At 32.5% G+C, this 57,671-nt stretch carries 48 protein-coding genes (1 of these 48 running past the window's edge); 19 read left to right on the forward strand and 29 right to left on the reverse strand.

Annotated elements, in window-relative coordinates:
• Window positions 1-41: 41 nt before the first annotated feature.
• Together HMPREF9629_RS12310 and HMPREF9629_RS09070 are read right to left on the reverse strand one after the other, a co-directional pair.
• Window positions 42-329, reverse strand: a complete 288-nt coding sequence (locus HMPREF9629_RS12310) for a PDC sensor domain-containing protein (protein WP_009526111.1) — start codon at window positions 327-329, stop codon at window positions 42-44.
• Between the two features lie 5 nt (window positions 330-334).
• Window positions 335-1,054 (reverse strand): PDC sensor domain-containing protein, encoded by a 720-nt coding sequence (locus HMPREF9629_RS09070; protein ID WP_009526112.1) that lies wholly within the window; start codon window positions 1,052-1,054, stop codon window positions 335-337.
• A 777-nt stretch (window positions 1,055-1,831) separates the two neighbouring features.
• Between HMPREF9629_RS09070 and HMPREF9629_RS09075 the strand changes: the two genes are divergently transcribed.
• The gene (locus HMPREF9629_RS09075) at window positions 1,832-2,506 is read left to right on the forward strand and encodes a response regulator transcription factor (protein WP_009526113.1); all 675 of its coding nucleotides are present in this window, start codon (window positions 1,832-1,834) and stop codon (window positions 2,504-2,506) included.
• Window positions 2,503-3,780, forward strand: a complete 1,278-nt coding sequence (locus HMPREF9629_RS09080) for a sensor histidine kinase (protein WP_009526114.1) — start codon at window positions 2,503-2,505, stop codon at window positions 3,778-3,780. Before HMPREF9629_RS09075 ends, HMPREF9629_RS09080 begins: the two co-directional genes overlap by 4 nt.
• 103 nt (window positions 3,781-3,883) lie before the next feature.
• Here HMPREF9629_RS09080 and HMPREF9629_RS09085 read toward each other — a convergent pair whose 3' ends face one another.
• From HMPREF9629_RS09085 to HMPREF9629_RS09155, 18 genes are all read right to left on the reverse strand, one after another.
• Window positions 3,884-4,513 carry a cyclase family protein gene (locus HMPREF9629_RS09085; RefSeq protein WP_009526115.1) on the reverse strand — a complete coding sequence of 210 codons (630 nt, stop codon included), beginning with the start codon at window positions 4,511-4,513 and terminating at the stop codon, window positions 3,884-3,886.
• Between the two features lie 82 nt (window positions 4,514-4,595).
• Window positions 4,596-6,041: a glucose-6-phosphate dehydrogenase gene (gene zwf / locus HMPREF9629_RS09090; RefSeq protein WP_009526116.1), complete on the reverse strand. Its 1,446-nt coding sequence runs from the start codon at window positions 6,039-6,041 to the stop codon at window positions 4,596-4,598.
• Window positions 6,042-6,064: 23 nt separating this feature from the next.
• On the reverse strand, window positions 6,065-7,477 hold the full coding sequence (gndA, locus tag HMPREF9629_RS09095; protein WP_009526117.1) for an NADP-dependent phosphogluconate dehydrogenase: 1,413 nt from the start codon (window positions 7,475-7,477) through the stop codon (window positions 6,065-6,067).
• A gap of 415 nt (window positions 7,478-7,892) precedes the next feature.
• Complete coding sequence (locus HMPREF9629_RS09100) at window positions 7,893-9,083, reverse strand: site-specific integrase (protein ID WP_009526118.1); 1,191 nt, start codon at window positions 9,081-9,083, stop codon at window positions 7,893-7,895.
• Between the two features lie 75 nt (window positions 9,084-9,158).
• Window positions 9,159-9,362: an excisionase gene (locus HMPREF9629_RS09105; RefSeq protein WP_009526119.1), complete on the reverse strand. Its 204-nt coding sequence runs from the start codon at window positions 9,360-9,362 to the stop codon at window positions 9,159-9,161.
• Between the two features lie 428 nt (window positions 9,363-9,790).
• On the reverse strand, window positions 9,791-10,042 hold the full coding sequence (locus HMPREF9629_RS09110; protein ID WP_009526120.1) for a helix-turn-helix domain-containing protein: 252 nt from the start codon (window positions 10,040-10,042) through the stop codon (window positions 9,791-9,793).
• On the reverse strand, window positions 10,023-10,223 hold the full coding sequence (locus HMPREF9629_RS12780) for a sigma-70 region 4 domain-containing protein (protein ID WP_330367860.1): 201 nt from the start codon (window positions 10,221-10,223) through the stop codon (window positions 10,023-10,025). Before HMPREF9629_RS12780 ends, HMPREF9629_RS09110 begins: the two co-directional genes overlap by 20 nt.
• 94 nt (window positions 10,224-10,317) lie before the next feature.
• Window positions 10,318-10,467 (reverse strand): hypothetical protein, encoded by a 150-nt coding sequence (locus tag HMPREF9629_RS12785; protein WP_330367861.1) that lies wholly within the window; start codon window positions 10,465-10,467, stop codon window positions 10,318-10,320.
• A 456-nt stretch (window positions 10,468-10,923) separates the two neighbouring features.
• Complete coding sequence (locus HMPREF9629_RS11605) at window positions 10,924-11,124, reverse strand: cysteine-rich KTR domain-containing protein (protein WP_456299404.1); 201 nt, start codon at window positions 11,122-11,124, stop codon at window positions 10,924-10,926.
• A gap of 77 nt (window positions 11,125-11,201) precedes the next feature.
• Window positions 11,202-13,019: a serine hydrolase domain-containing protein gene (locus HMPREF9629_RS09115; protein WP_009526121.1), complete on the reverse strand. Its 1,818-nt coding sequence runs from the start codon at window positions 13,017-13,019 to the stop codon at window positions 11,202-11,204.
• Window positions 13,016-14,395 carry an MATE family efflux transporter gene (locus HMPREF9629_RS09120; protein WP_009526122.1) on the reverse strand — a complete coding sequence of 460 codons (1,380 nt, stop codon included), beginning with the start codon at window positions 14,393-14,395 and terminating at the stop codon, window positions 13,016-13,018. Before HMPREF9629_RS09120 ends, HMPREF9629_RS09115 begins: the two co-directional genes overlap by 4 nt.
• Before the next feature lie 121 nt (window positions 14,396-14,516).
• Window positions 14,517-15,095 (reverse strand): L-2-amino-thiazoline-4-carboxylic acid hydrolase, encoded by a 579-nt coding sequence (locus HMPREF9629_RS09125; RefSeq protein WP_009526123.1) that lies wholly within the window; start codon window positions 15,093-15,095, stop codon window positions 14,517-14,519.
• Window positions 15,092-16,846 carry an ABC transporter ATP-binding protein gene (locus tag HMPREF9629_RS09130; RefSeq protein ID WP_009526124.1) on the reverse strand — a complete coding sequence of 585 codons (1,755 nt, stop codon included), beginning with the start codon at window positions 16,844-16,846 and terminating at the stop codon, window positions 15,092-15,094. The genes HMPREF9629_RS09125 and HMPREF9629_RS09130 overlap by 4 nt, the downstream gene beginning before the upstream one ends.
• Window positions 16,843-18,588 (reverse strand): ABC transporter ATP-binding protein, encoded by a 1,746-nt coding sequence (locus tag HMPREF9629_RS09135; protein WP_009526125.1) that lies wholly within the window; start codon window positions 18,586-18,588, stop codon window positions 16,843-16,845. The genes HMPREF9629_RS09130 and HMPREF9629_RS09135 overlap by 4 nt, the downstream gene beginning before the upstream one ends.
• A complete protein-coding gene (locus HMPREF9629_RS09140) occupies window positions 18,578-20,047 on the reverse strand; it encodes an ABC transporter ATP-binding protein (RefSeq protein ID WP_009526126.1) in 1,470 nt (489 codons plus the stop codon). The genes HMPREF9629_RS09135 and HMPREF9629_RS09140 overlap by 11 nt, the downstream gene beginning before the upstream one ends.
• Window positions 20,044-20,748 carry an energy-coupling factor transporter transmembrane component T gene (locus HMPREF9629_RS09145; RefSeq protein ID WP_009526127.1) on the reverse strand — a complete coding sequence of 235 codons (705 nt, stop codon included), beginning with the start codon at window positions 20,746-20,748 and terminating at the stop codon, window positions 20,044-20,046. Before HMPREF9629_RS09145 ends, HMPREF9629_RS09140 begins: the two co-directional genes overlap by 4 nt.
• Window positions 20,749-21,345: an MptD family putative ECF transporter S component gene (locus HMPREF9629_RS09150; RefSeq protein ID WP_009526128.1), complete on the reverse strand. Its 597-nt coding sequence runs from the start codon at window positions 21,343-21,345 to the stop codon at window positions 20,749-20,751. It lies immediately after the preceding gene.
• Window positions 21,346-21,411: 66 nt separating this feature from the next.
• The gene (locus HMPREF9629_RS09155; RefSeq protein WP_009526129.1) at window positions 21,412-22,026 is read right to left on the reverse strand and encodes a TetR/AcrR family transcriptional regulator; all 615 of its coding nucleotides are present in this window, start codon (window positions 22,024-22,026) and stop codon (window positions 21,412-21,414) included.
• Between the two features lie 347 nt (window positions 22,027-22,373).
• Here HMPREF9629_RS09155 and HMPREF9629_RS09160 point away from each other — a divergent pair, with 347 nt between their 5' ends.
• A complete protein-coding gene (locus HMPREF9629_RS09160) occupies window positions 22,374-22,703 on the forward strand; it encodes a plasmid mobilization protein (protein WP_009526130.1) in 330 nt (109 codons plus the stop codon).
• A 47-nt stretch (window positions 22,704-22,750) separates the two neighbouring features.
• Entirely contained in the window at window positions 22,751-23,458 is a 708-nt protein-coding gene (locus HMPREF9629_RS09165) for a relaxase/mobilization nuclease domain-containing protein (protein ID WP_456299405.1), read from the forward strand.
• Here the strand turns inward: HMPREF9629_RS09165 and HMPREF9629_RS09170 are convergent.
• Entirely contained in the window at window positions 23,353-24,345 is a 993-nt protein-coding gene (locus HMPREF9629_RS09170; RefSeq protein WP_009526132.1) for a DUF6017 domain-containing protein, read from the reverse strand. The two genes, HMPREF9629_RS09165 and HMPREF9629_RS09170, sit on opposite strands and share 106 nt — an antisense overlap.
• A gap of 164 nt (window positions 24,346-24,509) precedes the next feature.
• Here HMPREF9629_RS09170 and HMPREF9629_RS11610 point away from each other — a divergent pair, with 164 nt between their 5' ends.
• Complete coding sequence (locus HMPREF9629_RS11610; RefSeq protein WP_207635496.1) at window positions 24,510-24,668, forward strand: ABC transporter; 159 nt, start codon at window positions 24,510-24,512, stop codon at window positions 24,666-24,668.
• A 230-nt stretch (window positions 24,669-24,898) separates the two neighbouring features.
• Here the strand turns inward: HMPREF9629_RS11610 and prfB are convergent.
• From prfB to HMPREF9629_RS09185, 3 genes are all read right to left on the reverse strand, one after another.
• A protein-coding gene (prfB, locus tag HMPREF9629_RS09175; protein WP_408634931.1) for a peptide chain release factor 2 occupies window positions 24,899-25,997 on the reverse strand; the annotation gives its coding sequence in 2 pieces (ribosomal slippage) (window positions 24,899-25,927 and window positions 25,929-25,997; 1,098 coding nt in all).
• A 2-nt stretch (window positions 25,998-25,999) separates the two neighbouring features.
• On the reverse strand, window positions 26,000-28,693 hold the full coding sequence (gene secA, locus HMPREF9629_RS09180; protein WP_009526134.1) for a preprotein translocase subunit SecA: 2,694 nt from the start codon (window positions 28,691-28,693) through the stop codon (window positions 26,000-26,002).
• A 118-nt stretch (window positions 28,694-28,811) separates the two neighbouring features.
• Complete coding sequence (locus HMPREF9629_RS09185) at window positions 28,812-30,650, reverse strand: EAL domain-containing protein (protein ID WP_242822044.1); 1,839 nt, start codon at window positions 30,648-30,650, stop codon at window positions 28,812-28,814.
• Window positions 30,651-30,798: 148 nt separating this feature from the next.
• Here HMPREF9629_RS09185 and HMPREF9629_RS12315 point away from each other — a divergent pair, with 148 nt between their 5' ends.
• Window positions 30,799-30,996, forward strand: coding sequence for a hypothetical protein (locus HMPREF9629_RS12315; RefSeq protein WP_242822045.1), 198 nt, complete (start codon window positions 30,799-30,801; stop codon window positions 30,994-30,996).
• A gap of 781 nt (window positions 30,997-31,777) precedes the next feature.
• Entirely contained in the window at window positions 31,778-33,511 is a 1,734-nt protein-coding gene (gene ade, locus HMPREF9629_RS09190; RefSeq protein WP_009526136.1) for an adenine deaminase, read from the forward strand.
• A gap of 355 nt (window positions 33,512-33,866) precedes the next feature.
• On the opposite strand, the gene HMPREF9629_RS09195 is transcribed toward ade, so the two are convergent.
• The 4 genes from HMPREF9629_RS09195 to HMPREF9629_RS09210 form a co-directional block, all read right to left on the reverse strand.
• The gene (locus HMPREF9629_RS09195) at window positions 33,867-34,910 is read right to left on the reverse strand and encodes a ribonucleotide-diphosphate reductase subunit beta (RefSeq protein WP_009526137.1); all 1,044 of its coding nucleotides are present in this window, start codon (window positions 34,908-34,910) and stop codon (window positions 33,867-33,869) included.
• A 67-nt stretch (window positions 34,911-34,977) separates the two neighbouring features.
• Window positions 34,978-36,252 (reverse strand): hypothetical protein, encoded by a 1,275-nt coding sequence (locus HMPREF9629_RS09200; protein WP_009526138.1) that lies wholly within the window; start codon window positions 36,250-36,252, stop codon window positions 34,978-34,980.
• Window positions 36,253-36,271: 19 nt separating this feature from the next.
• Window positions 36,272-37,933 (reverse strand): glycerophosphodiester phosphodiesterase family protein, encoded by a 1,662-nt coding sequence (locus HMPREF9629_RS09205; RefSeq protein ID WP_009526139.1) that lies wholly within the window; start codon window positions 37,931-37,933, stop codon window positions 36,272-36,274.
• A 25-nt stretch (window positions 37,934-37,958) separates the two neighbouring features.
• Complete coding sequence (locus HMPREF9629_RS09210) at window positions 37,959-41,402, reverse strand: DNA polymerase III subunit alpha (RefSeq protein ID WP_009526140.1); 3,444 nt, start codon at window positions 41,400-41,402, stop codon at window positions 37,959-37,961.
• Window positions 41,403-41,767: 365 nt separating this feature from the next.
• Here HMPREF9629_RS09210 and HMPREF9629_RS09215 point away from each other — a divergent pair, with 365 nt between their 5' ends.
• From HMPREF9629_RS09215 to HMPREF9629_RS09235, 5 genes are all read left to right on the forward strand, one after another.
• Window positions 41,768-42,889, forward strand: a complete 1,122-nt coding sequence (locus tag HMPREF9629_RS09215; protein ID WP_009526141.1) for an O-acetyl-ADP-ribose deacetylase — start codon at window positions 41,768-41,770, stop codon at window positions 42,887-42,889.
• 262 nt (window positions 42,890-43,151) lie between these two features.
• Entirely contained in the window at window positions 43,152-43,802 is a 651-nt protein-coding gene (locus HMPREF9629_RS09220) for a vWA domain-containing protein (protein WP_009526142.1), read from the forward strand.
• Between the two features lie 151 nt (window positions 43,803-43,953).
• Window positions 43,954-44,655: a metallophosphoesterase gene (locus tag HMPREF9629_RS09225; RefSeq protein WP_009526143.1), complete on the forward strand. Its 702-nt coding sequence runs from the start codon at window positions 43,954-43,956 to the stop codon at window positions 44,653-44,655.
• A gap of 451 nt (window positions 44,656-45,106) precedes the next feature.
• Complete coding sequence (gene murC / locus HMPREF9629_RS09230) at window positions 45,107-46,456, forward strand: UDP-N-acetylmuramate--L-alanine ligase (protein ID WP_009526144.1); 1,350 nt, start codon at window positions 45,107-45,109, stop codon at window positions 46,454-46,456.
• Between the two features lie 556 nt (window positions 46,457-47,012).
• Window positions 47,013-48,524 (forward strand): PAS domain-containing protein, encoded by a 1,512-nt coding sequence (locus HMPREF9629_RS09235; RefSeq protein ID WP_009526145.1) that lies wholly within the window; start codon window positions 47,013-47,015, stop codon window positions 48,522-48,524.
• A gap of 229 nt (window positions 48,525-48,753) precedes the next feature.
• Here the strand turns inward: HMPREF9629_RS09235 and HMPREF9629_RS09240 are convergent, their stop codons facing one another.
• Window positions 48,754-49,476, reverse strand: a complete 723-nt coding sequence (locus tag HMPREF9629_RS09240; protein WP_009526146.1) for a FadR/GntR family transcriptional regulator — start codon at window positions 49,474-49,476, stop codon at window positions 48,754-48,756.
• 652 nt (window positions 49,477-50,128) lie between these two features.
• On the opposite strand from HMPREF9629_RS09240, the gene HMPREF9629_RS09245 reads away from it, so the two are divergent.
• The 7 genes from HMPREF9629_RS09245 to HMPREF9629_RS09275 form a co-directional block, all read left to right on the forward strand.
• Entirely contained in the window at window positions 50,129-50,917 is a 789-nt protein-coding gene (locus tag HMPREF9629_RS09245; protein WP_009526147.1) for an electron transfer flavoprotein subunit beta/FixA family protein, read from the forward strand.
• Window positions 50,918-50,932: 15 nt separating this feature from the next.
• Window positions 50,933-51,940: an electron transfer flavoprotein subunit alpha/FixB family protein gene (locus tag HMPREF9629_RS09250; protein ID WP_009526148.1), complete on the forward strand. Its 1,008-nt coding sequence runs from the start codon at window positions 50,933-50,935 to the stop codon at window positions 51,938-51,940.
• Between the two features lie 66 nt (window positions 51,941-52,006).
• A complete protein-coding gene (locus HMPREF9629_RS09255) occupies window positions 52,007-53,224 on the forward strand; it encodes a CaiB/BaiF CoA transferase family protein (RefSeq protein ID WP_009526149.1) in 1,218 nt (405 codons plus the stop codon).
• A 127-nt stretch (window positions 53,225-53,351) separates the two neighbouring features.
• A complete protein-coding gene (hadB, locus tag HMPREF9629_RS09260) occupies window positions 53,352-54,578 on the forward strand; it encodes a (R)-2-hydroxyisocaproyl-CoA dehydratase subunit alpha (RefSeq protein ID WP_009526150.1) in 1,227 nt (408 codons plus the stop codon).
• A gap of 1 nt (window position 54,579) precedes the next feature.
• Window positions 54,580-55,707, forward strand: a complete 1,128-nt coding sequence (locus HMPREF9629_RS09265) for a 2-hydroxyacyl-CoA dehydratase subunit D (RefSeq protein ID WP_009526151.1) — start codon at window positions 54,580-54,582, stop codon at window positions 55,705-55,707.
• 82 nt (window positions 55,708-55,789) lie between these two features.
• On the forward strand, window positions 55,790-56,923 hold the full coding sequence (gene acdB / locus HMPREF9629_RS09270; RefSeq protein WP_009526152.1) for a putative isocaproyl-CoA dehydrogenase AcdB: 1,134 nt from the start codon (window positions 55,790-55,792) through the stop codon (window positions 56,921-56,923).
• Between the two features lie 174 nt (window positions 56,924-57,097).
• Window positions 57,098-57,671, forward strand: the 5' portion of a protein-coding gene (locus HMPREF9629_RS09275; protein ID WP_009526153.1) for an acyl-CoA dehydratase activase. It continues 212 nt past the right edge of the window; only the first 574 of its 786 coding nucleotides appear in the window; the start codon lies at window positions 57,098-57,100; its stop codon lies beyond the right edge, outside the window.

A 57,671-nucleotide genomic window follows, 5' to 3' on the forward strand; every position in this document is an offset into this window, starting at 1 on the left:
ATTGTGTTTTTTACTTGTATTAGGGCTCTTGTATATTATTCCTATTTCGTCTTTGTTTTTGAGTATATTACTGATGGTGATTTGTCTGTTAGGGTTAAATCATATTGTGCCATCCCTTGTACGCACTGGCTTAGTTTTATTATCGGTATTGTTATTGAGTTTGCTACTAAGTATATTACTGCTATTACTATTATCAGTGATATTATGCTTAGTATTATCATAAATTTGCCGAGTGTTGATGATCCTTCTAATACTTCTGCTTTTGGTACTGATAGGGCTAATACCCAGTTTGTGTTTTTTATCGGGTATGTGAAATAAAATCTTTGCACTCCTCCTACTTTTGCCCGGAAAAGTCTGATTCGGTGTCTAAAAATTTATCCATAAATGGTTGTAATGCTCCATTTTCTACTGTGGACAGATTATCATTGAATGTATATTTTTGGTGACTGATGAAATTTCCGTCGCCGTCTATCAGAAATGCTGCTCCTGTTTTTCCTACTTTTATGCTGCTTACTTCTTCTATGATTTCTTTTGTTGATATGTCTGTTGCCAATACACCGACAAATTTTCCGTTTTCTTTTATCTGTTTGCTTCCGCCAAATACTAAAGAACCGTCTTCAGCATTTATATACGGTTTTGATATAACTGATGTGTCTTTACCTATTGCATTTTTATACCAATCTCTTGTTGTATGATCGAATGATGCATCCGGCACCCAACCTGTTCCGTAAAATGCTTTTTTGTTTTCAAATCCCACAAAAAATCCTAATGAATCAGGAATTTTTTGTGTATAATATGTCAAATCATCCAACAGTTCTTCATCTGACGGCATTTTCTTTTCAATTTTTAATGCTATCATATCTATATATGATATATTTTTTGACATTATGCTTTCTATGTCGGAACCATATTTTTGAGCTGTCATACTCATTAATTGCTCCGATTCGCTTGTCAATAAACTGTCTGAATATTTGTATGATACGACTGAAAGTATCAACAATACCAATAATACAGGCAATCCTATGGATGCCAACATTCTACTTCTTAGTTTCATATTAATCTCCTATTCATAAAATTATTAAATATGTTGAGTAAAAATGTACGGTCAATAGATTTATAATTATATAAATATTTTACTATACTCAATATATTTAATAACAGCAAAAAAATATTTTGTAAGCAAAATAACCTAATTTTTAAAGTTAAATATACTACAAAACTTATGTGCATTAAAAGTTATACGGTTTAACATAATAAAAAACCTATTATTTTAATAAATTATTAAGTTAAAGCCATAAAAGGCTAAAAATAAAAGCTTACTTATTAACCCTACACTTATTATGATATTCAATTATTACGACGGCTGTGTTCAATCCTTTAACACACTGTATAAATAAAACCGACTTTAATTTATACAATTCAAAATAAAATGTCTTCCCCTCCTTATAATTTTATAATATACAAAATTTTAAAAATACAGATAACAAAAAATTATACTTTAAATATTTTTTTGACATTTTCTATTATGTCAAGTAAACTTAAACATTGAATATATTATCTTATCGGCTTGGTTTAATTATGCTGAATTAAAAATTTACATCATAATCTATATGACAATATTATAATACTAATTATCTATAAAAATCAATAAAAATTTTAAAAAAAGTATATTTTAAAAAAAGTATATTATTATTTAAGTGTATAAAAAACATAAATATATGATAAAATATAAATATTATATTAATTCATATACATTTAATGAACATATTATACTATTGCAATTAAACGGTGATAATAAAAATATCCTGAACGTAAAATTAAGGAGATCATTATGAGAATATTATTGGTGGAAGATGAAAAAGAATTATCAAATGCACTTACAGCAATATTAAAACACAGTAATTACTCAGTAGATGCGGTATATGACGGAGAAGATGCTCTATATTATTTAGAGACACAAAATTATGATGCTGTTATATTAGACGTTATGATTCCAAAAATAGATGGTATACAGGTATTAAAAACTATAAGACGAGCACAAAACCATATACCTGTTTTGATGTTGACTGCAAAATCTGAAATAGACGATAGAGTTGTCGGCTTAGATGCAGGTGCAGACGATTACTTGACTAAGCCTTTTGCAACTAAAGAACTTCTTGCACGATTAAGATCCGTAACAAGAAGACAAGGAGAGCTTACAGATTCTATAATAACTGTTGGAAATGTCAGCCTCAACAGAACAACTTTTGAACTGTCCTCCAAATACGGAAGTTTTCGTCTTGCAAACAAAGAATTTCAAGTCTTGGAAATGCTTATGACAAATAACGGACAACTCATATCAACAGAAAAATTTATGGATAGAATATGGGGATATGAAAGTGAGGCAGAAATAAATGTTGTTTGGGTACACATATCATATTTGAGAAAAAAACTTACTGCATTAAAGGCAAATATTGCCATAAAAGCAAACAGAAATATGGGGTACTCTTTGGAGATGATAAAATGATAAAAAAATTGCAACATAAATTTATACTTATATCCGTTTTGACGATATTTGCAGTTATGACAATAATTCTTTGCATAGGAAATTTTATATTGTATAAAAACATTAATGACCGGCAAAATAATTTACTTAATATACTTATAGATAACGGTGGATATTTCCCTAAAAGAATTGATGATGCTAAAATCAAAAACAATGATGAACAACCACCGTTTTTGGAGCAAAATAAAGATTTTGAAAAGCCGAGAAAATCATATTTTGAAATTTCTCCCGAAGCTCCTTATGAAAACAGATTTTTCAGTGCTGTTTTTAGTGATAACGGAAATTTAATATCAATAAATACCGACTTTATATCTGCAATATCAACAACTCAAGCAACAGATATGTCACAAAGTGTATATAAATCAAATAAACTTACAGGATATTTAGGTAATTATAAATACAAAAAAGCTGATTATTCAGACGGAACGATAATTGTATTTTTAGACAGCACAAGAGATCTTGATACTCTTAAAATATTTTTAATCGCAAGCGTATTCATAATAACAATTGCAATGCTTGCAGTATTCATAACAGTATATTTTTTCTCAAAAATAGCTATAAAGCCTATGGAAGAAAGTTATAGAAAACAAAAGAGGTTTATAACAGACGCTTCACATGAGATAAAAACACCTCTTGCAATAATAGATGCAAATACTGATTTAATAGAAATAGAATATGGAGAATCAGAATGGACTAAAAGTAATAAAAATCAAGTGCAAAGATTGACTAATCTTACAAATTCATTAGTATCCCTTTCAAGAATGGATGAAGAAAGTAATAATACAATTATGACAGATTTCTCTCTATCAGAAGTTATAGCTGAAGAATCCGAGTCTTATGTAGCTTTGGCAAATACGAGAGAAAAAACTCTGAATATAAATATAGAAAAAAACATTTCATATTATGGAAATGAACAATATATAAGGCAAATGATAGGGATATTTCTTGACAATGCAATAAAATACTCTAATGAAAAAGGAACGATCACCTTAAACTTAAAAAAACAAGGAAAGAAAAAAGCTATTTCTATAAAAAATACATTAGATTATATTGAGGTCGGAAACCATGATATACTATTTGAAAGATTTTACAGAGCAGATAATTCAAGAAATTCTGAAAGCGGTGGATATGGAATAGGACTCTCGCTTGCAAAATCTATTATAAACATTCACAAAGGAACTGTAACTGCCCTATCAAGAGATAAAAACAGTATAGAATTTAAAATTATATTATAAAATTAACAAATATATCCACATAACCGTTTATTTTTATACGCCTATAAGGTTTGTTTTATTATCAACATACCTTAATAGGCATATTATAATTTCAAAGTTTAAATTAAAGCGAAAAATCTTCTATAAGCACAGCTCTTACCGGAGATGCATCACTATCCTTTATTTTAAGTGGTAATGCACTTAAAAAATATTCTCCTTCATCTATATCCTTTAACATCATATCTTCTATAACTCCAATATTTGCTCCCAATATTATTTTATGTGTGGGATGGTGCTTTTTATCTCTTTCTATGCTCATAGCATCTATACCTAAACTTTGTATCTGCTTTTCGGCTAAATACTCTGCTGCATCTTCTTCTATATATACAAATTTAGGATTATACACAGTATCATATGAATTTTTAGTTTTAAATATTACTCTGTCATCTTTTTGTATATCTAAACTTTCTATATCTTTTTTTGTGATAAATTCATCTACATTTGTAAGGTCAAAAACTTTACATTTCCCTATAAATTTTGACACATTGTATTTATCTATAGTGTTGCCGTTTTTTACCATGTGAAGAGGTGCATCTATATGTGTTCCGCAATGCAAGTCTGTATCCAATCTCGACTCATAGTAATCTCCCGTTTCATAGCTTGATACTATAGTCCTCTTTATTCTTTTTTCTTCTCTATTTTTATATACTACCATATCTTCTGATATAAGTTTTGATACGTCATATATTTTCATAAAAACTTCCCCTTACAGATAATAAATAGTTTTTTATAAATCATTTATTTAAAAAACTATTATTTATAATTTTAAATCAGCCTTATATCCATTTTCTACCGTCTTTTCCAATTATTTTTTCTGCTTGTGCAGGCCCTTTACTTCCTTGCTCATAAATATATAACTTATTAGAATATTTTCTATAATTGTCCATTACTTCATTCATATATTTCCAGCTGAGTTCTATTTGCTCCCATCTTGAAAACAATGTTCTGTTTGAATTCATACAAGCCTCCAACAATCTCTCATATGACCAAGGAGAGTTTATTGAATTTTGTGCGTCACAACTTTGACAGTAATTAAGATTTGCCACATCTATATCATCGCTTGTTCCCGGTTTTTTTATATTAAACCTCAAATTTATTCCTTCTTCAGGCTGTATTTTTATCTCTAATATATTGTTTTCGGCAATCTGTTGTAAATCTCCATTACCATAGTTTTGGGCAAGCATTTTTGATGTGTGCGTTGTGGGTTTAAATTGGATTATTATACTCATTTCTCTTGAATGCAATTTTTTCCCTGTCCTCACATAAAAAGGCACATCTTTCCATCTTTCATTATCAATAAATATTTTCATAGCCACATAAGTTTCTGTTTTTGAATTAGGATTTACATTTTTTTCTTTTGTATAGCCGTCATATTGACCAAGCACCATATAATCGTCTATATCCTTTGAATTTATCTTCCTTAATTTTTTGAATATATCTATCTGTGCGTCTTTTATGTCGCTTGAAGAAAATGTATCGGGTTCATTCATTGCAACTATGGAAAGTATTTGGAATATATGATTTTGGAGCATATCTGCTATAGCTCCGCTTTTGTCATAATATCCTCCTCTTGTTTCAACTCCTATTGACTCAAATACATTTATTTGAACATTATCTATAAATTCATTATTCCATACACCGTTAAACATTGTATTAAAAAATCTTATAGTCATTATGTTTAACAGCATTTCTTTACCTAAATAATGGTCTATATAATAGATATTTTTATAATCTAAATATTTTTTGAATACCAAGTTCAACCTTTGAGCAGATTCCAAATCTTTTCCAAACGGTTTTTCCACTATAATTTTAGATTCTTTCAGTATATCACTATGCTTTGCAAGACCATCCGTAATAGGTTCAAAAAACTCAGGTGAAACTGCATAGTAATAAATGAGATTATTGGATAAATTCATCTCATTAAAATAATTATACAAGTTTTTATATTCTTCCAGCTCCATAAAATGAAGTTTGTAATAAAAAATACTTAAACAAAATTTTTCAAATTTTTCTTCATTATAAGCACCTCTTGAAAAATTTTTTACCCAATCTTTTATTATACTTCTATAATCTTCATTAGTATAATCTCGTCTTCCTATTCCTATTATATAAAAATTTTTTTCTAATTTATCAAATATATATAAGTCGTAGAGTGCCGGAAATAATTTTCTATATGCTAAATCTCCGGTACCTCCAAATATTATAAGTGCATTGTTTTTCATTTAATTCTCCTTAGAGCTTCCATTTATTTATTCAATGATTTTATCCAATCAAAATGGAAAACCCCTTCTTTATCTATTCTTTCAAATGTGTGTGCTCCAAAATAATCCCTTTGTGCTTGTATCAGATTTGCACCTAAAACTGATGTTGAATATGTGTCTATATATGATAAGGCACTTGACATCGCATATATGCTTACTCCGCTCAAGGCACACATTGAAACCAGCTTTCTAAGTGATGATATATTTTTGTTTATTTGGTTTAAGAAAAAATCTGTAAAAATCAAATTTTCAATATTTTTATTTTTCTCAAAAGCATTTGAGATATCATTTAGAAACTTAGCTCTTATTATACAGCCACCTCTAAAAATTTCGGCTATTTTTGAGAAATCCAAATCCCAACCATAAGTTTTTTGTGCTTTGCTGAGTAATTTAAAGCCTTGTGCATAAGCTACAATTTTACTTGTATACAAGCTGTACTTAACTAATTCTATCAAGTCTTTTTTATCTATATTCACATTTATATCTTCTTTTTTAAATATCTTGCTTGCTTTTTCTCTTTCATCCTTCAAAGTTGACATAAATCTACCGTTTAATGCACTTGTTATCGTAGAAATATCCACGCCTAAATCTATGGCTTCCAAATTTGTCCATTTACCTGTACCTTTTTGATTTGCAACATCCAATATTTTATCTATAAGATATGATTTATTATCATCTTTGACGGAGAATATATCTGATGTTATTTCTATAAGATAGCTTTCAAGTTCTGATTTATTCCAATCATCAAAAACTTCATGAAGTTCATCATTTGACAGCTTACCGATTTGTTTTAATATTAAATATGCTTCACTTATAAGTTGCATATCCGCATACTCTATGCCGTTGTGCACCATTTTTACATAGTGTCCCGCACCATCTGTAGATATATATGCACAGCAAGGCTCATCATCAACTTTTGCAGATATGTCTTCAAATATATTTTTTACAGCCGGATATATATTTTCATCCGTTCCAACCATTATAGCAGGTCCAAATCTTGCTCCTTCTTCTCCACCTGAAACTCCTGCACCTACATAATTTATTCCCTTTTGTGCAAGATAATTTTTTCTTCTTATAGTGTCTTTAAAATATGAATTCCCACCATCTATCAATATATCATCTTTTTCCACAAACTCTAAAAGTTGTTCTATAAGTTTATCTACAGCTTCTCCCGCTTTTATCATAAACATTATTTTTCTCGGCTTTTCCAAAGAATCTATCAATTCTCTTAACGAATATACAGGCACAAAATTATTATGAGGTGTATTGTTCATGACCTCATCAATTACACTTACTGTTCTGTTAAAAATAGACACTTTATATCCTTTATCAGCCATATTAAGTGCAAGATTAGTCCCCATTACAGAAAGACCGATAAGACCTATGTTACTTTTCATATTTAAAACTCCTTAGTTTTTATATTTTATAGTAAATTAATTTAAAACAGTTATATTCAAATTAATTACAAATTTTTAAGATTAACAATATATACTAAACTTCTCTTTATTTGTCTTTTTATACCCTTATTATTAATATTAATCTTACAAATTACAATTTTTTCAAAAAATTAATAATATAAAAAACAAAAACTTTATATTATGAATAATTAAATATCATTAATATATATTGTTTATCATAAACTCTAATATGATTTTCAACTAACTTTTCAAAAGTTCTTATATGCCGGTATAGCCTACCTTTTCAGGCATTGCCGGCATTTTGTGTATCGGGAGATACTCACATATTTTCTTAAATCTGCTTATATTTTTGCTTTGAAAGGTAGTAAAGAAGTAGTAAAACCTCTTTTTTCCTTTAAGCCGCCAGTCTGAAAAATTCCGCCTGTGCGCTGTCAAAGGTGGCGTGTGCGTAATAGTTCAGGGTCATGGTTATGTTGGCGTGTCCCATAAGATACTGTAAGGCTTTCGTATTCATTCCCGCATTTGCCATGTTGGTGCAGAATGTATGCCGCAAGGTATGAGGTGTTGTTACCGCCGATAGAGCTTCCTCATGGCTTTTGTTGTACTTTTCTATCAGCCTGTGAAACATAGCATCATAGTTGATACAAGCCTGTGGTGTTCCGTTCTTTGTGATAAAGAGAAAGCCTGTACAACCGTCAACGGTAAAATCACTTTTTCTTCGGTTTTGCAGCACTCTCTGTAAGGCTTCAAGCACACGGTTGCTCATTGGAATTTTACGAATACTGTTGTCCGTTTTCGGTGTTTCAATGCGGTAGGACTTTTTCCCGGAGTATTGAAGCTGATGATCTACATTGATAGTTCGATTCTCAAAATCAATATCTCTGTCCGTCAGTCCGCAGAACTCGGAGATACGAAGCCCTGTTCCAAGCAGAATGATAAGCTCGTCATAATACTTGTAATAAACCTTATCGCTTTTCACGAAAGCAAGTAAACTTTTTTCCTGTGTGGGCGAAAGAGGTATCTTCGGTTCGGTGTCATCTTCAATGACTGTATTGATATGAAAGTCAAAAGGATTTTTCCTGATACAGTCATCTTGAATGGCAGAATAAAAAGCTGCCTTTAGAGAACGCTTGTAATTGCTGATGGTTTTGAAAGAATAGCCTTTTTCTTTCATTCGTAAAGCCCATTCCTTTGCATCAGACATTTTCACATTTTCGATGCTGCAGGTGCCGATTGTATCTTCCTCAAGTATTCTCATGAGCTGCTTTCGACCTTGCTTTGTGCTGTGCCTTACATTTGCATGATTTCGTATTTGCTTTTCGTAAAGCTGGCATACGGTCATTTTCTTTCCCACAAGGTCAATCCCGTCATCAAGGTCTTTTTGTATCTCCTTTACTTTTTCACGCAGGGACTTATCCTCACACTTTCCTTTCGGGGTCTTATCCGTAGAAACTAATTTCCATGCGTACACAAACTGTGGCTTTCCAAAGGTATCTGTATATTTGTAAGCATATCTCCCGTATTTTCTCTGGCTCTCACCTGACCGCAAAACTCGGTTCTTGCTGTCCCGTCTTTTTTCTGACATTTTATGCTCCTTTCCAAGACGGAAAGAGCCTTGATATGCTATATCTATTATACCATCGTCAAGGCTCGATCTCCATTAGATTGTGTCAACCGTATCTATCATTTTTTCAAACTGCTTGCGCTTAATCTGAATACGGTTGCCGTTTAATATCATCCAATTTGCAGTAGGATTTTCTTCCGCCAGCTTTCGCAGCTTATTTTCTCCGATGCGAAAATACTTTGCCGCTTCTTCTATGGTAAGGGTATATTTCTCCCAGATAGGGACATCCGTTTGATTCATCTCATCGCCCCCTTTCTCAAAATAGGTATAGTAAAAGTTCTGATATTTATATTTAAGAAAGGCATTACCGGATGGCTGTAAGCATTAGCCTCACGGGAATTTCACCCCTGCATGGTTCTCATCCAGCCCTACCCATTGCCTGCGACGCTTTTAACGCTCGGACTGTGGCTGTAAGGGAGTATCATTATATATTTTGTGCCGTCATGGCTTGTAAGGTGCTACACTTGCTTTGCGGTAGAATATTTCTCGCTCGGCTTCCGTGTAGGGAAGTGTCATGGCGTATTCTCCGCACAGCTAAGGCACAAAAGGAAAGTGTCCGGTTTGCCCTATGATACGCCGCCGTTATCTTGCGGGTATATTTGTCAAAGAACAGGCGGCAGCTTCTTTCTGCCTTATCTGCGGAAAGGGAAACGCAGATCGTTACATTCTTAAATCTTGAAAATCAGGACAGCCTGCATGAGCTTTGAACGAAGGCGATCTCGTATATCCTCATCTATACCGTAATAGGTATTTCCGCGTTCATCACAGAGCTTTCTCATAGAAAGGTGTGCGATATATCCTGCGTAATGCTGGCAGACAATATTCATTGCCTGCGGCTCTCCTTTAGTTGCGGCTATGATTACCGGATAAGGCAACAAGCCGCGTTCATCATCGGTTGTTTTACCAGTCATGGTAGTCATAAGCGTGTTCCTCCAAATAGCGTTTCAACAGCTCAAATGAGCTGGTTCTTCGATACTGCACTGTGCTTCTTGGAATCTGATAGAGTGCTGCAATTTCCGCATCGCTCATATCAAAGAAGTAGTAGAGCAGGACAGCTCTTCTTTTTTCTTCCGGCAAGCTGTGGATCGCATCGGCAATCATCTTTGCATCCCATTCTTTCCCACCTGCGAAAAAGGTCTGTTCTTCTTTATCTTCTGCAAAGAAATCTTCACAGGTATAAAGCTGGTTTTCCTCTTTAGGTGGTCAGGTCGGAAAAGTTAATTTCGTGTGCCTGCCGCTTCCTAAGCTCCTTATGGACATTGATACTTTCGTTCTTCAATGTCCGCTTGCAGAAGCCGTTAAATGCGCAGCGTATCTGCCATACAGTTCTTTCAGGTTCATTCATGGTATTCACCTCCTTTCGCAGCCGCGAAAGCGGGTAGAATTTCCTCTTTCGTAAACCCTCAACAACGCAGAGCCCAAAACTGCCAAAGAAAAGCGAATATTTTTAGAAAAAAGTTTTTGCAGGCACAAAAAATCCCGACTGCGCAGGGCAGCCGGGATCGGACATGAAAAGATAAGGTTATGGATATGATGTAACAGGTCATCCGTAAAAGCACGGAAACCCGGAAATAGAATATATCCCTTTTAACAAGATTTTAAGATAATGAAAAATGAACACGGCGATACCTCCTTTAGTGCCGCCGTGTTTCATAACCTATGATTGATTTTAAGCTTACGCTTCTTTATTCAAGCAGGATAAAAACGACGGTCATATATAACTTGTGTATTGAGACTTTTGCATAAGTAGGTTTCTCCTTAAAATAAAATGAGCTGGTAATTACAGTTTTATAACTGTGAATCACCGGCTCTGTGTCTTTGCATCTGGCTCTTTGATGACGGATACATTAAATTGTTTGACGTTGATTAAAGTTTCCTGTTTACATTTCGGACAGAACAGTGGGAAGTTCTTTAGCTCCGTATTTTCTCTAACTTGCAGCCGCGTTTTATTTCCACAAACAGGGCAGAGTAACCATTTTACTTTACTCATATTTTTATTCATAATAATAACAAACTTTCTTCAAAAATTAACTTTGTTTACCTTTGATAATCTCACAATCATCTATTAAAGATGTGTTTTCAAGCAATCGTAAGAAATCCAAGATAATATGCCGAAAAAAGTTGAGCAATAAATACCAATAACAATCTACAACTTTTGAGGCTTTTTTCTTTGGTACATATATATCCTCCACATAAAATCCCTATAATACTAAAACACCATCCGGCAATAACAATAATCATAAGTTCATAAGCAAGAATTTCATATATTGAAAACCAATGAACCATTCCGGTAATTCCAGAAATCCCAAGCATAGTTCCACAAATATATAGATACATATGATGTCGTGTACATCTCTTCCGCCTTTGTAGAGTTGAAATGATGCATATAATCAGTAATGTTAAAAATAATAATGTAGTTGATATATAAGTTCCCAAGCTGAACAAAAATGCTATTTTCCCTTGTGTGTTAGTGGCAGGGATATAATCATGAGCTAATCTAAAGCTCATAGAATGTACTTTGCCGTCAGTTATATTAAAAGCAAGTATTTTTTCTTCAGGACTCGCATCCTTGCAAAAGAAAATGTTAGAATCTATTTGTTCGTAATATTGCTTTTTATCTTCAAATGGCATAGTAAGAGAAAGACGATTTCCATCTGTCACCCTAATGGAAATCATTTGCATTTTCCCTTGTATTTTTCCAACATTTTTCAATGCAGAGCGGGCAGGAAGATAATCTCCACTTACATCTTGAGATCTAAATTTTCTTTTATCGTTTTTTTCATCAGCTTCTGTATATGCAATTTTTTCCATAATCTCAGAGCAAAACTTCGTCTCCATTACATTTGTCAATATTAAAATTGCTCTCTCATTTTTTGGTTCTACCCATATTTGTGTTTTGAATCCGTATGTTCCTCCTTCATGTCCAAGTAGTTCCGGATTATTCGCATATTGCCAGAAGCCGTGAGATAAACCTGAATTTGCACCATAGAAGCGATAGGTTTCTGTAAACATTTCCTTTTTAGTATGAGGATTATTAAACAATAGATTATCTTTGTCATTATTTTTAGCCAGCTCTTGTGCATAATTCAACAAATCCCCAGCTGAGCCATTCATTCCACCAGCAGGATACATTCTTAAATACATATTCGGTTCTTTACGGAATCCCTTTTCAGAAAAAGAATAACCGACTGCCTTTCTTGCCAAAATCGTAGGATTATCATTCTGAAATGGACCTATCGAGGTATTGTTCATATCTAAAGGTTTCAAAATGTGTTCATTTACATATTCTTTGTAATTTTGACCGCTCGCTCTCTCTACAATAAATGCAGCTAATGCAGCACCCCAATTAGAATATGCGCTTACCTTGCCCGGTGAAAATACCTGTTCGGGCTGGTATGACGACAAGACTTCGGCTGATGTAAATTCCTTATCTCTTTCAAAATAGCGAAGGTTGATGAACTGCTCCTCGAAACCCGCCGTATGATTCATGAGATGAAGCATTGTAATAGGAGTATCATAATGCAAATTTTTCAAAAAACCTTTTGGTAAATAGTTGCGGATGTCCGCATTCAAATCAATTTTGCCTTCTTCACTTAATTGCATTGCGCTTACCCATATAAAAGTTTTCGATATTGATCCCCATTCAAAAACTGTGCTTTTAGGATCCATAGGTATATTTTTTTCTAAATCAGCATAACCATAGCCTTTTGAAAATACGATTTCTCCGTGTTCAGATACAATGACACATGCTCCCGGAACGCTTTTACATATATATGCATTCGCAACTTTATCAATAGCAGTTTCGTAATTGTCAGTTAATTCCGCAGCATAAATAAAGGAGCGCGGAAACAAAACGAAAAAAGCAATGAAACAACTCAAAATGAAGATTTTTTTCATGATATTTCGCCAACTTTCACCTTGCTTATTTCCTGTGCAAGCTTAATGAGATGCTTGTATTCACTAATTAGCAATATAATTGCAATCAAAATTATAACAACATCATTCAAAGGTAATGCCAGCCATACTCCGAGAACATTTCCGTTTAGTAAACGAGGTAATATCAGTACCAAAGGAACCACAAGTGCAAGCTGCCTTAGTATAACCAATACTCCCGCCTGTTTTGCTTTACCGATAGCTTGAAAATAAGTGACTGTCATTATGAGCATGCCATAAGTAGGAAATATGCAATACATAAGCCTAAAATTAGATACTCCTGAACTTACAATAGCTGAATCGGTAATAAATGCAGATAATATCTGCACTGAAAAAATTTCGATTATGGCAAAGAAAAATCCGGCAAGACAAGTAGAACCTATGATAAATATATTCGTAAGTTTTTTAACCCTTATATATTCTTTTGCTCCGAAATTTGTTCCGACAGCAGGCTGCATCCCTTGACTCATTCCCCATATCGGAACAAATGCAAGCTGCATAACTCTTTGAGCGGCTCCCATAAGAGCTATTTGCTTTTCTCCGCCAAAATACACTGCCGTATTATATACAACTGTCATTTGAACCAACATCATAATTTGCATGAGCATAGCACTCATTCCCACGGAAAAAATTTCTGGTAATAAATCTTTTGCAGGTTTTATCCCATGAAAACGAACCATCGGACTTTTTTTCAAGAAGTATAGTAGGGTTACTGAAGCCTGAATAATTTGAGAAATCACAGTTGCGATTGCAACAGCTTGCGGTCCTCGAGATGGCATAAGCAGAATGAATATCGGATCTAATATAATATTCAAAATAGCACCGGTCGCCATGATTCCCATTGCAACTCCCATGCGGCCCTCTGCCCTGATTACCATATTTGCACCCTGCATAAAATTTACGAATATGGAGCCGAGATATACTGTTCTTAAATAAGAAACACCCATCTCCAGCACTTCACCGCCGGCACCAGATAAGCGTAAAAATTCAGGAGCAAATATGATACCGATAATCATAACTGCTGATGATAAAATGATTACCAAGAAAGTCAGATTCCCCATAATCTTATCAACGGTTTCTTTTTCTTTTTTTCCGATTGCTCGAGAAAGTACAGAGCCGGAACCTATTCCAAGAAGAACTGCAATTGCATTATTGAACAATACAAATGGAGATGCCGCCGAAACTGCACTCATAGCATCGGTTCCCACCATTTGCCCGACATAAATTGAATCGACAAAGGCATATAATCCTACAATCAGTTGACCCAAAATCGCCGGCAAACTAAGGCTAACCATCAATTTCCAAGGATTTTCCGTAAGTAATTTATCACGAACATCCATTATAAAACCCTCCTTATCTTTTATCTTTTTATCTTTTAGTTCTTATCTTTTATCTATTAGTTATTCTGTATTCACAGCAAGCCCGCACAAATTCCTGATTATGACTGATTACAAAAATGCTTTATCCTTTTTTGTTTATAAAACAGAAATCACATTTTTTACCGTTCATTCCCAGTGTTTGACTTCGCTCAAATACAAATCCCTTTATATTTCCGAATACAATATAATCACACAAACAGAATATTTCACAAAGCTCCGGACATTCAAAAAACTTGCAGGTATCCGCCCAAAGACATTTGAGTACATCAACTCGGTAGTATTTTCCATCATCCGATAGAATCCTGCTTTCCCAGATTTCATCGCCTGACATCCCTTTTCTCATAAACAAACAAAACAGCCTGAAAAACCTGGGTATATGAAAAAATGTTTTCAAAAGCTTATGTGCCTTTTCAGCAACATAAAATGAATGCTCCTTTACCAATTCTTTTGCCTCGTTTTTTGAAAGCCCTTTATCTATGAAACATTGATACAAGGCTATGTTTGAAATGATGCTTCTTTTTTGCCTTTTTTTCTGTTTTTCTGTCCACGACCCTTGATTGATTTCTTTGATGAGTTGCTTCATTTTCGTTTTATGTTCTGCATCTATGTCTTTTAATATCTGCGCATCTAACTTTCCGAAGTAAAATTTTTTGTATGTCATTCCCGACCTCCTAATTTCCATCCGATTGCATTTCCCCGGATTTCCACAAATCGTCGGTAAAGTCCTTCTTGCTGTATCAGTTCCTGATGTTTTCCTCTTTGCACAATCTGTCCATTTTCAAGAACAAGAATTTGATCTGCTTCCCGTACCGTATTCAACCTGTGAGCAATCATCAGGAGCGTTTTATCTTTTGTCAGTTCAGAAATAGCATGCTGTAATTCCCGTTCGTTTTCAGGATCAACACTTGCCGTGGCTTCATCTAAAATAACAATAGGTGCATCCTTTAAGATCGCTCGTGCGATAGAAATTCGCTGTTTCTCACCACCGGAAAGGGTTGCACCTCCTTCTCCAATATTTGTTTGGTATCCGTCCGGAAGTGCGGATATGAAATCATGACAGCATGCTTTCTTTGCCGCTGTAATCATTTCTTCTTTTGTTGCCTGCGGTTTTCCAAAAAGAATGTTATTTTCAATGGTATCTTCAAAAAGATAAACTCTTTGAAAGACGATGGAAAAATTTTTGAGAAGGCTGTCGCAGGTATAGTCCTTGACATTAACGCCGCCTAAAAGAATTTCACCATTCTTTACATCCCAAAACCGTGCAATTAAACTGCAAAGGGTTGTCTTTCCTGAGCCTGATGGTCCTACAATGGCACAACTCGTTCCTTGAGGAACAGAAAAGCTTACATCATGCAGGATTTCCTTTTCATCATAGGCAAAGGATATATTTGAAACGGCAATATCGTATGCTTTCGGAATAAGGTCCGTCCCGTTTTCATCAAGAAGCGGCATATTGGATATCGTTTCCAATCTGTCTAAGGAAGCATCTACAACTCTTGCAACGGCAGCCGTACTTCCTGCAAGCTCCACAGTCGTATAAATCATAAAACTTGCGACAATAAGGAGCAGACACTTTTCGGGAGTTATTTCTCCGTTCATTAGTAGGTAAGGGGCAGCAACGAGGATTGCGAATCTGGCAAATTTGAATATCATTTGAAAGACGGCAGCCAAGCCAGAGAAAACTTTTTCCAAAGCAATGTTTGCCTCTGCACTTTCATTGATTGCAGTGTCTACGGATTTATCCGAACGGTCGGCAAGTCCGAATGCCTTGACCACAGACATCCCCTGTATATATTCTAAAATACCTGTCACAAGCCCTGCCTGTGCAGCCTGCCTGCGCGGAGAATACTTTATGCCGGCTTTCTGTGTTTTTGCATATATCAAAAGGGAAACAACAAGTCCGAGAAACATCAGAACACCGATTTTCCATTCATAAAATAAAAGCCATATCCCTATTACTGCGGCATGGATAAATCCTCCGGCTACCGCTTCCATAACGGTAACTGCATTGGTTTCCAGATCTCCAAGCGTTGTAGTAACTGCCGCTGTAATATCTCCAAGTCGATGCTCATTAAAATATCCCATAGGAACGCGTTTTAATTTTTCTCCAAGATTCATACGCCATTGGGAACACATAGAGAAACTTCCGAGGGTTCTTTTTACAGCGGAAAGATTAGTAAAGAGAATGCGCCCTGAAATACTTAAAAGCATAATCCCAAAGGCTGCCCATACCGTTTTAACCGGCATGTAACCGCTTGAGAGTGATAACAGTATTCCATTCAGAACTGTAAGCACAGCTATAATGGGAAGCATCTCAAATACGGAATTGCACATATGAAAGATAAACGATAAAATCAATCCTTTTTTTTCCGTTCCGGAAAAATCCAAAAGTCGTTTGAACATCTGAATCATGCTGACACCTCCTTAATATCAAGTGTGCTGATATGTGCATCCCAAAGCTCTCTGTAAAGAGCACAAGTTTTGATAAGCTCCGCATGCCTTCCTTCAGTTTCTATATTTCCTTCATTCATGACGAGAATCTTATCGGCTGATGTGATAGTAGATAATCGATGTGCGATGACAATCAGCGTTTTTCCCGCTACAAGTTCGCTGATAGAGCGCTGAATGATCGACTCGTTTTCAGGGTCTGTAAATGCTGTAGCTTCATCTAAAATAACTATGGGGCTGTCCTTTAATATGGCTCTTGCAATGGCGATGCGCTGCTTTTCTCCGCCGGAAAGATTGCTCCCACTGTCTCCGACAACGGTATCGTAGCCATTTGGAAGTGATACGATAAAATCATGGCATGCCGCTTTTTTTGCCGCATTTTCGATTTCACTGTTTGTAGCATCCGGCTTACCAATTCGTATATTTTCTCGTATAGAAAGATGAAACAAATAATTATCCTGTGAAACATACGCAATATGTTCCATAACCTGCGAAAGAGGTATGTTCTGCACATCAACACCGCCTATTTTCACAGTTCCGCTTCCCGCATTCCAGAAAGACGCAATGAGTCTGGCGACAGTGGATTTACCCGATCCCGACGGTCCTACCAAAGCTGTCATTTCGTTTTCATTCGCTTCAAATGAAATGTTATGTAAAACCTCTGTATCCTTGTAAGAGAAAGAGACGCTTAAAAACTCTATTTTTTCTCCTTTAAGGTGTGCTCGTTTTTCCGGACGTTCCATTTCTTCCGTATCCAAAAGACTGCTGATTTCTTTCACGGTAGCGTCTACCATAGCAAGGCTGTCTGTATATCGCAATGCCTGAATAAGAGGAGCAATCAGCCCCAATGATAAAATAATACAGGATATAAAACTGCCTGCGCTTATGCTTCCTCCTACATAAAACAAACTTCCGACAGGAAGAACTCCGATTAGACTGGAGGGGGCTATTGCAATGCCTGCCGCATAGTACGGATTTGTCTTTTTGAACCATTCAGATTTAGAATTTTCATTCTCCTTTACAGCTTCCGCATATTTGCGGTAAGAATCGCTGCTTTGATTAAAAGCCTTGACTACTTCAATTCCCCCTATATATTCAACAGTAGCCCCGTCCATAGCTTTTGCAGCTTTAATAACTCTGTCATAACGCTTCTCGTAATCTTTCATCATCCCCATATAACAGAGCATTCCAATAGGAAAGGTTGCAAGTGCAATAAGTGACAGCCTCCAATCAAGGAACATGAAATAAATCAACATTAAGACAGGAATCATAATATTTGCTGTCAATTCCGGTATCATGTGAGCAAGAGGCAATTCCAATTTTTCAACCGTGTCAACAAGCATAGTTTTGAATTTTCCTGACGGGGTATCCAAGACAAATCCCATAGGCGCTCGTGACAACTTTTTCGTAAGTGCAATACGAATATTTTTCAATACAGTAAATGCGGCTCTGTGTGACCGCACCGTAGATACGGTTGATAAACCAAGCTGCAAAAGATAACCCAAAAGCGCAATTACCGCCATTAGTATTATTGACTTCAAACTGTAATCGCCGGCACATATTTGAATAATAATACGTGAAACTGCAACATACGGAACGATTCCAAACCCTGCACCGAGAACGGCAAAAACAACCGAACTTAAAAGCAAGCCTTTACAGGATTCGGCAAATTCAAATAAGCGATACAATGTGTTTTTATTCTTCATTAAAATCTCCTCCCGCTAAAATATAATTTTCGATATTTTTCTTTTCTTCACCTCTGAGATCGGCAATTATTTTACCGCTTGATAACAGTAGAACTCTGGAACATATTGTTTTTATAAATTCAATATCGTGGGTAATAACGATCAAGATTTTTTCCTGTTCAGAAAGCCTCTCTATCATCATTCCCACTTCTCTCATGCTTTTTAAATCAAGCCCGCTGGTCGGTTCATCGAAAATAAGAATTTCTTTATCACAAAGCAAGCTGATTGCTACAGCAAGCCTCTGTTTTTGTCCTCCCGAGAGTGAAAGAGGATGTCGGTTTTTTAATTCAGAAAGGGATAACATCGATAGAGTTTCATCAATAACAGGCTTATTTGTTGTTTTTGTTCCGAGTGTGCATTCCGTTTCCACACAGTCCGTAAAAAGCTGATGCCCGACATCCTGCATCACCATGTAAGATTTTTTAATACGCGATTTTGCAGACAAACTCCTGTCGTCTATAAAAATATTTCCAGATTTTTGTTTTATTAGTCCGCATATAGTGCGTGCCAGTGTTGTTTTTCCTGTTCCGTTTGCACCGGTAATTGCGACGATTTCTCCACCATTTGCGGTGAAAGAGATGTTTTGCAAGATAATCTTTTCACCATATTTGACATGAATATCTTTCAGCTCTAAGGTGTGTTGGAAATTTTTTTTATCATTGGTATTTGTTTTGATTTCAGAAAGATTTCGACACCTGAGTCCCATATTTTGTATTTGTTCAACCGGGAGCCTGCAAAAATCTTGTATCCTCATATCCTTAAAAATCTGACCATCCTGCATTAAGATGACTCTGTCTGCAATATCTGTTAAATACCACAAGCGATGCTCTGCAATGATAATCGTTTTTCCCTGCCGTCTTATTTTTTCTATCAGTTTTTTCAGTTCAAGCACAGAATGAAAATCCAGATTAGAGGACGGTTCATCCAACACAAAAATATCCGGATTCGTGGCATACACAGACGCAAATGCAATTTTTTGTTTTTCCCCTCCGGAAAGTTCAAAAATACTGCATCCTTTTAATTTTTCTATATGCAAATCTTTAACAACCCTTTCAAGCCGTTGTTTTAATTCTTTAGTCTCAAGCATTCTGTTTTCCAATCCGAAAACAATTTCACTATCTGTATCTGTGTTGAAAAATTGTGTTCGCGGATTTTGAAAAACTGTGCCGACACTATCGGAAAGAATTGAAATTTCGGTCTCGGCAACATTCATTCCTTTTACAACTACTTTACCTGAAATCCTTCCTTCAAAAAAATGAGGAATCAGTCCATTTACCAATCTCGTAAGAGTCGTTTTTCCGCATCCTGATGCACCGCACAAAAGAACACATTGTCCTTTTGGAATATTTAAGTGTAATTCTCGTAAAGAAGCTTTTTCCATATCCTTGTAGGAAAAAGAAAGTTTTATAAATTCAATCAAGGGAATACACCTCCTCGTAAAAAATCAAAAAATATCATGCAAATAATCCCTATATAGATTGTTACAATCAGAGCATCATGGATTGAAAAACAAACTTTCTCCATACAGCTGCGTCTTCCGACATGATCAATCCCCCTTGTAATTGCGGCTTGTGTGATTTCATCAGAGATTTTAGAAGCAGATACCAGCATTGGTACATATACATATTCCATGATTCTAATCGGATGGCGCAGAAATCCTATCAAAGAAGCGGTTATTCCTCGAAGAGTCATGGCATCCTTAATATAGTTCCATTCCTCAGCCATTGTCGGAAAGTATCGCAATGTAACAGAAAGCGCAATAGTAAAACCTTTAGGCAAATGTAATCGACTGAATGCAGCTAAAAAAACACTGACCTTTGTCGTGCGTATTAAAAACGTACCCAGCATAAAACAAGGAATCAGTTTCCTTATATAGACATCAAACATATATATGATGCCTCCCATTGTAACGGGTAATTTTAATATCACAAGCAGCTGCACCATCAATAATACAATAAAGAGAATTCCGTATCTTGAAGCAGTGCGGAACTCTTTCGCCTGCAAGAACAAGAATACGGGGATTGCTGTAAAAAGGCATTCTATGACGATACTTTCATTCAAAAAAACGGAAATACTGGTTATTGATAAAATCAGCAGTTTTGTTCTGGGATCTAAAGCCATCTATATAATCCCCACTTTTTCAAAATGTTTTTTCAATAATTTTTTGCCAATAAAGCCTCCGATTATGGCACAAATAATTGTCCCCAAAATCATTAAGGGGATAACCCACAAATTTATTCTAATAGCATTGATGATTCCTTCAAAAGAAGAAACATCTCCTTTTCTACGCATGAATTCATCAAACTGTGCAGGCATGATAGCCATGGGGATATAGGCTCCCATTGGGGACAGTGCAAACACGCAATAGGCAAGTAAATTTCTTCTGAATGATTTGAAATTTCCTGATTGGCAAATCAAGTCTGCAATAAATCCAAATACGATGAAAAATGCAGACATCATCCAAAACATACCGGTAACAAATAACAAGATTCCGGCAAGTATACCAAGTATGGAAAGCGACCCGCGCTTCGGTATTTTAGCGGTATATAACATAAAAACGCTGCCAGCAAATAAAGCTACTATCATCGGCATAAACGGAAAAGTGACAGGTGTCATCTGTGCGATACTGCCTATCACAAATGCAATAACAAAATAAATAAGTGAAAAAACACCTATGGAAATGTAATCTCGTGTCAATAATTTGTTTTCATTTTTCATAACATGAATATCCTTTCCAACATAAATGTTAGTTCTATCTAACCTAAATATAAAAATTTTTACAGCTTATGTAAGCCGCAAAAGACCCTCCCATCCGGAATTAAAAAAAACGGCAAGCTCTTTAACATATTCAATCGCCTGTTCTCTCGTCATATCATGAACAACTGTTTCAAATGCAGCTGTAAAATATGCACTAGTAATCATGTGATGTAAATCATGACTGACGCTTCCTGTCATTTTGCCTTTTTCTTTAAGAATAGCGTAATATTTTTCTGTACGGGATACTTCCAATTCTACAAGTTCATGAATATAATCTTCATATTTTGTACCCTCAGAACAGCAAAGGACAAGCTTGAATTCTTCAAAATAATCATAAATATAATTTACAAAATGCAGAAGGTATTTTGTAGACAGCTCTCTGCTTTCCGAAGTTTTATTTTCGGGGATTAAATTAAAATGAGCATCTTGTGCAGCCCTGAATTGTTCTGTCAAACCATCTGCCGCTTCAGAAACAAGTGCTTCAAATAAAGCTGCTTTATCCGGGTAGTATCCGTAAAAAGCACCTTTGGTAAATCCTGCTTCCGCTACAATTTTTCTGAGGGACGCATCCTTAAATCCTTTCGCTAAAAATTCCCGTTTGCCCACTTCTAATATTTTTTGTTGCGTTGCTGATATTTTCATCAAATACCTCCTCACTAATATACCAACGGTATATACCACTGGTATATTAACATAATTTTTATTTTTGGTCAATATAGTTTGGATAAATAAAACAGTTTATACCAGTATCGTTTTATTTTCTTTTTTCTTTGCCATCTTTGGAAAAAGTGAATTTCCGTTGTTGTAGAGATTAAGGGATAAGTGGAATAGCAAGCATAGGAAAGGGGTACCCTTTCCGTAAAAATCTCTATTTTCCCACAGTACCGACAATAGAGATTTTACTTATACCCTCGCAGGCTAAAGCCTGCCGGGGCAGACCCTTGGGAAGTGTCCCAAACTCTCTATAAAAGCAGAAAGGAAATTCACCCATGAATAACAGAAAAAGAAATGTGCAGATTAAATTTCGTGTGACGAAAGAAGAGCGCACCTTGATTGAAGAAAAAATGAAACAGGTGCCTACAAGTAACATGGAAGCATACCTTCGGAAAATGGCGATAGACGGATATATCATTCAGGTAGATCACAGCGATATAAAGAAAATGACGGCAGAGCTTCAAAAAATAGGGGTCAACATCAATCAGATTGCAAAAAGAGCCAATGCCACGGAAAATGTGTATCAGGAAGATATAGAAGAAATCAAAGGAGCCTTAAAAGAGATATGGCGGTTACAAAGATTAAGCCTATTAAAAGCACACTGAAAAAGGCACTTGAATATATCCAAAATCCCGATAAAACCGATGACAAAATGCTTGTATCTTCTTTCGGATGCAGCTATGAAACCGCAGATATTGAATTTGCCTTTACTCTTTCACAGGCACTTGATAAAGGAAACAATTTAGCTCATCACCTGATACAGTCTTTTGAACCGGGAGAGGTCAGCTTTGAAAAAGCCCATGAGATTGGAAAGCAGCTTGCCGACGCCGTGACAAAGGGACAGCATGAATACGTCCTGACGACGCACATTGATAAAGGGCACGTCCATAATCACATCATTTTTTGTGCCGTTAATTTCGTGGACTATCACAAATATAACTCCAATAAAAGAAGCTATTACGGGATAAGAAATATCAGCGACCGCTTATGCTATGAAAACGGCTTATCGGTTATCAGTCCGGAAAGAGGACGAAAAGGAAAAAGCTATATTGAGTATCAGACGACAAAGATAGGTACAAGCTGGAAAGGGAAACTAAAAGAAACGGTTGACTTTCTGATTCCTCAGGTAACGGATTTTGAAAAGCTTTTAGAGAAGCTGCAAGCTTCCGGATATGAAATCAAACTTGGCAAATATGTTTCCTGCAGAGCTCCCGGACAGGAGCGATTTACAAGGCTGAAAACTCTCGGAGCCGATTATACGGAAGAAGCAATCCGAAAACGCATTGCAGGAATAAGAAGTCGTAATGTTAAGATACTGAAGCAGGAACAAGGAATATCCCTGCTTCCGTACATATCGTGATTAAAAAGTGAGCTGTAATAGTTTCCGATTGTGGACGGAGCATTGAAAAGCACTGCCTTTAGATACTGCTTGAGGTTTCTTACCTTTGTGGTATTTTCCTGCATACAGTCAAGGACAAACTCGATATGGCTGCTGTCAAGCTTCATAAATTTTGCCTTTACAAGCTCCGCCGGGTATTCATCACCTGCAATTAAGATGCGCTTTTTTTTGCTGCATACGGTTTCAAGAATGAGGTCAAGGATTTCATCAATGCGATCACGGTCAAGGCGTTTAGCATTTATGAGGTGTTCATACTCGATATTGTCCTTGATAATTTCCTCATAGATTTTATATGCGTCTTTCTCATCCGTTCCTTTCTTTTCCGGTAAAGGCTCCTGCTCACTCAAAGGATGGGGGTCAGGGGAAAGGATAGGAATGGAATCGGTATTTAATCCATCTTTATTTATTTCTTCTTTTTTTGATAGATCCGTATTTTGTATATCTTTATTTAATTGCGTTGGATTTTCCGATGTCGGATTATCCGCTTTCGGTTTTTCCAATATCGGCTTATCCGATGTTGGATTTTTGGGTACCGGCTGGTCTAATACCGGACTAATCGGCTGCTCATAAATGGTGTAGGTAATTGCTGTCATTTTTCCTTTTTCATCTCTGCCTTGTGACCTTTCTATATATCCCGCGTTTTCAAGCTCCAAGACGGCTGTACGAATAGCATCTATACTTTCTTTGTTGATATGGGAAAGTCCCGCAAGGGTATAGTCCCAGTTTTCCGGAAGCGACAGCATTTGAGAAAGTAAGCCTTTCGCCTTTAGGGTCAGCTCCTTGTTTCGCAGGTGGTGATTACTCATGACGGTATATCCCTTGTTTTTCTCTACTCTGAAAACTGCCATGATCTTTGCTCCTTTCGTTTTATTTTGTTACGCAGTAAAAGGGCGATTTTGAAAGAAAAGGTATATTCCCCTTACCTTGTCAAAACCGCCCTCTGAAAGCCTTGTATTACAAGCCTGTATATGCCTCTACTTCGTAACATGGGCATGAAAAAAGCGGTGTCCTTATGCTTCCTTTGACAGAAGTAAAAGATCACCGCTTTTACGATTTCCTATTTAATTTTGATTCCTGCAACATACCTTTTGTATCTGTGGTAAAATACTTTTATCTGCAAGAGTTTTTACAGCACATCAAGGCATTTTCCTCAAAAGTAGTAAATTGGTAGTAAATTCAATCTGTTCTCTTGCAAATATCCTTGTATTTCAAAGGGTTTGAGGGTTAATAGTTAAAGTTTATTAAAAAAATTAATTATTAGTTTTTTTCATTATTCTATAAGATTTAAGTATTAATATAAATAAAACCATCATAACTATCAGTTGAATTTGTGGTTTATTTTCGCTAAAGCTACAATAAAAAATAGCCACCTGATTTTTTACAACAAGTGGCTATTACTATCTACTTTTCTTTATTGATTAAATATGCATTTATAAACGGCATTATATCTCCATCCATAACGGATATTATATTGCCTATTTCAAAGTTCGTTCTATGGTCTTTTACCATTGTGTATGGCTGAAAAACATAGGAGCGTATTTGAGAACCCCAAGCTATTAATGAATATTTTCCTTGAATATCTTCTATCTTATCTTTATGTTCAAGTTCTTTAAGCTCAATCAATTTCGCCATGAGCATCTTCATAGCAGTATCTTTATTTGAAAACTGCGAACGTTCATTTTGGCACTGTACTACTACTCCAGTAGGAATATGAGTTATCCTTATAGCAGATTCAGTTTTATTTACGTGTTGTCCTCCAGCTCCCGATGAACGATATGTGTCTATCTTCAAATCTTTAGGATTTATATCTATCTTGATACTGTCATCAAGTTCGGGCAGTACATCTACTGATGCGAATGATGTATGTCTTTTTCCAGAAGAATCGAACGGAGATATTCTTACTAATCTGTGAACACCTTTTTCACATTTTAGATATCCATAGGCGTTATCTCCTTCTATATGCAAAGTCGCTGATTTTATTCCGGCTTCAGGATCTTGCTGTATATCTATATAATATATCTTAAATCCCATATTTTGAGCAAATCTTGTATACATTCTAAGCAACATCTGTGTCCAATCTTGTGCATCTAAACCGCCTGTTCCTGAATGTACTGATAAAATTGCATTATTAGCATCATATTCTCCACTCAACAACACCTGTAATGACAACTGTTTTATGTCAGCTTGAACATCGTCTATCTCTTTTATAAGTTCTTCTTCCAAATTCTCATCTTCTGTTGCCAATTCGAACAATACTTCTAAATCTTCCAGTTTTGAAGACGCTGTATTATAACTTTCCAATTTCGTCTGTATCTGCTTAGATTTTTTTAATATTTTTTGTGCATTCTCCCTGTCATTCCAAAAATCTTGTGAATTTATCTCTTCTTTTAAGATTTCATCTTGTTTTTTCAAATTATCTATGTCAAAGAGAAACACTGATTTCTTTAAGCATATTTTGAACAGATTTTATATTTTCTCTGTGTTCCTGTATATTAAGCATTTTTATCTCCCACAGCAATTTTTATATTTTTTACCGCTTCCACAAGGGCATAAATCATTTCTACCAATCTTATTTTCTTTTACTATAGTTTTTGAACTTGTATCTTCCTGTGTAGTATCACTTGCACCTTTTTCTTGCAACTTATCCATATCTACTACTGATTTTCTTACAAGTTGTATATCAGGTCTCGGTTTCAATTCAAATCCGTATACATATTCAACAGTATCTTCTTGTATAGATTCCACCATCGCATCAAACATATCAAAACCTTCTATTTGATATGCTCTTACAGGATTATCCTGTCCTATTGCTCTAAGACCTATACCTTGTTTTAACTGATCCATAGCATCTATATGATCCATCCATTTAGTGTCAACCATTTGAAGAAGTATCATTCTTTCTATTTCTCTCATTGTATCTGAGCCTATCTGCGCTTCTTTTTGCATATATCTGTTTTCTGCTACTTCAATGGCTTTATCATATAAATCTTGCTTTTCTAATTTATCTTCTGCTTTAAAATCAAGAAGAGTTTCAAGTCTTAAAAGTTTGCTAAGTCCATGATTAATCTCATTATAATCCCATTCTTCCGGATCTTGACTATCGCCGGTATTCTTGTCTATAATTTTTTGTACTTGCTTTTTAATCATTTCTACGATCTCTTCTTTTATATTTTCGCCTTCTAATACTCTTCTTCTCTCGTCATATATTATAGTTCTTTGTTTGTTCATTACATCATCATATTCTAAGACATGTTTTCTTATTCCAAAGTTTTTACCCTCCACTTTCTTTTGGGCACCTTCTATTGATTTTGACAATATGCCTGCTTCTATAGGTGTGTCATCATCCATTCCAAGTGACTCAACCATAGATTGCATCTTTTCAGAACCGAACAATCTCATAAGTTCATCTTCAAGTGATATAAAGAATTTTGAAACACCCGGATCCCCTTGTCTACCTGAACGTCCTCTAAGCTGATTATCTATACGTCTTGATTCATGTCTTTCTGTACCTATTATGCAAAGGCCGCCTGCATCTATTACTTTTTGCTGTTCTTCTTTCAATTCTTCTTTCTTTTCAGCCAATAATTCTTGATATTTTTTTCTTGCTGACAATATTTCTTCATCTTCTGTTTGAGTGAATGCTTTTGCCTGATTGATTAATTCTTCATCATATTCAAGTTTTACCATTTCTCTTTCTGCCAAAAATTCAGGATTACCTCCTAATATTATGTCGGTACCTCTACCTGCCATATTGGTAGCTATTGTGACTTGACCGAATCTACCTGCTTGGGCAACTATTTCAGCCTCTTTTTTATGATTTTTGGCGTTCAAAACTTCATGTTCAATACCTTGTTTTTTCAGCATTGAAGAAAGTTTTTCAGAATTTTCTATAGATATTGTACCTACAAGAACAGGTTGTCCTTTTGCATGATGCTCTTTTATTTCTTCTATTACTGCTCTAAACTTACCATTTTCACTCTTATATACGGAATCATTCAAATCTTTTCTTTGTATAGGTCTGTTTGTAGGTATTTGCACTACGTCCATTCTATATATGGCTCTAAATTCTTCTTCTTCTGTCTTTGCAGTACCTGTCATACCTGAAATTTTATTATACATTCTGAAATAATTTTGAAATGTTATTGTTGCAAGCGTCTTTGACTCTCTTTGTACTTCGAGACCTTCTTTGGCCTCTATAGCTTGATGAAGTCCTTCTGAATATCTTCTACCGAACATAAGTCTGCCAGTAAAATCATCTACTATTACTATTTCTCCATCTTTTACAACATAATCAACATCACGTTTCATAAGAGTATTAGCTCTAAGTGCCTGATTTATATTGTGATAAAGCTCTATATTATCTAAATCTGTAAGATTTTCTACATTAAAGAATTTTTGTGCTTTTTCAAGTCCTTCATCTGTAAGTGATGACGCATTTTCTTTTTCATCTACCGTATAATCTGTTTCTTTATTGAGTGTCTTTATAAATGTGTCCGCTTGAGAATATAATGTAGTAGACTTATCTCCTTGACCTGATATTATAAGAGGTGTTCTCGCCTCATCTATAAGTATTGAGTCAACCTCATCGACTATGGCATAATTAAGTTCTCTTTGAACCATATTTTCTTTATAAGTTACCATATTGTCTCTTAAATAGTCAAAACCGAATTCATTGTTTGTACCATAAGTTATATCTGCTTGATATGATGCACGTCTTTGAGCATCTTTAAGTCCATGTATTATAACACCTGTTGTAAGACCTAAAAATCCATATAATTTTGACATCCATTCCATATCTCTTTTTGCAAGATAATCATTTACGGTAATTACATGAACTCCTTTACCTTCAAGAGCATTCAGATATACAGGTAAAGTTGCAACCAAAGTTTTACCCTCTCCTGTTTTCATCTCTGCAATCCTGCCTTGATGAAGTACCATTCCGCCCATAAGCTGAACATCGAAATGACGCATACCGAGTACTCTTTTTGATGCTTCTCTGCAAACTGCAAAAGCCTCTTCAAGTATGTCATCAAGAGTTTGCCCTTCTGATAATCTTTTCTTAAATTCATCAGTTTTTGCAACGAGTTCTTTATCAGACAGCTTTATCATACTATCTTCGAGTGCATTTATCCTATCTACTCTCTTTTTAAGCTTATTTATTTCTCTATTAGCAAAATAACTCTCTAAAAATCCCAACTTCAGTTCCCCTTTTCATTTTTGTTTAACAATTTATAGTAACCTATATATTAATATTTTTCAAGAGTCAATTTAATTAAATATATAATTGATTTACTATAATTAAAGTTATCTTTATTTATTCCTTTAAAATTCCTTCTTTTTTAAAATTAAGTATTTCTCTTTCTTCCAAATCATTAACTCCCATCGGAGCAAAGAAGTAGAAACCTTGTATATTGTTACATCCGTTTTCTACTAAAAAAGTCAGCTCTTCTTCAGTTTCAACACCTTCAGCAATTATCTCTATACCAAGACCTTTTGTAAGACTTATCAAAGAAAGTATTATACCTTCATCTATTTTATTTTTGCCTATACCTCTCACAAAACTTATATCTATTTTTATCTTGTCAACAGGCAAATTTTTTAGATAGTTAAATGTAGAATACTTAGTCCCAAAGTCGTCTACAGCTATTCTAATACCTAATTCTTTAAGCATACTTAAAACTGTGATGGAATTTTTTATATCTTTCACTATACTTGTTTCCGTTATTTCAAACTCCATGCAAGACGGATCTACACCTGTTTGTAAAAGTGCAGTCGATATTTCATCGTAAAGCACAGGATTCATCAGCTGATTTGCAGAAAGATTTATAGCAATTTTAAAATTTTTGCCGTATTTGTCGCTCCACTTTTTCCCTTGATTACAAGCCTCAAATATTATCCATCTTCCCATATCCGATATTATATTCGTTTTCTCAGCTACAGGTATAAAAACTCCCGGTGGAATAAGCTTACCGTCTTTTTTCCATCTTATCAAAGATTCAAATCCTATTACAGATGCCACAGTATTTTGTATACATATTTGAGGTTGATAATATAGCAAAAGTTCCTGTTTTGATAAGGCATTAAGCAAATTATGAGTCAAATCATATTCTTTTTCTATATCAAGTCTATATTTTTCTTGGAAAAATTTATATTGATTTTTTCCTTCTTCTTTAGCCTTATACATAGCGGCATCGGCACTTTTTGTAAGTTCATCTTTTGTAGTTCCGTCTTTAGGATACATAGCTATACCTATTGATGCAGATACATGTATTCTTGCCTCATCAAAATAAACAGGTTCTTTTACAGTATCAAGTATTGTCTGTGCGTTTGTAGCGACATAAGTTTCGCTCGGAACATTCTTGAACAATATTACAAACTCGTCTCCTCCAAATCTCGAAATAATAACACTTTTATATTTATATAAATGCCTTAATCTGTCAGAAATTGCAATGAGCACATCATCTCCATAACTATGACCGAGCGAATCATTTACAGACTTAAAACTGTCCAAATCTATAAACATCAAAGCATGGAACTCATCCGCATCTTCAAATAACGCATTTTCAAGTTCCTGTATAAAATATGCTCTATTATAAAGTGCCGTTAAAGTGTCATAGCAAAATATATCTCTTATCTGGTATTCTATAGATACTCTGTCATTTATTTCATTTTGCAATTTCTCATTATACTCTTGTAGTTCTCTTGTTCTTTTCGCTATCTTACTTTCCAAACTTTTCTTTACTTTTTCCAATTTATGCCTTGCGTCTACAAGCTGTCTTATAATTTGGAATATAAATATTCTCCCTCTTATATCTCCAAATTTGTCACATACATTTGAAAACACCATTATAGATGATATCGCATCATCTTTGGTATTTATATATATTTCAGCAGACAAATTTTCTTCAATATCGTTAAAATCACTCGGAGTTACAAAAATATCTCTTATATTTTTTCTATCCTTACCTATAACTTCCTCTGATTTTTTATTGAAATATACTATATTGTCATTTTTATCAGTCAATATTACAGATTCATTCATAGAATTTATAATATTCAAAATTATATCCTCAGGCAATCCGTTTGCAAAATCGAGGTTATTCACAAGCCTATACATAAAAGCCATCGGTATTATGAATGTAAACACTCCCATATTCCCAAACCTTGATGAATATACGACAGTATTAGGTGAATATACATAAATATATAAAAAAACAATTGTAAATATTGCATAAACAGCTACAAATAAATATAAATTCGTTTTATATTTATTATCATTGACTTTCCTGCTCTTATATATTATGAAAGCTGAAGTTCCGCCGGCAAAAAAAGAAATGTATAGTAAAAATACAACAGTAATAAGATTTTTGCCAAAAAGACCGTTGTTTGTAAAATACGAAGTATTGCTCAATACAAATACAGTAAAAATTACAGGAATGATATATAATGCAAACATAAATTTTGAATTTATATTTCTCAATATATTAAACATACAGTGAAAAATAAACACAAATATCCACAAATATATACACATTTCCATTATATGAATAAACAAAATCATATGTATATCATTAGCAAAATAATATACTCCGTAAAAAAAATGCTATAATTGAAAACAATATCATTATCAATACATATGTTTTTACAAATATATGTGTTTTTTCTGAATTATATTTCCTAAGTGCAAGAAAAAAGTAGACCGAGCTACAAATAAAAAATAACACCCCAAAAAAGTGCATATACATAATCTAAACTCCATTTTTAACTAAAATTAAAATAGCTCTGCACAATTTTATCAAGTAATAAGTTTAAGATAATATCAAACTTCTAAGTTATATAATTAGATTATTTATAGTATAACATATAAGGACTTACTGTTTCAATAAATTAAAAATTTTTTATTAAATTATTTTTACATTTTTTTAAATATATATTTATATCTTGAAATATTTGTAATATACTATATATTGAACAATTAAGAATATTAAACTATATTTTTTAATTTTTAGCAAAGTTTTTCAAAATTTTAGATATTGATTGTTCAGAAAATATTTTTTATATATTTTTATATTGTAGCGTTTTTTCTATTAAAATTAACATTCAGCTATAAAAAATACAATAAATTTATTTTACTGTTATAAGCTTTAAATAAATTCTTATAAATAAAAAACCTTTATAAAGTTTTAATTCAGCTTATATGGTATCGTTTTATTTATATATTTTTATAACTATATCTTATTTTTTTAAAATCGCATCAAATAATATGGGAGGTAATTATATATGAAAAAAGAAAATTTAAAAAAATTAATAAACGTGGCATCGGGGAGATTAAAAGCTGACATAGTGATTAAAAACTGTAAAATAATAGATGTTTTTTCTCACGATATTATAAACGGAGACATAGCTATATGCGATGACCAAATAGCAGGCATAGGTGATTATGATGGAAATGAAATAATTGACTCACACGGATTATATGCTTCTCCCGGTTTTATAGAAAGCCACATACATATCGAATCATCATATTTATCACCAAGTGAGCTCGGCAGATTATTGGTGCCACACGGTACTACCACAATAATTGCTGATCCTCACGAAATAGTTAATGTATGCGGAATCACAGGTCTTGATTATATGATGGAATCTGCAAAAGGAACAGCCCTCGATATAAAATTTGCATTGCCGTCTTGCGTACCGGCAACTCCTTTTGAACACGCCGGTGCAATATTAGACTCTGAAAAAATGAAAGAACCTATAAAAAGAGAAAACATAATAGGTCTTGGAGAATTTATGAATTTTATAGGGGTTATAAATGCTGATGATGAGGTACTTAACAAACTCATAGTTGCAAAAAATGAAGGAAAAATAATAGACGGACATAGTCCTCAAGTATATGGTAAAGATTTGAATGCATATTCTGCAGCAAGAATATTGGCTGACCATGAATGTGCCGATGTAAAAGAAATGCAAGACAGAATACAAAGAGGTATGTATATACTGCTCAGACAAGGCTCAGCCTGCCACGATCTTCGTCCTTTATTAAAAGGTGTCAATGAAAAAAACAGCAGAAGATGTTTATTATGCTCAGATGACAGACAGCCCAAGACTATTTTTGAAGAAGGTCATATAGACGGCCATTTGAAAATTTGTGTAGAAGAAGGTCTTGATGCAATCACAGCGATACAGATGGCTACAATTAATGCAAGCGAGTGTTTCAGATTATATGACAGAGGTGCAATAGCTCCCGGTTATCGTGCAGACATAGTATTATTTGAAGATTTAAAAGATTTTAAAATTAAAAACGTATTTATAAAAGGAGAATTAGTTGCACAGAACGAAAAATATCTAAAAGAAACAAAATACTATGATATTTCTTCTGTAAAAGGAAGTGTAAAAGTAAAAGACTTTTCATTAGACAAGTTAAAAATAAAGCTTAAATCAAATAAAATAAACGTAATAGAATTATCAAAGGGTAGTGTAGTTACAAAAAAAGTAATAGAAACGGTAGATATTGATGAAAACGGAGAATTTATAAGAAATCAAAATAAAGATATTGTAAAAATGGTAGTTGTTGAAAGACATAATAACACCGGTAATGTAGCCTCTGCCTTCATAAAAGGCTACGGTATAAAATCAGGAGCAGTAGCTTTGTCAATATCACACGACTCTCATAACATAATAGCAGTCGGCGTAAATGATGAAGAAATCTATTTTGCAGTAAAAAGTCTAATCGAGCAGGAAGGAGGAATAGTCCTCACAAAAAATAATAAAATAATAGAAAGTATGCCTATGCCTATAGCAGGGCTTATGAGCGATAAAAACGGTGAATGGGTAAACGAAAAATTACAGTCAATACACGAAAAGGCACACGAGCATTTAGGTATATCCGGTGATGTAGAGCCCGTTATGACGCTTTGCTTTATGTCGCTTCCTGTAATACCTGAACTAAAACTCACAGACATGGGACTATTTGATGTAAAAAACTCAAAATTTATAAATATAGAAGCTGAATAATGTATCAATGTCACACATTATTACAAATCATAATATTTCTAAATTTTATATATTTGTTATTTTGTAATAATATAAATTTTTAAGAATACTATTATTATATACTTTTATACTATTTTCTAATAAAATTATGGATAACTTATATGATTATATAACATTAATATAAATAGTCTACCAGAAAAATTAATTATTATGTTTTTCCATTATTTTATAAGATTTTGCTATTAATCCATGTTTGGCATAACAAAAATGAAAAAGACCTTTACACAAAACTATGTGCGAGGGTCTTTTTTGTTTAAATTATTATCGATAAAACACTTCATACTGAACATCGATTAAAGTATCACCATATTATTTTTTATAAATCATCCTCTATCACTGTTGATTTTGCGTATGCGGATACTTTTGCTTCAAAAAAATCTGTCTTTATAGAATTAGGATCTGAATATTCTTTTACCCATTTCATAGATTCTACTTCTTCTTCATATCCTTCATATATAGGTTCAAATCCGAGACCTTTACATCTCAAATTGCCTATATATTTTATATAGTCTTCCACCATATTCATAGTAAGTCCCTTTATTGAGTCACCTATTGCATATCTCGCCCACTTTATTTCTTCCTCAGCCCCTTGTTTTATCATATCTCTGAAATAATCTATATTTTCTTTCGTAAATATCTCCGGCTCTTCTTTTTTAAGTTCTAAAATTATTGATCTAAATAACCATAAATGTGTGTTTTCATCTCTGTTTATATATCTTATTTCTTGCATTGTACCAGGCATTTTCCCTATTCTACCCAATGAATAGAAAAACATAAATCCAGAATAAAAATAAATCCCTTCCAAAATATAATTAGCTATTGCAGTTTTTACCAAATTATATTTTGTTCTGTTGTTGTAAAAATCATTATATTGATCTCCTATGAATTTATTTCTTGCAAGCAAAAGCGGATCATCTTTCCATTGATATAATATCTTTGTTCTTTCCTCAGGCGAACATATTGTGTCTAATATATATCCGTAACTCTGTGAGTGTATAGCCTCTTGATATGCCTGTATAGTCAAGCATAAATTCACTTCGTTTGCTGTTATATACTCTCCTATATTAGGAAGATTAGCTGTCTGCAACGAATCCAAAAACACCAAGAAAGATAATATTTTATCATATGCAGTTTTTTCTTCTACTGAAAGGTTTTTATAATCTTTAATATCTTGTGATAAGTTGATTTCTTCCGGTATCCAAAAATTATTCATCGCTTGTCTGTACCAATCACTTACCCAAGTGTATTTCATATTGTTAAAATCATTGAGATTTGTTGTATTTCCGTTAATCATTCTTCTTTTTCCAAGCTCTATATCTCCATTTTCATTAAAAAGAGCTTTTCTCTTCAATTCTTCCATAAAATTCTCCTAAGTTTAGAACGTATATTATAATATTTGTTTTAAAAATAATATTATAAAAAATCAATTATCTCGACTCATAGAAAAAATTATCCTTTACTGATATTATTTTTTTTGCCTGTATTTCTATTTTTCCTGTTTGCATATCTATGAGTTTGAGGTATTTTTTGCTTGGCATATTCGGGTTTACTTCCATCAGAAGATATCTGTTCTGAATGAAATTTAAAAATTCTTCAGTTTTTTCCAATTTTTCATAAGCATATTCCTGTATGCCCGTCAATATGTCTATAATTTTTACATTTTTATCATCTTCTGTAATTTTATATAATATGTTGTTTTCAAAAGAAAATGTTGAGCCTATATCTAAATTGGTTATTTTTTCTGATGTCATATTATTTTTATTTATAGCATATATTTCTTCTTTTCCAAGCATTACTCTATCGTTAAACTCTTTACTGTGTTCCAAAAATTTCTGATGTTTAGTTTTTTTATAGTAGATATATTCTTTTGTACTGCCTATTACTCGTATTATGCCATCTTCTTTTATAGAATCTATATCTTTCATATCTATGTGATTATTTGAATTGATACATTCTTCTTTGAATTTTTCAAAGTCCATACATTTAACCGCATTGTTAAAAATATCGAGTCTATTTTCTACAAGATCGTCATCGTCTACCTCATACATATTGGTTGTAAGTATGGATACTTCATCTTCTTCGTCCATATATATCTCTTCACAATATATATATTTATTGTTTTGAGATAATTGAAAAATTCCCAATGAATATTTTATTGATACGTCTTGTATTTCAATCATTTGCTTTGTATATATATCAAATATAAATAGCTTGTCATATTCTTTTAATGTATCATTGATTGAATTTACCAAGTCTATTGCTATATATCTTTCAGATAACATTCTAAATCCCATGTAATAAAACTCTCTTTGAGAATATTTTATGGCAAATATTCTTATTTGTTCATGTGTATTTATATCTATGGCGTACAATATTATCTGTGCCAAGTTTTCATCAGATGAATCTGTTACTATACTGAAAAATATATAGTTCATATCCTCATAAATTTGTACATCCTCATCATCGCTTGGTACAAATATGTCAAATTTATATGGATGTAGTGTATGTGTACCTTCATCTATTCTTACATTTTTATTTTCTTCTATATAATAACAGTATATGCCATCCACCCAATATTCGTTTTTTGAGTTTTGGATAGCCTTTACAAAATAAACTCTGTCTTTTAACACTTTTATAGGTTTCAGATCTATTGTAGGTACTTCTTGAAATTCTTTTACAACACTTAAATCTATTTTCCTCAATTTTATTTTCCTTATCTTTTTAACTATTTAATTCTACTGCGCTTAATATATCATCTGAATAGATGCCGTACGCTTTTTGTCCGTTTATATATGCTTTTGCCTTTGTTTTGTCATTCTCTGTGTGTATATACACCCTTATTCCGTTATTAGTAAGCAATTCAGGTAAAGTTGTATAAACTCTATATAAATTATCCATAGTTACAGCGAACAAATCATTGCATTTTGCGAATTCCAAAACTCCATACGGACTTTGTTCTGTCCTATAAAGTGTATATATTATATTTTTATAGCCCAAATCTTTTATTTTTTGATACTGAACTGTATCATATATCTGTGGTATAAATCTTGACTGTATTTCTTTTGAACTGTTGGCAAATTCTGTCAGAGCTTTTATGTTGCCATTTTCCATATTATCTTCTTTTACATCTGTCACTATATATGCATCCGTATTATTTTTAAGCCATTCCAATGTGTCGTCTATGGACATCTGTTTTAGAGAATTTATCATTTTTTTATTTTTAAACTCTTCATATTTCATATAGTAACTGTTTGAAAATACATCTCCTGTCAACTTTTTAAAACTTGCCCAATCATGTAATTGTACTATTTTTCCGTCAGTAGTCCAATCAAAATCTATTTCCAATATTCTGTTTCCTCTTGCATATGAACTGTTCATAGCTTGAAGGGTGTTTGTTCCTACTATTCCAAGCACTTTACCACCTGCATGAGCTATAAATCTGTCATTTTGTATTGCAGGTCTTATATAGTTGTTAGATTTTACTGCTTGAGGTATAGCTATAGGCAAATTTACTATGTCTTCTATTGAATATATATATCCGTCAAATTCGCTCTCATTTTTATTTGTAATCGCAGGCTTATTTATCTCATACACTCTTCTTTTCGCTTTTTTTATCTCTTCCATTTCTTTTTGATTAGGACTTGTATTTTGATATACAAACATTATATTTTTATCTTTGTTGTTTACTGCAAAGCTGTATATATTGTTTTCGCCTTTTAAATCTACAAGAGCAACATTGTCGAAAGTTTTATAATTTCCTAAAATATCCGTTGTTTCTATTATAAGTTTGTCTTTATTTTTAAAAGATTTATTGTTTAAAATGTCAAATACATTTTTTTCCGTATCTAAGCTTTTCACAAAAAATCTTGCATCCGGATAATTATTTAAAAACACATTTATATCGCCTATACTCATTTGAGTTTCACCATTTTTCATTTTATATGAAAAATATTCGTCTATTGTAGGTCTTTGTATATACGCTTCATAATATCTGTAAAAATACTCACTGAAATTATCTGCAAGAACTATTTGATTGTCCAAAGTGGCTGATACGGTTATTTCAAAAACTCTAAATCCCCTGTCATAAAGACTTTGCAATTCCTGTTTGCTTTGAGTACGTAACCTCACAATATACTGTGAATTGGATATGTTTTTAAATACGTCCACTATTTTTGTCTGAGTTTCTTTGGGTTTATTTTCTAACGCTTCTAAATCTTCAACTTTTTGTTCTTTTTCTGTGCTTTCTGTTTTAGGCTTTTCTATTTGGCTTGCTTCATTTGATTTTACAGAATTATTTATATCATTTATATTAATTTCTGCATATATCGTATTTGTTGTTAATAGTGCTGTAAGCATTAATAAAGGTAAAATTTTTCTTTTCAAAATATCTATATTCCTTTCTAAAAATTTATATTATTTTTACATTGTCATCTCCGACAAGTGCTTTTATCCTGCTTATGATTTCATCGCTATAATCTATATTCATATTATCTTTTACCATAACTTTTTTTGTCTTTTCATCATAAAAATATAGTTTCGCATTTCCATACGGCTTTGTCAAGTTTTCTACGAGATGAACTTTGGGTGAATTTTTAAAATCATCTATTTTCACATATACTTTTTTTATTTCTTCCAAATCATCTATTGATTGTATGCTCTCAGCTATAACTCTGTTGTCTTCATCTTCTTCCAATGATAACCTTCCTTTTACAAATATGACGCTATCTTTTATTAAATAGGCAGATATTTGAGCATATATTTTAGGAAAAACTATTACTTCAACACTTGAATATAAATCTTCTATTGTCAAAAATGCCATAAGCTCATTATTTTTTTTAGTAGAATTTATCTTTATCTTATTTATAATTCCTACTATGCCTATTTTCAGATTTTCTATATCCGATATTGACGTATTTTCCTCGTTTATCTCTTTTATTTGGACTGAGTTGATATTAACATTGCTGTCTATTATTTTTTTATACTTGTCAAGCGGATTTCCACTCAAATAAAATCCCAATATATCTTTTTCCATAGACAACAATATCTCATGCGAAAACTCCTTTATCTTGACAATACTGTCCTGCCTATAATTTTTTATGCTTTCATTGTTAAAAAAGCTTATCTGTCCTTGAATGTTGTTCTTTTTTCTCAGTTGTATTGAGTTTATTATGCTTTCATAATTTGACATTATGCTTGCTCTGTTCGGTATAAGAGAATCTATTGCACCTGATTTTATCAGAGATTCCACTACTTTTTTATTTATATTTTTACTTTCCAATCTTTCTACTATATCTTCAAAACTTGTGTAATCTCCGTTTTTTTCTCTTTCAAATGCTATGTTGTCAGCGACTGCAAATCCTATACCTTTTAACGCTGAAAGCGGAAATCTTATAGCATCATTTTCTACATGAAAGTCTGAATAAGAGTAATTTATATCCGGCGGAAGTATCTTAACATCATTTTCTTCACAATCTATCTTATACTCTATAATCTTATCTATATTGCCTATAACGGAACTCATAAGTGCCGCCATAAACTCAACTTTATAATGTGTTTTCAAATATGCCGTCTGATATGATATAACTGCATAAGCAGCCGCATGCGATTTATTGAAAGCATAATTTGCAAAATCTATCATATCGTCAAATATTTTATTTGCACTTTCTTCATCTACACCATTTTTTATACAGCCTATTATATTTTCTTCTTCATTTCCATATACAAAATTTTTTCTCTCCTGCTCCATTACGTCCATTTTTTTCTTGGACATCGCTCTTCTCACCAAATCTGCCCTACCGTATGAATATCCGGCCAAATCTCTTACGGCTTGCATAACTTGCTCTTGATATATCATTATACCGTTTGTTACAGAAAGTATTGGTTTTAATTTTTCATGTATATATTTTATATTGGAATTATTTTCTTTATTTTTTATATACATAGGTATGGAGTCCATGGGACCGGGTCTATATAGTGATATTCCGGCTATTATATCTTCCAAATGCTCCGGTTTGAGTTCTTTCATAAACTTTCTCATACCACCGCTTTCAATCTGGAATATTCCCAAAGTTTTTCCTGACGAAATTAATTCATATACTTTTTTATCATCGTAATCAAGAGTTTCCAAATCTATCTCTATATTTTTATTCTTTTTTATATTTTCAATAGTTTTTTGAATTACAGTGAGAGTTCTTAGCCCTAAGAAATCCATCTTCAAAAGACCGAGTTCCTCCAAAGTTGTCATAGTGAATTGCGTAGTTATATTGTCATCTTGCACATATAAAGGCACATAATTGTCAACCGGATTTTTAGATATAACCACTCCTGCTGCATGTGTTGATGCGTGCCTTGGCAAATTCTCTATACCTTTTGCCACATCTATTAAGTTGTGTACAGTTTCATCATTATCGTATAGCTTTTTCAAATCCGAATTTATATTAAGTGCAATTTCTATGCTCATTTTGAGTGCGTGTGGTATCATCTTTGCAACTCTATCTGCAAGCGCATAGCTTATACCCATAACTCTCGCAGAATCTCTTACAGCCAATCTCGCCTTAAACGTTCCGAAAGTTATTATCTGAGAAACGTGGTCTTTGCCATATTTTTCCTTGACATAATCTATTACTTTATCTCTTTTTTCATAGCAAAAGTCTATATCTATATCCGGCATAGAAACTCTTTCAGGATTTAAAAATCTCTCAAAGAGTAAGCCGAATTTTATCGGATCTATATCTGTAATTTTAAGTGCATAAGATACTATAGAGCCGGCAGCTGAACCACGTCCCGGCCCAACCATTATATTGTTTATTTTTGCATAATTGATGAAATCCCATACTATCAAAAAATACTCCACATACCCCATTTGATTTATTACATTCAATTCAAAATCAAGTCTGTTTTTTATATCATCTGATACTATTTCATACCTTTGTTTTATACCTTCATCGCATAGCTTTTTCAAATATTCAAACGCAGTATAATTCGACGGCACAGAATATTTAGGCAAATGATAGGAATTAAAATCAAACTCCACATTACACATATCAGCAATTTTTTGAGTATTTGCAAGCGCCTCTTCATCTCCTGAAAATATATCATACATCTCTTCTTGAGATTTAAAATAAAATTCGTTAGTTTGAAATTCCATTTTCTGCTCATCGGCAAGTGTCTTGCCTGTCTGTATGCAAAGCAATATTTCGTGAGATTTATAATCTTTTTTGTCAACATAATGGACATCGTTGGTAACTACAAGCGGTATTTTAGTGTCCATAGACAATTTTCTCAAATATATATTTACTCTTTTTTGCTCAGCTATATTATGGTCTTGCATTTCAAGATAAAAATTACCTTTTCCATATATGTTTTCCAGCCTCAATGCAATTTCTTTGGCTTTTTCATAATTTCCTGCAAGTATCTGTTGTTGAACATCCCCAGCCAAACAGGCAGACAAGCATATTATTCCCTCGCTGTATTTTTCAAGCAGTCCATAATCAACTCTCGGCTTATAATAAAATCCGTCTACAAATCCTATTGATACCAATTTTATAAGGTTTTTATAGCCTTCATTACTCTTTGCCAAAAGTATTATATGCCCAGATTTTTTATCTACTGTTTCTTTATCTTTATGAGTTCTTGCACTTGTATAAAGTTCACAGCCTATTATAGGTTTTATCCCGTTCTTTTTTGCCGTTTTATAAAAATCAACCACACCAAACATAACGCCGTGATCCGTTATAGCAACTGAATCCATTCCAAGATTTTTCGCTTTTTCAATAACTTCATTTATCTTGGAGAATCCGTCAAGTAATGAATACGGAGTATGTAAATGCAGATGAACAAATTTTTTATCCATAGTTATTACCTTTTTTAATTTTTCAAAAATATTTAACATTTATTATATCATAAATAAATATATTAAAAAATTAATAATTTTTACATTTTGATAACGATGTATTTTTTAATTCAAAAATTGAATTACCTCTACTACAATAATTTTGATTTTATCTAAAAAATAATCTCGTAATTTATTCAGTTATCTTTTGGTCTATGCTACAATACATTTATTGCAAAATAAGTAAAAAAGAATGTTTACTCATATAATAATATTGGTAATAAGTTTATAGATAATGCCTGTTTTTATAGCTTTATCAAAACTATTGTTAAAAAAGATTGTATTAAAGTTGTTTTAAAATATTAAACTGTTATAAGGAGATAAATATGCCATTAGAAATTATTAGAGCTGATATAACTAAGTTAAAAGTAGATGCCATAGTAAATGCTGCTAATTCTTCATTACTTGGTGGAGGAGGAGTAGACGGGGCTATACACAAAGCCGCCGGAAAAGAATTGTTGGAAGAATGCCGAAAACTAAATGGCTGTAATACAGGTATGGCAAAAATAACTAAAGGATATAATTTACCTGCAAAATACATAATACACACAGTGGGACCAATATATAGAGGTGGAAATAATAATGAGAAACAAGAGCTTACTAATTGTTACAAAAACTCACTAAAACTTGCTAAAGAACATAAAATAAACAGCATTGCGTTTCCGATAATATCATCAGGTGCATATGGATACCCTAAAGATAAAGCTATCGAAGTGGCAACTTTTGCTATAAGTAGTTTTTTAGAAGAAAATGATATGATGATATATCTTGTAGTATACGACACGCTGTCATTTAAAATTTCTGAAGACTTATTTAAAGATATAAAAGCGTATATAGATGATAATTATGTAGATAGCAACTCTAATTTTAATATAAACAGAGGTTTTGGTCTTATCGGAGGAGCAGGGACAAGTATTACTCCAGGATTTTCCACCAGAATTTTTATCGGTACTCCTAATAATAAACCAGATAGAAGAATACCTAAAGAAGATGGTATTATGGAAATGCAATTACCATCAGAAAAAGAAGCCCTCCAAAAAGAACCGGCACTGAAATCAATAAGAACATCATCTAAATCAACTTCTCTTGAAGATAGAATAGAAAACCTTGAAGATACTTTTTCACAAAGGTTATTAAAACTGATTGATGAAAAAGGAAAAACAGACGTTGAGATATATAAAAAAGCTAATATAGATAGAAAACTGTTTTCTAAAATTCGTAGCGATATACACTATAAGCCGAAAAAGATAACCGCACTTGCTTTCGCATTAGCTCTGGAATTATCCATAGATGAAACAAAAGATTTTTTACAAACTTGCGGATATGCTCTATCAAGAAGCAGTAAGTTTGATGTGATAGTAGAATATTTCATTAAAAAAAATAACTACGATGTATTTGAAATAAACAACGCTCTATTTAAGTTTGAAGAACAAACAATAGGAGCATAGAATTTGTCGCTTGCTATGCGACCACTTATAATATAAATAATGATATACTTCATATATAAACTTAAATAATAACTGTGCAAAAATATTAAATTAAAACTGTATTTATACAGGCAAATTACTTATTTAATAAAAATATATAGTTTACGCTTAATTATTATGCAATATTTTTCTTAAAGTTATATCTTTTTTATTAAATATTGGTATTAAATAAGTTTTATATATTTGCACAAAAATTTAATTCTTTATATTGGAGGTAATCATGATGAAAAATAATATTACTGAGATAGTTTTTATATTGGATAGAAGCGGTTCAATGCAAGGACTTGAGCTTGATACAATAGGTGGATATAATACAATGATAGAAAAACAAAAAAAAGAAGACGGAAAAGCAATAATAACAACTGTACTTTTTGACGACGAATATGAATTGCTCCATGACAGATTTGATATAAACGATATAAAACCTTTAACAGAAAGTGAATATTATGTCCGTGGTTGCACAGCTCTATTAGATGCAGTCGGTAAAAGTATAACAAAGATAGCAAATGTCCAAAAAAATATATCACAAAAAGCAGACAAAGTATTATTTATCATAACCACAGACGGATATGAAAATGCGAGCAAAGAATATACTTACGATAAGATTAAATCCATGATAAACGAACAAAAAGAAAAATATGGTTGGGAGTTTATATTTATGGGAGCCAACATTGATGCAATCAAAGAAGCAGGCAAATTCGGAATAGATAAGAACAATGCAGTCAATTATCACTCAGACAGAGTAGGAACAAATTTATGCTATGAAACTATGGGTGCAATTATATCACAAGTAAGACATAATAAAAAACTCTCATCAACTTGGAAAGATAGCATAGACAAAGATTATAACAGCAGAAATAAATCAAAAAGATAAATATAATAAAAGTATTTTAATCATACCAGAAATACTAAAAATAACAAAAATCAAATTTTAAATTACAATATGTTTTAAAAAGCTATTAACTGCTATAGCTTAAATTTATGTTTTACACATCTTTATATCATATCTGAGATGAGGTGATTTTTTGTCAACATATGTTGTATCAGATATACATGGCAAGTATGACAAATTCATAGAAGTGCTTGATAAAATTAATCTTAAAGAAGAAGATACTCTCTATGTACTCGGAGATATTCTTGATAGAGGAAAGCATCCTATAAAAGTAATGCTGAAGCTTATGGAGATGAAGAACGTTATATGTATTGTCGGTAATCATGAGCTTATGGCAATCAGATGTATGGATTTTATTATACAAAAAATAACAGAGATTTCAATAGATAAATTTGACAAATATAAGAATTTTTCTATATGGTATCGAAACGGAGCAAAAACCACAATAGACGAATTCATAAAATTAGACAGTAAAATGAAATTTAAGATAATAGATTATATGAAAAATTTTATAACCTATGAAAAGTTATACATTAATAACAAAAACTTTCTATTAGTTCACGGTGGTTTAGGTGACTTTCATCCGGATAAGAAAATAGAAGAATATACCTTAGATGAATTAGTATGGAATAGAGTAGATTATGATATGAAATATTTTGACGATATATATTTAGTAACAGGGCATACCCCTACAATGCTAATAGAATCAAACACAAAACCCGGATATATATACAAAGCCAACAATCATATAGCAATAGACTGTGGCGCCTGTTTTCATGGAGGAAGATTAGGCGCTATATGTCTTGATACCGGAGAAGAGTTTTATTCATCATAAATAAAATTTATACTATTTTCTAATAATATTTAATGCTAATTACTAATTCTATTGAATATTAAGTTTCTCAATATTTTATATTTTTTATATCATTATATACTATTTATGTTAGACTTTTTTGCACATAATAATTTATTCAATTATTTTTTTCTTACTATAAATTTTTTTCAAAAAATGTTATAATATGTTTTTAAAAATCCATATTGCTGTTTAAAATACCAATATGTTTAAAAAATTATAGTTTTTGATATAAATTCTATCAAAACAGAAATAGATTTGTCCGATTACATTGCAAAAAATAAATAAAATAATATTAAAATTCAGTTAATTAAAAAGATTTACTTTATTTATTAAATTAGGAATATTTATAACTAAATATTATGAAATCGAACAGGTCTATAGAAAGTTTTTATAAACTATTTTAATTTAATTCACTTATGAGAGGTTATATATGAAAATATTTTTTATAGGAATCGGCGGAATATCTATGAGTGCACTTGCTGTAATATGCAAAAATGTAGGATATGACGTATACGGTTCAGATAGAGAAAGTTCAGAAATAACAAAAAAATTAGAAAAATCCGGAATAAAAATATATATAGGACATAACAAAGACAACATCACAGAAGATTTTGATATGGTTGTATACACTGCAGCAATTGCTAAAGATAACGAAGAACTTGTAAAATCATATAATTTAGGCTTGAACACTATGGAACGTGCTAATTTTTTAGGACATCTGATGGAAAAATACGAAAATTCAATAGCAATATCAGGTACTCATGGAAAAACTACAACCACATCCATGCTGACTCTTATATTCAACAAAGATAATACAAGCCCTACCGCATTAATCGGCGGAGTATTTGCCAATATAGGAGGTAATATAGAAATAGGCTCATCAGATATATTCATAACTGAAGCTTGCGAATATGTCGATAGTTTCTTGCAATTTTTTCCTAAAATTGCAATCATCACCAACATAGAAGCTGATCATTTGGACTATTTTAAAGATTTAGAAAGCATAAAAAAATCTTTCTTAAAATTCTCTAATCAGGTAAAGTCGAATGGGTTTGTAATTGCAAACGGAGATGATGAAAATGTGAAAAGCGCTCTCAAAAATTCAAACTCTAAAATATATTATTGTGGATTTGACGAAACAAATGATTTTGTATGTAAAAATGTAAAATCTGATGATGAAGGTTATCCAAATTTTGATTTATTTTTTAAAAATGAACTTATTGAGAATTTTTCACTTAAAGTATACGGAAAACACAACATATATAATGCAATCTGCTCAATAGCAGCCGCATATCTATGTAAAATAAATAGCTCTGTTATAAAAAGTGCATTGTTGGAATTTACAGGCGTTGGAAGAAGATTTGAGTATATAGGTGAAAAAAATGGCATAAAAGTATATGACGATTACGCACACCATCCAACAGAGATAAAAGCAACTTTAAATGCTGCAAAATCAATCAAAAAAAATAGGCTCATTTCAATATTTCAGCCACATACCTACAGCAGAACAAAGTCATTATTTAAAGATTTCAACACTTGTTTTGATGATACCGACATAATAATATTTGCAGATATATATCCGGCAAGAGAACCGTTTGATCCTACTATAAGCTCCAAAATGCTGTGTGAAGAAGTAAAAAATAGAGGAATTGAAGCCTATCACTTTGACAGTTTTGAAAAAATAACAGATTTTTTACAAAAAACAGCAAAAGAGAATGATATAATTTTTACCATAGGAGCAGGAGATGTATATAAAATAGGTAAATTGTATTTAAATTAAATAACAATGCTGTATTTTATTTTTCAAGCATTAGACTTGTTCGATAACGCTACAAAAAAACAATAAAAAATATTATAATTTAGTTAATTAAGAAAAATTGCTTTATTTATTCAATTATAGATATTTACAACTAAATACTATGAATAATCGAACAAGTCTACTATAAATGCGTTGCTAATCCTACTTTAAAACTCACTTTATCTTTGATATATATAAAATAATTATTTTTAAAATTATGAATGTAGTGTTATAAATTGGGTATACTTTCATATGAATAATAATATCAGTTATTAAAAATATTTATTTTTATCTGTTTTTTATTCACTTAATATTAAGAATTGTATCTGTAATGATTGTTAATATACTTTATTCTACATCTTTAATTTTATACAAACATTTTTTAACAAGTATACAAGTATAATAGTATGTTAGTATGAGTTTAATTAAGATGTATTTAGTATACTTTTATAAAATTAATTATTAAGATATCAATTCTATATATGTAAACAACATTATAATTTATTTTATAATACATTATAGGAAGGAGTATATCTCAATGGAAAAAAGAGGTTTTGACAAATTGGATCATGCAAAGTTGGACAAGTTAATCACAATAAAGGTCAGCTATCTTAAAGGTGAAATATCAAAAGAAGAGGCAAGAAAACAAATAATGGCTAATTATAAGTCCATAACTGCGGATGAGTTTGCATACACTGAGCAAAAAATCAAAGATTTAGGCTTTTCTGATGAAACTGTTCACGAGCATATGGATGAATTATTGAATTTATTGGAAGGTATATTGGAAAAATCAAGTCTGTCATTACCTATAGGTCATCCTTTACAGACATATATAAACGAAAATACTGCGATAAAAAATCTCTTATCCGAGATGAAAGAATTTGAAAACAATCCATTTGATAAAGATAAATGGACTGAGTTTTATAATAAATTATATCAATTTAATATACATCTCTCAAGAAAACAAAATCAGTTATTTTCAAAATTGGAAGAAAAAGGCTTTGATAGACCTTCAAAAATAATGTGGACTTTTGATAATAACGTTAAAAAACTTATAAGCACAGCCAAAACTCTTTTAGAAGAAGATAAATATGATGAATTTTTAAAATTACAAACTGAAGTGCGTGAAAGCATATTGGATTTGATAGATAAAGAAGAATCTATACTATATCCTACTTCCTTCAAACTTATAAGCGAAGAAGAATTTATAAAGATGAGAAAGGGTGATGATGAAATAGGTTATTGTCTTATAGAAAATCCCCCTCTTTTTGGAGATACACTTGAAAATAAGAAAGTTCCAAATGAGTTTATGTCAGAGCTTACTCAATTATTAGAAAAATATTCAGTATCAAACGGTCAAAATGAAATACTTGATGTAAAACAGGGAAAATTGACTTTAGAACAAATCAATTTAATATTTCAACATTTATCTGTAGATTTGTCATATGTTGATGAAAATGAATTAGTGCGTTTTTATTCAGATACAAAACATAGAGTTTTTCCAAGAAGTCCCGGAGTAATCGGAAGAAATGTTATGAATTGCCATCCGAGAGAAAGCGTGGATACTGTCAAGAGAATAATCGAAGCATTTAGAAACGGTGAACAGGATATGGCTGAATTTTGGTTGCAAATGAACGGAAAATTCATATACATCACATATACAGCCGTAAGAGATGCAAACGGAAAATTCAAAGGTGTCCTCGAAATGATGCAAGATGCTACTCATATACGTTCACTTGAAGGCAATAAAAAACTGCTGTCTTGGGACGATGAGCATAAACAGGAAGATAAAGATACATCTCCAAAGAATTCTAACAATCCAAACCCATATGGCATTACAAAAGATAGCGTAATAGCAGATATAATAAACAAATACCCATATATAAGAGAATTTATGCCAACACTATCTCCAAAATACAGCAAAATTTTAAATCCGATAGCTTTTAATACCATAGGAAAAGTAGCAAATCTTGAAATGATAGCTCAACGTGGAAATATAAATATAGATGTTTTAATCTCAAAAATATGTGATGAAATAAAAAAACATTAAGATAATAGATCAGTAATAAATTAACACGTCTTTTTAACAAATGTCAACATCATATATATCATAAAAATACAAAAGTGTATATGAAAATTTTAAAACTTATATACACTTTTGTAATAAAACTGAAAACTGTTCAATGCTGTTATCAAATCCTGTAATAAAATAACTATTTATATTGTATTAATCTTGCAAATGAAATAAAGACTTTAAACTAATAAGCATTTTATTTCAACTATTTTTGCATAAGCTCTCTTATTTTTTTGAAATGTCTTTCCATAAATACAAGTGCCACTGACGGATCTCTATCTTTTATTGCATCTGTTATAGGAATGTGATAACTTATTATATCTTCATTATTTTCCCCCTTTGAATATATCAAATCATTTGTACTTTTAATACAATTATCGAAAAAACTTCTCATAGCTTTAAAAATCTCTAAAATAAGAGTATTATGTGTCATATTCGCTATTTGTTCATGAAAAAGCAAATCTACACGTTCCAATTCTTTAGATGTATTAACAATTTTCATCTTTTCAAGTATTTTTTCGAGTTTCCTTATCTCCGCATCGGTTGCATTAGTTGCCGCCAATTTCACCGCCGCATATTCAAACATTTCTCTGAACTGCACAACCTCTTCATTAGAAATATCATTTGTATTGTATATTATATCAAAAGAATTCAATATTATTTTTTCAGTATTATTCCTGACATATGTTCCGCTCCCTTGTAATGTTTCAACAAGTCCCAGATTTTCAAGACTTCTTATCGCCTCCCTTATCGAAGGTCTCCCAACATTATATCTTTGAGCAAGCTCCCTCTCTGTAGGAAGTTTATCCCCTATTTTTATACTGCCCGAAAATATTTTTTGCTTTATTTTATCAGCTACACGAAGATATTGCGGTCTGCTATCTATGCTTATACTGTTTTTCGGATGTGAAATTATCCGTCTGCTCATATAGTCACTATCCTCCCATAAAAGTTTTTATCAATATATACTCATATTGTATAAAATTCTTGCTTACTTATTCTAACTATTTATTAGTTATACCACAATTTTTAAAAAATATCTCTAAATAAAATACAATTTTAAAATTATTTTTGATAATTATTTAATAAACATAAATTCTATTACACTATTGAAAATTTGCTGTGAATAAATAATGAAAAAATAAACAGAATACTAAAAAGCATAAAATTAATCATTGACAAATTTTAAAAAATCTGCTAAAGTTTACTTGTAAATTGGTAGGACAAATATAATATGTTTCGGTAATACCTTTTTATAAAAGCGTTTATGTATATTACTTATTTTTCAGTATTAATTCAGTATAGAATTATTTTATTAAATTAATATGTTAAAAATAAAATAATTAAAAGCATTTAAAAAAGTATTTTTCATCATAATTATTAATGTTGAAATTACAATAATTAATATACTTTTTTTATTTTATTCTTTAGAAAACGATAACATAACGGGTAATACAAATATAATTGCTATTTAATTATATTTTAAGCTTTTATACATATTTTAATAAAGTTTTTTATCTTTGGTCGTTCATGTTATTGTTACTTTATTTTATAAATTTTTATTTTTTTAAGGAGGTATTATGAAAATAGTTGTTTGTATGAAACAAGTACCTGATACAACTGAAGTGAGATTAGACCCTAAAACCAACACGCTTATAAGGGAGGGAGTTCCAAGTATTATAAATCCTGATGATAAAGCTGGATTAGAAATAGCTTTGAAACTGAAAGACGAATTGGATGCTGAAGTTACAGTATTGTCTATGGGACCTCCTCAAGCAGAGTCTGCATTGAGAGAAGCTCTCGCTATGGGAGCAGATGAAGCCGTATTATTAACAGACAGAGCATTCGGTGGTGCGGATACATGGGCTACATCTTCTACAATATCGGCAGCATTAAAGTGTTTAGATTATGATTTAATAATAACAGGCAGACAGGCAATAGACGGAGATACTGCACAAGTAGGTCCTCAAATAGCGGAACATTTGGGCATCCCTCAAATAACTTATGCACAAGAAGTAAAATTTGAAAATAACAAATTATCGGTAAAAAGACAATTTGAGGACAGATATCATATCATAGAAGTAAATATGCCTTGCGTGATCACAGCTCTGTCAGAATCTACAAAGCCTAGATATATGACAATAAGCGGTATATTTGATGCTTATCAAAAAGAAATAAAAATTTGGAATTTGGAAACTATAAAAGACAAAATAGATATTGCAAATATAGGTCTAAAAGGTTCACCTACAAAAGTAAAGAAATCTTATCCTAAACAAGGAAAAGCCGCAGGAGTTTTATTAAAGGATTTAACTGCTGATGAGGCGGCTCAAGCTATAGTTTCAAAACTTAAAGAAAAATATATTATATAAGAAAGGACTGATAAAATGAGCAAAGACGTATTTGTATTTATTGAGCAAAGAGACTCCGAATTACAAAAAGTAGGTATAGAGTTGCTTGGAGAAGCAAGAAAATTAGCTGATTCATTAAACCAGGATGTAGTTGCAATGTTGTTAGGATACAATATAAAATCAAAAGCTGAAATGCTTATACATCACGGAGCGAATAAGGTAATCGTAGTAGATGATGAAATATTAAATGAATATGTAACAGAACCATATGCGAAAGCTGTTTGTGCAATAATAAAAAAATATGATCCTGAAATAGTTTTGTATGGAGCAAGTTCAATCGGAAGAGATTTAGCACCGAGATTGGCATCAAGAATTCATACAGGACTTACAGCCGATTGTACAGCACTTGAAATAGATGAAGAAAGCAAAAATCTGCTTATGACAAGACCGGCTTTCGGCGGAAATCTGATGGCAACCATCTTATGTGAAAATCACAGACCTCAAATGGCTACTGTCAGACCCGGAGTTATGCAGGCATTAAAAAATAATCCCGACTTAAAGGGAGAAATAGTTGAAGAAAAAATACCTTTTGATAAATCTGATATGAACGTCGTTATAAAAGAAGTTGTAAAAGTAGAAAGCAAGAAAAAAGATATAACAGAGGCGGATGTGCTTGTATCAGGCGGTAGAGGAATCGGAGCACCGGACGCATTTAATATGTTGGGTGAATTAGCCGATTTATTAGGTGCAGAAGTATCAGCATCAAGAGCAACTGTTGACGCAGGTTGGATAGAAAAAGACAGACAAGTAGGACAAACAGGTAAAACAGTAAGACCTGACGTTTATTTTGCACTTGGAATAAGCGGAGCTATACAACATATAGCAGGTATGGAAGAATCAGAACTTATAATAGCTATCAACAAGAACGAAGAAGCAGGAATATTCGGCGTATCAGATTTAGGTATTGTAGGAGATGTTCATGCCATAGTTCCTAAACTTATAGAGCTTATAAAAAAAGAGAAAAAAGCAAAGAGTGAATTATAAAAAACAATATTTAACAACATTAAAATTATTTTTATAAAACAGATTTGTTTTGAAAGGAGAATAAAAATGAGCGAAAAACAAAATATGCTTGAAGGATTAAGAGTAATAGAATTTGCAAATTTCGTAGCCGGTCCATGCTGCGGACGTCTTTTGGCTGACTGGGGTGCAGACGTAATAAAAATAGAACCTTCATTTGGAGATACTATGAGAGTTGTAGGTATGCAATGGTGTTCACCTATAGATGAAGATGAAAACCCACTTTTTGAAAATGAAAATGCCGGAAAAAAAGGTATGGTTATAGATGCAAATACTCCTGAAGGTCAAAAAATAATATATGATTTGGTAAAAGGTGCAGACGTATTTTTGACTAACACAAGACAAAAGGCATTGGTAAAATCAAAACTTGATTATGCCACATTAAAAGAAATCAACCCTAAGATAGTATACGGACACTTGTTAGGTTATGGAGAAAAAGGTCCTGCAAAAGATACTCCTGCATTTGACTATACTGCATATTTTGCAAGAGGCGGTGTAGCACTCGGACTTATGGAAAAAGGAACATCCCCTTGTAACACAGCCGCTGCATTTGGTGATCACTATGCAGGTATGAGTTTGGCTGCAGGTATATTGGCTGCAATACATAGAAGAGACAAAATAGGTAAAGGTGAAAAAGTAAATGTAGCATTATTCCATACAGCGGTTTTCGGTATGGGATTGCCTGTAGTAAGCTCTCAATACGGATATGAAATGCCTATAACAAGACGTAGACCGCCAAATCCTATAAACACTACATTTAAAACTCAAGATGGAGAATGGATACAAGTAGCATTCTTCCAATATGAAAAATGGTTCCCTAACTTCTGCAACATAGTTATAGAAAGACCTGATTTAATAGGCGGAAAATTCTCTACTTTAAAAGGCGGAGTGGCAAACTTGGACGAATTCATTCCTATTCTTGAAGACATATTCATTCAAAAACCTTCTCAAGAATGGATAAAAAGACTGTCAGAAGCCGGTATTCCTTTCGAAAAATTGCAAACACCGGGAGAAGTATTAAATGATGAACAATGCTGGGCTAATGATTATCTTTTCAAACACACATATGAAAATGGACATGAAGGTGTACTTTACAACACACCTGTTCTATTTGAAGAAAACGGAATAAAAGAATTTGTAAGAGCTCCAAAATTAGGAGAACATACAGATGAAACTTTAAAACAAATAGGATATACAAAAGAACAAATAGACGAGCTTAAAGCTAAAAAAGTAATATTACAAAAATAATAAGGATTTTTATTACCAAGATAGAATTTTTTTCAAACTATCTTGGTAATACCAAAATCGTTAATTATTTATTTAATCTTTTATTAATAAAAATATAAATAAATTCATATCAATGAGGTGATTTGAAATGGCAGAAGCTACTGAGAAAAAAAGCGCAACGAAGATAATAAACGGACTATTGGCTCAATCATATAAAGAAGCTTGGGAGGCTAAAGAAAAAGGCATACCTGTTGGTTGGTCAACATCAGTATTTCCACAGGAATTGGTTGAATGTTTCGGCTTACCGCTATGTTATCCGGAGAATCAAGCTGCCGGACTTGCCGCAAAAAGAGAATCTCTAAGATTGCAAGAATCAGCAGAATCTCTCGGATACTCAATAGATCTTTGTGCATATGCAAGAACAAACTTCGGATTTTTGGAAGAAGGTGGTAATACTGAGGTTTTAAGAATGCCGAAACCTGATTTTGTATGTTGCTGTAATAATATATGCAACATGGTTGTAAAATGGTACGAAAATTTAGCAAAAGAATTGAACATCCCTTTAATAATGATAGACGTTCCGTACAATGATGAATATGAAATATCTCCAAGAAGAATAAAATATTTCAGAAAACAATTTGAATACGGAATTAAACAATTAGAAGAAATATCCGGCAAAAAATTTGACCCTAAAAAATTATCGGAAGTAATGGAAATATCAGCTGAAAACGGAAAATTATGGAAAGAATCTATGCAGCTTTCAAAAGATAATTATCCTTCTCCTATGAACGGCTTCGACCTATTCACTTATATGGCGATTATAGTTTGCTATAGAGGAAAAAAAGAAACAACAGACGCTTTCAAATATTTGATAGAAGAATTGAAAGAAAATGCTAAAGAAGGTAAATCAAGTTTCAGAGGTGAAGAAAAATACAGAATAATGATGGAAGGTATACCTTGTTGGCCATACATAGGATACAAAATGAAAACTTTAGCAAAATACGGAATAAATATGACAGGTAGTGTTTATCCTTACGCATGGGCACTTGAATATGAAAAAGATGACCTTGACGGATTGGCAAAAGCGTACAGCTCAATGTTTAACAGCGTAAACATAGAAAAAATGTCAGAATATAGAAATCAAGCATTAGATGACGGTAACTGCGTCGGAGTACTATATCATATGAATAGAAGTTGCAAACTTATGAGTTTCGTTCAATATGAAATGGCAAGACAAGTAGCAAAGCACAGCCATTTACCATATTCAAGCTTTGACGGAGATCAGGCGGATCCGAGAGGTTTCTCCGAAGCACAGTTTGAGACGAGAGTTCAAGGACTTGTAGAAATTATGGATCAACATAAGGAGGCGAAATAAAATGCTTAAACAACTTTTAGAGAAATGTGAAGATATAGCTTTAAATCCTAAAAAATATGTTTGTGACTATATTGAAAAAAGCGGCAAAAAAGCAATAGGTATGATTCCTGTTTTTGGACCTGAAGAATTGGTTGATGCTGCAGGTATGTTTCCTGTAGGTCTTTGGGGCGGATACAATGTTAAACTTGACCTTTCAAAACAATATTTTCCTGCGTTTTGCGCATCTATAGTTCATGCAATTATAGAATTAGGTTTAAACGGTACTTATAATATGTTAAGCGGTGTCGTAATGCCGGGAATGAGCGATACACTTATATCTCTAAGTCAAAACTGGAGATCAGGCGTAAAAAATATACCTTCAATATTCATAGTATATCCTCAAAACAGAAAATTGGACTGTGGGGTTGAATATTTAGTAGAAGAATTGGAATTTGTAAAAGATAAGTTGGAAGCTATATGTGGACACGAAATTAAAGACGAAGAAATACAAGAAAGCATAAAACTGTATAATGAGCATAGAGCACTTATGAGAGAGTTTTCAATGTTAGCATCATCTCATCCTAATACAATAAAGAACAGAGACAGAAGTTTTGTATTCAAGAGTGCATATTTCATTCCTAAAAAAGATCATACTGAAATGGTAAAGCAAATAAATGAGGAATTAAAAAAATTACCTGAAGAAAAATATGACGGTAAAAAAATAGTTGTTGCAGGACTTATATTCGATGATCTTAATATACTTGACATATTAGAGCAAAACAAGATAAGAATAGTTGGAGATTATTTGGCACATGAATCTGTACAATATAATACAGATGTTCCTGAAGTTGGAAAAAACGCTTTGGAAAGATTGGCTAACCAATGGAAAAACATAGAAGGATTTTCAGCAGCTTATGAACCTAACAAATTAGTAGGAGAATTATCAATAGAATTGATGAAAAAGACAAAAGCTGACGGAGCTATGTTTGCACAAACGAAGTTTTCAGATTTAGACGAATATGATATGCCTCTTTTTGTAAAAGATATGAGAGATGCTCATCTTCCTGTTCTTGCAATAGAAGTGGATCAACAAGATGCAAACAGTGAACAAATAAGAACAAAAATCCAAACTTTCGCTGAAATGCTGTAAATATTACAATCAATTTTTTTGATAAATTTTTATTGCAAAACGAATCACAATCGTTTCAAACAATAAATATAGGAGGGAAATAATGAAATTTACAAAAGAACAAGAGTTGTTAAGACAAAATGTAAGAGAATTTGTAAAAAATGAATTAGCAACTTATCCTGACCATGTAGATGAAACCGGCGAAATACCTAAAGATGTTATGGATAAATTGGCAAAATATCAATTTATAGGACCTATAATACCCAGAAAATACGGTGGTGCAGGTGCAGACTATGTGTCATATGCAATAATAATGGAAGAAATAGCAAGAAGATGTGCATCCACAAGCACATATATAACTGCCGGAGCTTCACTGGCAGCATTACCTTTACTTAATTTCGGAACTGAAGAACAAAAAATGAAATACCTAAAACCTCTTGCACTTGGAGAAAAAATAGGTTGTTTCGGACTTACAGAACCCGGTGCAGGTTCAGATGCCGGAGCTACAGCTACAACTGCCAAATTGGAAGGAGATTATTATATATTAAACGGCAGAAAATGTTTCATAACAAATGCTCCTATGGCAGATTTTGCAATAATATCAGCTGTTACAGACAAAACAAAAGGTGCAAAAGGTATATCAACTTTCATAGTAGAATCAAGTTATGAAGGCTGGTCTGTAGGAGCACATGAAAATAAAATGGGTATAAGAGGAACTCAAACATCAGATATAGTTTTAGACAATGTAAAAGTGCCTAAAGAAAACTTATTGGGTGGAGAAGGAAACGGATTTAAAATAATGCTCAACACACTTGACTCCGGAAGAATAGGTGTTGCGGCTCAAGCTCTTGGAATTGCACAAGGTGCATTGGATGAAGCTACAAAATATGTAAAAGAAAGAGTACAATTCGGAAGAACTCTTTCCAAATTCCAAAACACTCAATTCACATTAGCACAAATGGCAACAAAAGTTCAAGCTGCAAGACTGCTTGTATACGATGCAGCAAAGACTAAAGACTTGGGAGAAAAACCCGGCTTACAATCTTCGATGGCAAAATACTATGCTGCAGAAGTTGCAAATGAAGTAGCATATGCAGCTTTACAATTACATGGCGGATATGGTTACATCAAAGATTACCCTATTGAAAGAATATACAGAGATGCCAGAATAACATCCATATATGAAGGAACTTCTCAAGTTCAACAAATGGTAATCGCAGGTTATGTTCTAAAATAACAGATTTTAACTATAGTAAATCAGCTTTAAAAAATATTTTTAAGCTGATTTACTATACACCAAAAATATTTTAAATAAATCATATTTAGATTTTTGCTAATTTAATATGTTAAAATTTAAATTATATCAGAATTTAAATTATTTATAAACATTTGTATATGTAGGTGATTTATTATGAGCAAGATATATACACTTGGTGTTGATATAGGCTCTACAGCATCTAAGTGTATTATGTTGGAAGACGGAAAAAACATAATTGCATCTTCCAAAGTAGATGTAGGAGCCGGCACATCAGGACCGATAAGAGCAATAAATGAAATCTTGGAAAAAACCGATATGAAAAGAGAAGATATAAGCTATATAATGGCTACAGGTTATGGTAGAAACTCTCTTGAAGAAGCCGATTCTCAAATGTCCGAGCTGTCATGCCATGCAAAAGGTGCATATTTTCTGTTTCCAAATGTAAGAACTATAATAGATATAGGCGGACAAGATTCAAAAGCTTTAAAAATAGATGAAAACGGTATGTTGGAAAATTTTGTTATGAATGACAAATGTGCTGCCGGAACAGGAAGATTCTTGGATGTAATTGCTAATGTATTGGAAGTCGATATAGAAGATCTGGAAAAATTGGATGAACAGTCTACTCAAGATGTTCCTATAAGTTCCACTTGTACAGTTTTTGCAGAGTCTGAGGTTATATCTCAACTGTCGAGAGGTACAAAGATACAAGATATAGTAAAGGGAA

Origin of the sequence: Peptoanaerobacter stomatis, assembly GCF_000238115.1 — a bacterium.
In the GTDB taxonomy this organism is placed as follows: domain Bacteria; phylum Bacillota; class Clostridia; order Peptostreptococcales; family Filifactoraceae; genus Peptoanaerobacter; species Peptoanaerobacter stomatis.

Coding starts and splice junctions, on each gene's coding strand:
- HMPREF9629_RS09070 (WP_009526112.1), bottom strand. CDS start 1,054: ATGAAACTAAGAAGTAGAATGTTGGCATCCATAGGATTGCCTGTATTA.
- HMPREF9629_RS09075 (WP_009526113.1), top strand. CDS start 1,832: ATGAGAATATTATTGGTGGAAGATGAAAAAGAATTATCAAATGCACTT.
- HMPREF9629_RS09080 (WP_009526114.1), top strand. CDS start 2,503: ATGATAAAAAAATTGCAACATAAATTTATACTTATATCCGTTTTGACG.
- HMPREF9629_RS09085 (WP_009526115.1), bottom strand. CDS start 4,513: ATGAAAATATATGACGTATCAAAACTTATATCAGAAGATATGGTAGTA.
- zwf (WP_009526116.1), bottom strand. CDS start 6,041: ATGAAAAACAATGCACTTATAATATTTGGAGGTACCGGAGATTTAGCA.
- gndA (WP_009526117.1), bottom strand. CDS start 7,477: ATGAAAAGTAACATAGGTCTTATCGGTCTTTCTGTAATGGGGACTAAT.
- HMPREF9629_RS09100 (WP_009526118.1), bottom strand. CDS start 9,083: ATGTCAGAAAAAAGACGGGACAGCAAGAACCGAGTTTTGCGGTCAGGT.
- HMPREF9629_RS09105 (WP_009526119.1), bottom strand. CDS start 9,362: ATGAATCAAACGGATGTCCCTATCTGGGAGAAATATACCCTTACCATA.
- HMPREF9629_RS09110 (WP_009526120.1), bottom strand. CDS start 10,042: ATGACTACCATGACTGGTAAAACAACCGATGATGAACGCGGCTTGTTG.
- HMPREF9629_RS12780 (WP_330367860.1), bottom strand. CDS start 10,223: ATGATTGCCGATGCGATCCACAGCTTGCCGGAAGAAAAAAGAAGAGCT.
- HMPREF9629_RS12785 (WP_330367861.1), bottom strand. CDS start 10,467: ATGAATGAACCTGAAAGAACTGTATGGCAGATACGCTGCGCATTTAAC.
- HMPREF9629_RS11605 (WP_456299404.1), bottom strand. CDS start 11,124: ATGAATAAAAATATGAGTAAAGTAAAATGGTTACTCTGCCCTGTTTGT.
- HMPREF9629_RS09115 (WP_009526121.1), bottom strand. CDS start 13,019: ATGAAAAAAATCTTCATTTTGAGTTGTTTCATTGCTTTTTTCGTTTTG.
- HMPREF9629_RS09120 (WP_009526122.1), bottom strand. CDS start 14,395: ATGGATGTTCGTGATAAATTACTTACGGAAAATCCTTGGAAATTGATG.
- HMPREF9629_RS09125 (WP_009526123.1), bottom strand. CDS start 15,095: ATGACATACAAAAAATTTTACTTCGGAAAGTTAGATGCGCAGATATTA.
- HMPREF9629_RS09130 (WP_009526124.1), bottom strand. CDS start 16,846: ATGATTCAGATGTTCAAACGACTTTTGGATTTTTCCGGAACGGAAAAA.
- HMPREF9629_RS09135 (WP_009526125.1), bottom strand. CDS start 18,588: ATGAAGAATAAAAACACATTGTATCGCTTATTTGAATTTGCCGAATCC.
- HMPREF9629_RS09145 (WP_009526127.1), bottom strand. CDS start 20,748: ATGGCTTTAGATCCCAGAACAAAACTGCTGATTTTATCAATAACCAGT.
- HMPREF9629_RS09150 (WP_009526128.1), bottom strand. CDS start 21,345: ATGAAAAATGAAAACAAATTATTGACACGAGATTACATTTCCATAGGT.
- HMPREF9629_RS09155 (WP_009526129.1), bottom strand. CDS start 22,026: ATGAAAATATCAGCAACGCAACAAAAAATATTAGAAGTGGGCAAACGG.
- HMPREF9629_RS09160 (WP_009526130.1), top strand. CDS start 22,374: ATGAATAACAGAAAAAGAAATGTGCAGATTAAATTTCGTGTGACGAAA.
- HMPREF9629_RS09165 (WP_456299405.1), top strand. CDS start 22,751: ATGCTTGTATCTTCTTTCGGATGCAGCTATGAAACCGCAGATATTGAA.
- HMPREF9629_RS09170 (WP_009526132.1), bottom strand. CDS start 24,345: ATGGCAGTTTTCAGAGTAGAGAAAAACAAGGGATATACCGTCATGAGT.
- HMPREF9629_RS11610 (WP_207635496.1), top strand. CDS start 24,510: ATGCTTCCTTTGACAGAAGTAAAAGATCACCGCTTTTACGATTTCCTA.
- HMPREF9629_RS09185 (WP_242822044.1), bottom strand. CDS start 30,650: ATGGGAGTGTTTACATTCATAATACCGATGGCTTTTATGTATAGGCTT.
- HMPREF9629_RS12315 (WP_242822045.1), top strand. CDS start 30,799: ATGAAAGCTGAAGTTCCGCCGGCAAAAAAAGAAATGTATAGTAAAAAT.
- ade (WP_009526136.1), top strand. CDS start 31,778: ATGAAAAAAGAAAATTTAAAAAAATTAATAAACGTGGCATCGGGGAGA.
- HMPREF9629_RS09195 (WP_009526137.1), bottom strand. CDS start 34,910: ATGGAAGAATTGAAGAGAAAAGCTCTTTTTAATGAAAATGGAGATATA.
- HMPREF9629_RS09210 (WP_009526140.1), bottom strand. CDS start 41,402: ATGGATAAAAAATTTGTTCATCTGCATTTACATACTCCGTATTCATTA.
- HMPREF9629_RS09215 (WP_009526141.1), top strand. CDS start 41,768: ATGCCATTAGAAATTATTAGAGCTGATATAACTAAGTTAAAAGTAGAT.
- HMPREF9629_RS09220 (WP_009526142.1), top strand. CDS start 43,152: ATGAAAAATAATATTACTGAGATAGTTTTTATATTGGATAGAAGCGGT.
- murC (WP_009526144.1), top strand. CDS start 45,107: ATGAAAATATTTTTTATAGGAATCGGCGGAATATCTATGAGTGCACTT.
- HMPREF9629_RS09235 (WP_009526145.1), top strand. CDS start 47,013: ATGGAAAAAAGAGGTTTTGACAAATTGGATCATGCAAAGTTGGACAAG.
- HMPREF9629_RS09240 (WP_009526146.1), bottom strand. CDS start 49,476: ATGAGCAGACGGATAATTTCACATCCGAAAAACAGTATAAGCATAGAT.
- HMPREF9629_RS09245 (WP_009526147.1), top strand. CDS start 50,129: ATGAAAATAGTTGTTTGTATGAAACAAGTACCTGATACAACTGAAGTG.
- HMPREF9629_RS09250 (WP_009526148.1), top strand. CDS start 50,933: ATGAGCAAAGACGTATTTGTATTTATTGAGCAAAGAGACTCCGAATTA.
- HMPREF9629_RS09255 (WP_009526149.1), top strand. CDS start 52,007: ATGAGCGAAAAACAAAATATGCTTGAAGGATTAAGAGTAATAGAATTT.
- hadB (WP_009526150.1), top strand. CDS start 53,352: ATGGCAGAAGCTACTGAGAAAAAAAGCGCAACGAAGATAATAAACGGA.
- HMPREF9629_RS09265 (WP_009526151.1), top strand. CDS start 54,580: ATGCTTAAACAACTTTTAGAGAAATGTGAAGATATAGCTTTAAATCCT.
- acdB (WP_009526152.1), top strand. CDS start 55,790: ATGAAATTTACAAAAGAACAAGAGTTGTTAAGACAAAATGTAAGAGAA.